The sequence below is a fragment of the Mycobacterium lehmannii genome, from assembly GCF_001499925.1.
Classification (GTDB): domain Bacteria; phylum Actinomycetota; class Actinomycetes; order Mycobacteriales; family Mycobacteriaceae; genus Mycobacterium; species Mycobacterium lehmannii.
Genome location: NZ_LQIR01000020.1, coordinates 1 through 55,716, shown reverse-complemented (window position 1 = coordinate 55,716; position 55,716 = coordinate 1). Strand labels below are relative to the sequence as shown.

Annotated in this window: 58 protein-coding genes and 1 tRNA gene (1 of these 59 only partly in view); 36 read left to right on the top strand and 23 right to left on the bottom strand. The window is 66.6% G+C overall.

The features are described from left to right. Both AU192_RS12455 and recN read left to right on the top strand, forming a co-directional pair. Window positions 1–720 carry the 3' portion of an NAD kinase gene (locus tag AU192_RS12455; protein ID WP_064396543.1) on the top strand. The gene continues 180 nt to the left of window position 1, outside the view, so the window shows 720 of its 900 coding nt (coding positions 181–900); its start codon lies off the left edge, out of view; it ends in the stop codon at window positions 718–720. Further along, window positions 720–2,504, top strand: coding sequence for a DNA repair protein RecN (recN, locus tag AU192_RS12450; RefSeq protein WP_064396522.1), 1,785 nt, complete (start codon window positions 720–722; stop codon window positions 2,502–2,504). The genes AU192_RS12455 and recN overlap by 1 nt, the downstream gene beginning before the upstream one ends. Here the strand turns inward: recN and AU192_RS12445 are convergent. Further along, entirely contained in the window at window positions 2,501–3,076 is a 576-nt protein-coding gene (locus tag AU192_RS12445; RefSeq protein ID WP_064396520.1) for a TetR/AcrR family transcriptional regulator, read from the bottom strand. The genes recN and AU192_RS12445 overlap by 4 nt on opposite strands. Before the next feature lie 31 nt (window positions 3,077–3,107). Between AU192_RS12445 and AU192_RS12440 the strand changes: the two genes are divergently transcribed. From AU192_RS12440 to xerD, 6 genes are all read left to right on the top strand, one after another. Next, on the top strand, window positions 3,108–3,488 hold the full coding sequence (locus AU192_RS12440; protein WP_064396518.1) for a VOC family protein: 381 nt from the start codon (window positions 3,108–3,110) through the stop codon (window positions 3,486–3,488). 80 nt (window positions 3,489–3,568) lie between these two features. Further along, complete coding sequence (gene steA, locus AU192_RS12435; RefSeq protein WP_064396517.1) at window positions 3,569–4,753, top strand: putative cytokinetic ring protein SteA; 1,185 nt, start codon at window positions 3,569–3,571, stop codon at window positions 4,751–4,753. A 9-nt stretch (window positions 4,754–4,762) separates the two neighbouring features. Continuing rightward, window positions 4,763–5,701: a copper transporter gene (locus AU192_RS12430; RefSeq protein ID WP_064396515.1), complete on the top strand. Its 939-nt coding sequence runs from the start codon at window positions 4,763–4,765 to the stop codon at window positions 5,699–5,701. A gap of 142 nt (window positions 5,702–5,843) precedes the next feature. Then, window positions 5,844–7,607 carry a CTP synthase gene (locus tag AU192_RS12425; RefSeq protein ID WP_064396512.1) on the top strand — a complete coding sequence of 588 codons (1,764 nt, stop codon included), beginning with the start codon at window positions 5,844–5,846 and terminating at the stop codon, window positions 7,605–7,607. After that, complete coding sequence (locus AU192_RS12420) at window positions 7,600–8,220, top strand: NUDIX domain-containing protein (RefSeq protein ID WP_064396510.1); 621 nt, start codon at window positions 7,600–7,602, stop codon at window positions 8,218–8,220. The genes AU192_RS12425 and AU192_RS12420 overlap by 8 nt, the downstream gene beginning before the upstream one ends. Next, a complete protein-coding gene (xerD, locus tag AU192_RS12415; protein WP_064396508.1) occupies window positions 8,217–9,197 on the top strand; it encodes a site-specific tyrosine recombinase XerD in 981 nt (326 codons plus the stop codon). Before AU192_RS12420 ends, xerD begins: the two co-directional genes overlap by 4 nt. A gap of 55 nt (window positions 9,198–9,252) precedes the next feature. Here xerD and AU192_RS12410 read toward each other — a convergent pair whose 3' ends face one another. Further along, window positions 9,253–10,017, bottom strand: coding sequence for an O-methyltransferase (locus AU192_RS12410; RefSeq protein WP_064396506.1), 765 nt, complete (start codon window positions 10,015–10,017; stop codon window positions 9,253–9,255). Between the two features lie 214 nt (window positions 10,018–10,231). Between AU192_RS12410 and AU192_RS12405 the strand changes: the two genes are divergently transcribed. The 8 genes from AU192_RS12405 (at window position 10,232) to AU192_RS12370 (ending at window position 17,508) form a co-directional block, all read left to right on the top strand. Beyond that, on the top strand, window positions 10,232–11,104 hold the full coding sequence (locus AU192_RS12405; RefSeq protein ID WP_064396504.1) for a ParA family protein: 873 nt from the start codon (window positions 10,232–10,234) through the stop codon (window positions 11,102–11,104). Window positions 11,105–11,112: 8 nt separating this feature from the next. Beyond that, on the top strand, window positions 11,113–11,949 hold the full coding sequence (locus tag AU192_RS12400) for a segregation/condensation protein A (RefSeq protein ID WP_064396540.1): 837 nt from the start codon (window positions 11,113–11,115) through the stop codon (window positions 11,947–11,949). Further along, complete coding sequence (gene scpB, locus AU192_RS12395) at window positions 11,942–12,691, top strand: SMC-Scp complex subunit ScpB (protein WP_082695003.1); 750 nt, start codon at window positions 11,942–11,944, stop codon at window positions 12,689–12,691. Before AU192_RS12400 ends, scpB begins: the two co-directional genes overlap by 8 nt. Further along, window positions 12,684–13,427, top strand: coding sequence for a pseudouridine synthase (locus tag AU192_RS12390; protein ID WP_064396502.1), 744 nt, complete (start codon window positions 12,684–12,686; stop codon window positions 13,425–13,427). Before scpB ends, AU192_RS12390 begins: the two co-directional genes overlap by 8 nt. After that, window positions 13,424–14,107 carry a (d)CMP kinase gene (gene cmk, locus AU192_RS12385; protein WP_064396501.1) on the top strand — a complete coding sequence of 228 codons (684 nt, stop codon included), beginning with the start codon at window positions 13,424–13,426 and terminating at the stop codon, window positions 14,105–14,107. Before AU192_RS12390 ends, cmk begins: the two co-directional genes overlap by 4 nt. Next, window positions 14,104–15,519, top strand: coding sequence for a ribosome biogenesis GTPase Der (gene der / locus AU192_RS12380; RefSeq protein ID WP_064396499.1), 1,416 nt, complete (start codon window positions 14,104–14,106; stop codon window positions 15,517–15,519). Before cmk ends, der begins: the two co-directional genes overlap by 4 nt. Window positions 15,520–15,600: 81 nt before the next feature. Continuing rightward, window positions 15,601–16,368, top strand: coding sequence for a sulfite exporter TauE/SafE family protein (locus tag AU192_RS12375; RefSeq protein ID WP_082693728.1), 768 nt, complete (start codon window positions 15,601–15,603; stop codon window positions 16,366–16,368). 225 nt (window positions 16,369–16,593) lie between these two features. Beyond that, window positions 16,594–17,508 carry a sulfite exporter TauE/SafE family protein gene (locus AU192_RS12370; RefSeq protein WP_064396496.1) on the top strand — a complete coding sequence of 305 codons (915 nt, stop codon included), beginning with the start codon at window positions 16,594–16,596 and terminating at the stop codon, window positions 17,506–17,508. Window positions 17,509–17,526: 18 nt separating this feature from the next. Here the strand turns inward: AU192_RS12370 and AU192_RS12365 are convergent, their stop codons facing one another. From AU192_RS12365 to AU192_RS25430, 4 genes are all read right to left on the bottom strand, one after another. Further along, window positions 17,527–18,195: a group I intron-associated PD-(D/E)XK endonuclease gene (locus AU192_RS12365; RefSeq protein ID WP_064396494.1), complete on the bottom strand. Its 669-nt coding sequence runs from the start codon at window positions 18,193–18,195 to the stop codon at window positions 17,527–17,529. 128 nt (window positions 18,196–18,323) lie between these two features. Beyond that, window positions 18,324–18,397, bottom strand: a tRNA-Pro gene (locus tag AU192_RS12360). 180 nt (window positions 18,398–18,577) lie between these two features. Next, a complete protein-coding gene (locus tag AU192_RS12355) occupies window positions 18,578–19,264 on the bottom strand; it encodes a sensor domain-containing protein (RefSeq protein WP_064396492.1) in 687 nt (228 codons plus the stop codon). 258 nt (window positions 19,265–19,522) lie between these two features. Beyond that, a complete protein-coding gene (locus AU192_RS25430; protein WP_064396490.1) occupies window positions 19,523–19,858 on the bottom strand; it encodes a hypothetical protein in 336 nt (111 codons plus the stop codon). Window positions 19,859–20,104: 246 nt separating this feature from the next. On the opposite strand from AU192_RS25430, the gene AU192_RS12345 reads away from it, so the two are divergent. Together AU192_RS12345 and AU192_RS12340 are read left to right on the top strand one after the other, a co-directional pair. Continuing rightward, window positions 20,105–20,425, top strand: coding sequence for a hypothetical protein (locus AU192_RS12345; protein WP_064396488.1), 321 nt, complete (start codon window positions 20,105–20,107; stop codon window positions 20,423–20,425). Window positions 20,426–20,566: 141 nt separating this feature from the next. Continuing rightward, the gene (locus tag AU192_RS12340; RefSeq protein WP_064396486.1) at window positions 20,567–21,856 is read left to right on the top strand and encodes an acyltransferase family protein; all 1,290 of its coding nucleotides are present in this window, start codon (window positions 20,567–20,569) and stop codon (window positions 21,854–21,856) included. Here the strand turns inward: AU192_RS12340 and AU192_RS12335 are convergent. Together AU192_RS12335 and AU192_RS12330 are read right to left on the bottom strand one after the other, a co-directional pair. Further along, the gene (locus tag AU192_RS12335) at window positions 21,813–24,680 is read right to left on the bottom strand and encodes an MMPL/RND family transporter (protein WP_064396484.1); all 2,868 of its coding nucleotides are present in this window, start codon (window positions 24,678–24,680) and stop codon (window positions 21,813–21,815) included. The genes AU192_RS12340 and AU192_RS12335 overlap by 44 nt on opposite strands. Before the next feature lie 83 nt (window positions 24,681–24,763). After that, the gene (locus AU192_RS12330; protein WP_064396482.1) at window positions 24,764–25,393 is read right to left on the bottom strand and encodes a cutinase family protein; all 630 of its coding nucleotides are present in this window, start codon (window positions 25,391–25,393) and stop codon (window positions 24,764–24,766) included. A gap of 219 nt (window positions 25,394–25,612) precedes the next feature. Here AU192_RS12330 and AU192_RS12325 point away from each other — a divergent pair, with 219 nt between their 5' ends. Further along, a complete protein-coding gene (locus tag AU192_RS12325; protein WP_064396480.1) occupies window positions 25,613–26,587 on the top strand; it encodes a DUF7159 family protein in 975 nt (324 codons plus the stop codon). A gap of 6 nt (window positions 26,588–26,593) precedes the next feature. Here AU192_RS12325 and AU192_RS12320 read toward each other — a convergent pair whose 3' ends face one another. From AU192_RS12320 to AU192_RS12300, 5 genes are all read right to left on the bottom strand, one after another. Next, window positions 26,594–27,046 carry a DUF5078 domain-containing protein gene (locus tag AU192_RS12320; RefSeq protein WP_416171919.1) on the bottom strand — a complete coding sequence of 151 codons (453 nt, stop codon included), beginning with the start codon at window positions 27,044–27,046 and terminating at the stop codon, window positions 26,594–26,596. A gap of 16 nt (window positions 27,047–27,062) precedes the next feature. Next, window positions 27,063–27,398, bottom strand: a complete 336-nt coding sequence (locus AU192_RS12315) for a DUF732 domain-containing protein (protein WP_064396478.1) — start codon at window positions 27,396–27,398, stop codon at window positions 27,063–27,065. Then, complete coding sequence (locus AU192_RS12310; RefSeq protein ID WP_064396477.1) at window positions 27,395–30,301, bottom strand: MMPL/RND family transporter; 2,907 nt, start codon at window positions 30,299–30,301, stop codon at window positions 27,395–27,397. Before AU192_RS12310 ends, AU192_RS12315 begins: the two co-directional genes overlap by 4 nt. Then, window positions 30,298–30,726: an MmpS family transport accessory protein gene (locus AU192_RS12305; RefSeq protein ID WP_064396475.1), complete on the bottom strand. Its 429-nt coding sequence runs from the start codon at window positions 30,724–30,726 to the stop codon at window positions 30,298–30,300. Before AU192_RS12305 ends, AU192_RS12310 begins: the two co-directional genes overlap by 4 nt. 160 nt (window positions 30,727–30,886) lie before the next feature. Continuing rightward, window positions 30,887–31,396 (bottom strand): TetR/AcrR family transcriptional regulator, encoded by a 510-nt coding sequence (locus tag AU192_RS12300; protein WP_064396532.1) that lies wholly within the window; start codon window positions 31,394–31,396, stop codon window positions 30,887–30,889. 140 nt (window positions 31,397–31,536) lie between these two features. Here AU192_RS12300 and AU192_RS12295 point away from each other — a divergent pair, with 140 nt between their 5' ends. The 3 genes from AU192_RS12295 to AU192_RS12285 all read left to right on the top strand — a co-directional run bounded on the left by AU192_RS12295 (window position 31,537) and on the right by AU192_RS12285 (window position 33,957). Next, a complete protein-coding gene (locus AU192_RS12295) occupies window positions 31,537–32,373 on the top strand; it encodes a mycofactocin-coupled SDR family oxidoreductase (RefSeq protein WP_064396473.1) in 837 nt (278 codons plus the stop codon). Window positions 32,374–32,383: 10 nt separating this feature from the next. Further along, entirely contained in the window at window positions 32,384–33,598 is a 1,215-nt protein-coding gene (locus AU192_RS12290) for a cytochrome P450 (protein WP_064396471.1), read from the top strand. Window positions 33,599–33,720: 122 nt separating this feature from the next. Continuing rightward, entirely contained in the window at window positions 33,721–33,957 is a 237-nt protein-coding gene (locus AU192_RS12285) for a hypothetical protein (protein ID WP_064396469.1), read from the top strand. 27 nt (window positions 33,958–33,984) lie between these two features. Here AU192_RS12285 and AU192_RS12280 read toward each other — a convergent pair whose 3' ends face one another. The 4 genes from AU192_RS12280 to AU192_RS12265 all read right to left on the bottom strand — a co-directional run bounded on the left by AU192_RS12280 (window position 33,985) and on the right by AU192_RS12265 (window position 37,986). After that, the gene (locus AU192_RS12280) at window positions 33,985–35,142 is read right to left on the bottom strand and encodes a Zn-dependent alcohol dehydrogenase (RefSeq protein WP_064396467.1); all 1,158 of its coding nucleotides are present in this window, start codon (window positions 35,140–35,142) and stop codon (window positions 33,985–33,987) included. After that, complete coding sequence (locus AU192_RS12275) at window positions 35,139–36,344, bottom strand: cytochrome P450 (RefSeq protein ID WP_064396465.1); 1,206 nt, start codon at window positions 36,342–36,344, stop codon at window positions 35,139–35,141. The genes AU192_RS12280 and AU192_RS12275 overlap by 4 nt, the downstream gene beginning before the upstream one ends. Before the next feature lie 99 nt (window positions 36,345–36,443). Then, window positions 36,444–37,157 carry an SDR family NAD(P)-dependent oxidoreductase gene (locus AU192_RS12270; protein ID WP_064396463.1) on the bottom strand — a complete coding sequence of 238 codons (714 nt, stop codon included), beginning with the start codon at window positions 37,155–37,157 and terminating at the stop codon, window positions 36,444–36,446. Between the two features lie 19 nt (window positions 37,158–37,176). Beyond that, window positions 37,177–37,986: a FadR/GntR family transcriptional regulator gene (locus AU192_RS12265; RefSeq protein WP_064396461.1), complete on the bottom strand. Its 810-nt coding sequence runs from the start codon at window positions 37,984–37,986 to the stop codon at window positions 37,177–37,179. Between the two features lie 72 nt (window positions 37,987–38,058). On the opposite strand from AU192_RS12265, the gene AU192_RS12260 reads away from it, so the two are divergent. After that, on the top strand, window positions 38,059–40,392 hold the full coding sequence (locus AU192_RS12260; RefSeq protein WP_064396459.1) for a CaiB/BaiF CoA transferase family protein: 2,334 nt from the start codon (window positions 38,059–38,061) through the stop codon (window positions 40,390–40,392). A 1-nt stretch (window position 40,393) separates the two neighbouring features. Here AU192_RS12260 and AU192_RS12255 read toward each other — a convergent pair whose 3' ends face one another. Continuing rightward, a complete protein-coding gene (locus AU192_RS12255; protein WP_064396456.1) occupies window positions 40,394–41,635 on the bottom strand; it encodes a cytochrome P450 in 1,242 nt (413 codons plus the stop codon). Window positions 41,636–41,740: 105 nt separating this feature from the next. On the opposite strand from AU192_RS12255, the gene AU192_RS12250 reads away from it, so the two are divergent. From AU192_RS12250 to AU192_RS12230, 5 genes are read left to right on the top strand one after another with little or no spacing between them, the layout of a single operon-like run. Further along, window positions 41,741–42,856: an aromatic ring-hydroxylating oxygenase subunit alpha gene (locus AU192_RS12250; RefSeq protein ID WP_064396454.1), complete on the top strand. Its 1,116-nt coding sequence runs from the start codon at window positions 41,741–41,743 to the stop codon at window positions 42,854–42,856. Next, window positions 42,856–44,457 carry an AMP-binding protein gene (locus AU192_RS12245; RefSeq protein ID WP_064396452.1) on the top strand — a complete coding sequence of 534 codons (1,602 nt, stop codon included), beginning with the start codon at window positions 42,856–42,858 and terminating at the stop codon, window positions 44,455–44,457. Before AU192_RS12250 ends, AU192_RS12245 begins: the two co-directional genes overlap by 1 nt. 12 nt (window positions 44,458–44,469) lie before the next feature. Continuing rightward, window positions 44,470–44,883: a nuclear transport factor 2 family protein gene (locus tag AU192_RS12240; RefSeq protein ID WP_064396450.1), complete on the top strand. Its 414-nt coding sequence runs from the start codon at window positions 44,470–44,472 to the stop codon at window positions 44,881–44,883. A 53-nt stretch (window positions 44,884–44,936) separates the two neighbouring features. Continuing rightward, a complete protein-coding gene (locus AU192_RS12235) occupies window positions 44,937–45,410 on the top strand; it encodes a MaoC family dehydratase (RefSeq protein WP_064396531.1) in 474 nt (157 codons plus the stop codon). After that, entirely contained in the window at window positions 45,410–45,829 is a 420-nt protein-coding gene (locus AU192_RS12230) for a MaoC family dehydratase (RefSeq protein WP_064396448.1), read from the top strand. The genes AU192_RS12235 and AU192_RS12230 overlap by 1 nt, the downstream gene beginning before the upstream one ends. Here AU192_RS12230 and AU192_RS12225 read toward each other — a convergent pair. Then, window positions 45,821–47,278: an aldehyde dehydrogenase gene (locus AU192_RS12225; protein ID WP_064396446.1), complete on the bottom strand. Its 1,458-nt coding sequence runs from the start codon at window positions 47,276–47,278 to the stop codon at window positions 45,821–45,823. The genes AU192_RS12230 and AU192_RS12225 overlap by 9 nt on opposite strands. 269 nt (window positions 47,279–47,547) lie before the next feature. Between AU192_RS12225 and AU192_RS12220 the strand changes: the two genes are divergently transcribed. Then, a complete protein-coding gene (locus AU192_RS12220) occupies window positions 47,548–48,546 on the top strand; it encodes an esterase family protein (RefSeq protein WP_064396445.1) in 999 nt (332 codons plus the stop codon). A 21-nt stretch (window positions 48,547–48,567) separates the two neighbouring features. Here the strand turns inward: AU192_RS12220 and AU192_RS12215 are convergent, their stop codons facing one another. After that, a complete protein-coding gene (locus AU192_RS12215) occupies window positions 48,568–48,975 on the bottom strand; it encodes a hypothetical protein (RefSeq protein ID WP_064396443.1) in 408 nt (135 codons plus the stop codon). Window positions 48,976–49,082: 107 nt separating this feature from the next. Between AU192_RS12215 and AU192_RS12210 the strand changes: the two genes are divergently transcribed. The 5 genes from AU192_RS12210 to AU192_RS12190 all read left to right on the top strand — a co-directional run bounded on the left by AU192_RS12210 (window position 49,083) and on the right by AU192_RS12190 (window position 51,643). Beyond that, entirely contained in the window at window positions 49,083–49,886 is an 804-nt protein-coding gene (locus tag AU192_RS12210) for a nuclear transport factor 2 family protein (RefSeq protein ID WP_064396441.1), read from the top strand. Window positions 49,887–49,931: 45 nt separating this feature from the next. Then, on the top strand, window positions 49,932–50,369 hold the full coding sequence (locus tag AU192_RS12205; protein WP_064396439.1) for a hypothetical protein: 438 nt from the start codon (window positions 49,932–49,934) through the stop codon (window positions 50,367–50,369). After that, complete coding sequence (locus AU192_RS12200) at window positions 50,366–50,551, top strand: hypothetical protein (protein WP_064396437.1); 186 nt, start codon at window positions 50,366–50,368, stop codon at window positions 50,549–50,551. The genes AU192_RS12205 and AU192_RS12200 overlap by 4 nt, the downstream gene beginning before the upstream one ends. 119 nt (window positions 50,552–50,670) lie before the next feature. Next, complete coding sequence (locus tag AU192_RS12195; protein WP_207544936.1) at window positions 50,671–51,252, top strand: hypothetical protein; 582 nt, start codon at window positions 50,671–50,673, stop codon at window positions 51,250–51,252. A gap of 25 nt (window positions 51,253–51,277) precedes the next feature. Next, window positions 51,278–51,643, top strand: a complete 366-nt coding sequence (locus AU192_RS12190; RefSeq protein ID WP_064396435.1) for a DUF732 domain-containing protein — start codon at window positions 51,278–51,280, stop codon at window positions 51,641–51,643. A gap of 15 nt (window positions 51,644–51,658) precedes the next feature. Here AU192_RS12190 and AU192_RS12185 read toward each other — a convergent pair whose 3' ends face one another. From AU192_RS12185 to AU192_RS12175, 3 genes are all read right to left on the bottom strand, one after another. Next, window positions 51,659–52,606: an ankyrin repeat domain-containing protein gene (locus AU192_RS12185; protein WP_064396434.1), complete on the bottom strand. Its 948-nt coding sequence runs from the start codon at window positions 52,604–52,606 to the stop codon at window positions 51,659–51,661. Between the two features lie 74 nt (window positions 52,607–52,680). Next, window positions 52,681–52,986 carry a hypothetical protein gene (locus AU192_RS12180; protein WP_064396432.1) on the bottom strand — a complete coding sequence of 102 codons (306 nt, stop codon included), beginning with the start codon at window positions 52,984–52,986 and terminating at the stop codon, window positions 52,681–52,683. A 186-nt stretch (window positions 52,987–53,172) separates the two neighbouring features. Continuing rightward, entirely contained in the window at window positions 53,173–53,985 is an 813-nt protein-coding gene (locus AU192_RS12175) for a hypothetical protein (RefSeq protein WP_064396431.1), read from the bottom strand. Between the two features lie 45 nt (window positions 53,986–54,030). Here AU192_RS12175 and AU192_RS12170 point away from each other — a divergent pair, with 45 nt between their 5' ends. Both AU192_RS12170 and AU192_RS12165 read left to right on the top strand, forming a co-directional pair. Beyond that, complete coding sequence (locus AU192_RS12170; protein WP_064396429.1) at window positions 54,031–55,341, top strand: NAD(P)/FAD-dependent oxidoreductase; 1,311 nt, start codon at window positions 54,031–54,033, stop codon at window positions 55,339–55,341. A 33-nt stretch (window positions 55,342–55,374) separates the two neighbouring features. Then, entirely contained in the window at window positions 55,375–55,566 is a 192-nt protein-coding gene (locus AU192_RS12165; RefSeq protein WP_064348755.1) for a hypothetical protein, read from the top strand. Window positions 55,567–55,716: the final 150 nt, after the last annotated feature.

Genomic DNA, 55,716 nt, shown 5'->3' with positions numbered 1-55,716 from the left:
GACGAGCGCGCCGCCGAGGGTTGCGAACTCGTACTCGTCCTCGGTGGTGACGGGACCTTCCTACGCGCTGCCGAACTCGCTCGCAACGTCGAAATCCCGGTGCTCGGTGTCAATCTCGGCCGTATCGGCTTTCTCGCCGAGGCGGAGGCCGACTCCATCGACACGGTGCTCGACCGGGTCGTCAAGCGTGACTACCGCGTCGAGGAGCGGATGACGCTCGACGTGGTGGTGCGGGTGGACGGCGAGATCGTCGACCGCGGCTGGGCGCTCAACGAAGCCAGCCTCGAGAAGGGGCCCCGGCTCGGAGTGCTCGGAGCCGTCCTCGAGGTCGACGGCCGCCCCGTGTCGTCCTTCGGCTGCGACGGCGTGCTGGTCGCGACGCCGACCGGGTCGACAGCGTGGGCGTTTTCCGCCGGCGGGCCGATCGTGTGGCCTGACCTCGAGGCAATCCTGGTGGTACCGAACAACGCTCACGCATTGTTCGCCCGGCCGATGGTCACCAGCCCTGAATCGGCCATCGCGATCGAGGTCGAGGCCAGGAGCCACGACGCGTTGGTGTTCTGCGATGGGCGCCGCGAGATGGTGGTTCCAGCCGGTGGACGCGTGGAGGTCACCCGGTGCGGAACCCCGGTGAAGTGGGTACGCCTCGACAGCGCACCGTTCACCGACCGCCTGGTGCGCAAGTTCCGCTTGCCGGTCACGGGGTGGCGCGGGCTGTAGTGCTTTCCGAGATCCGTATCGAGTCACTGGGTGCGATCAGCGCCGCGACCGCTGAATTCGATCGCGGTTTCACCGTGCTGACCGGCGAGACCGGTACCGGCAAGACGATGGTGGTCACCGGTCTGCACCTGCTCGGCGGCGCACGCGCCGACGCCACCAGGGTGCGCTCCGGGGACAACCGTGCGGTTGTCGAAGGACGTTTCACCACAACCGAACTCGGTGATGGCGTGGCGTCGCTGGTGGATGAGATTCTCGACAGCTCCGGTGCCGAACGCGACGACGACGGCTCGGTCATCGCGGCCCGCTCGGTCAGCCGTGACGGCCCGTCGCGTGCCTATCTGGGTGGCCGCAGCGTCCCGGCCAAATCGCTGAGCAGTTTCACCGCCGAACTGCTCACGCTGCACGGGCAGAACGACCAGCTGCGGTTGATGCGCCCCGATGAACAACGCGGCGCGCTCGACCGGTTCGCCGACGTCGAAACGCAGCTGAAGAAGTACCGCCGCGTGCGGGAGGAGTGGTTGTCGGCCCGGCGCGATCTCTTGGACCGCACACAGCGAGCGCGGGAGCTGGCGCTCGAAGCCGACCGGCTGAAGTTCGGGCTCAACGAAATCGATGCGGCTGCACCGCAACCGGGTGAGGATGCCGCGCTCGTCGACGACATCCGGCGGCTTTCCGAACTGGACGCGTTACGCGACGCGGCCCAGATCGCCCGCGCTTCCCTCGCAGGACCCGACGACCCCTTGCCCGACGCGGTGTCCGCGGCCCATGGTGTCGCACAAGCAAAATCGGCGCTGGAGGCCACTGGGGACACCTCGTTGAGCGCATTGGCCGAGCAGCTCAGCGAAGCCGTCGCTGTGATCACCAATGTCAGCGGCGAACTCGGCACCTATCTGTCCGGGTTGCCGACGGACACCAGCGCGCTGGAGGCCAAGCTCGCGCGGCAGGCCGAACTCCGTTCCCTCACCCGCAAGTACGCCGCCGACATCGACGGCGTGCTCGAGTGGGCCCGTGAGGCCCGGGAACGGCTCGATCAACTCGACGTGTCCGAGGAAGCGCTCGCCGGTCTGCAACATCGGGTCGACGAACTCGAGGCGAAGACCGTCGCCGCAGCCGCCGACCTGACCAAGGCGCGAACCAAGGCCGCCAAGGGTCTATCCAAAGCGGTGACCGCGGAACTGTCCGGGCTGGCCATGGCCGGGGCGGTGTTCACAGTGTCCGTGGGCCCGCTGCTCGCGCGCGCCGACGACTCGGCGCCGGTCGTGTTGCCGTCGGGCGAGGCGGTGCATGCCGGCCGCGACGGCGTCGACAATGTCGAGTTCGGCTTCGCCACAAGCGGCACCGATGTTCTGCCCCTGAACAAGAGCGCATCGGGCGGTGAACTCTCGCGGGTCATGCTGGCACTCGAGGTCGTGTTGTCGTCGTCGGCGGAGGGAACCACGATGGTGTTCGACGAGGTCGATGCCGGAGTCGGAGGCCGAGCCGCGGTGCAGATCGGTCGTCGGTTGGGCCGGCTGGCTCGCACCCACCAGGTCATCGTCGTCACGCACCTGCCGCAAGTCGCCGCCTATGCCGACGTGCATCTCGTCGTCGGGGGGGAGGGTGGGAAGAACACCGACAGCGGTGGCGGAAAGGCCCCAAGGAGCGGGGTTCGGCGCCTCGACGACGAGGAGCGGGTGGCCGAGCTGGCGCGCATGCTGGCCGGGCTCGGCGAATCCGACAGCGGCCGCGCCCACGCCCGCGAGCTGCTCGAGGCGGCGCAGAACGAACGCGCCGAAGGCGGTTAGCCGCCCAGCACCGTGTCGATCAGCGCGCTGAGGAATTTCGGCTCGGCGGCTTCGTCGGTCGCCAGGCGCCGGTAGAACAGGGCACCCGACAGCGCCACCGATGCGGCCTCGGGATCGACGCGGGCCGGAAATTGCCCGTCGCCGACACCGGAGGCGATGGTGGCGGTGAGCCGCCGGCGTCGTAGCGCCGAGTATTCCTGGAAGAACCGGCGGATGTCTGGTTCGGTCTCCGCGGCGTGCACGAGCGCGGGGATGCAGGCCGAGACGGCCGAATCGCTCAGGGCGCCGGCGAGGTGCTCCAGCAGAATTTGAACCTGCTCACGCGCCGTCCCGGTGGGTACTTCCCGCCCAGGGTCTGGCTGAACATTGAGAGTCTCGAGAGCGTCGGCGATCAACGCGGTCCTGTCCGGCCAATGCCGATACAACGTGCTGCGGCCCACGCGCGCCCGAGCGGCGACAGACTCCATCCGGAACCCGGCGTAGCCGACCTCGGCGAACTCGTCGAGGGCGGCGCGAAGGATCGTTCGGCGTGAGTGGTCTGCGCGCGGATCGAGTCGACCTTTCTGGGACATTTATGTATCATAACCTCCAGGAGGTGCAATTATGAGTACTGTTTGCGTTCGCTACATAGTGGATGACGTCGATTCAGCCGTCCAGTTCTACACCAACCACTTGCGCTTTGACGTGGACTTCAGACCCGGACCTGGGTTCGCCATGCTCCATCGCGACGAGTTGCGACTGCTGTTGAACTCACCCGGCGGCGGAGGCGGAGCGGGGGAGGCGCTCAGCGACGGGAGCAGGCCCGCTCCCGGTGGCTGGAATCGAATCCAGTTGGAAGTCAACGACCTTGACGACACCGTCTCCCGGCTGTCCGACGCCGGCGTGTCTCTTCGCGCGGATGTCATCACCGGCCGCGGCGGACGTCAGGCCCTGATCTCTGATCCGTCCGGCAATCTCGTGGAACTGTTCGAACCATCGCGTTGAGTGTTACCTGTGTGACAAAAGGGACAGATGATACGGCGCGCCTCCGACAGATAGTTCGCTGATATCGACAAAATCGGCGCATGAAGATGTCAGCGCTGCTATCTCGTAATGCCAGCTCACGTCCGGGCATCACCGGCACGGCCAGAGTCGACCGCGACATCGATCGACTTCTGCGACGCGTCACCCCCGGCGACATCGTCGTCATCGACGCCCTCGACCTCGACCGCATCACCGCGGATGCGCTCGTCGAGGCCGGTGTCACCGGCGTGGTCAACGCCTCGCCCTCCATCTCCGGGCGCTATCCCAACCTGGGGCCCGAGGTTCTGGTCGCCAACGGGATCACCCTGATCGACGACACCGGCGACGACGTCTTCAAGAAGGTCAAGGACGGCGCGCGGGTGCGTCTGCACGAGGGCGGCGTCTACACCGGAGATCGCCGCCTCGTATTGGGTGTCGAGCGCACCGATCACGAAATCCATGAGCTGATGCACGAGGCCAAGAGCGGGTTGGTGGCCCATCTCGAGGCGTTCGCGGGCAACACGATCGAGTTCATCCGCAGTGAGAGCCCGCTGCTGATCGACGGCATCGGCATCCCCGACATCGACGTCGACCTCGACCACCGCCACGTCGTGATCGTCGCCGAGGACGTCGATGCCGCCATCGACCTCAAAGCACTCAAACCCTTCATCAAGGAGTACCAACCGGTGCTGGTGGGCGTCGGTACCGGTGCCGATGTGCTGCGCAAGGCGGGCTACCGGCCCCAACTCATCGTCGGTGACCCCGACAAGATGAGCGCTGAGGTGCTGCGGTCCGGGGCGCAGGTGGTGTTGCCCGCCGATGCCGACGGGCACGCCGCCGGTCTCGAACGAATCCAGGACCTCGGAGTCGGGGCGATGACGTTTCCAGCTGCGGGATCGGCCGCCGACCTGGCATTGCTGCTGTGCGACCATCACGGCGCGTCGCTGATCGTCACCGCCGGCCACACCGCCAGCATCGAGGAGTTCTTCGACCGCGCACGCCAGCAGAGCAATCCGTCGACGTTCCTGACCCGGCTCAAGGTGGGGGAGAAGCTAGTCGACGCCAAAGCCGTTGCCACGCTGTACCGCAGCCGGGTGTCGGGCGGAGCGATCGCGCTGCTGGTGCTCGCCGTGATGGTCGCGGTGATCGTCGCGCTGTGGGTGGCCCGTGTCGACGCCGCGCTGCTGGACTGGATCGTGGACTACTGGAACCGCTTCTCGCTGTGGGTCCAGGGCTGGGTCACCTAGGAGCGCCCGATGATATCGCTACGCACACACGCGATTTCGCTCGCGGCAGTGTTCCTGGCGCTGGCCATCGGTGTCGCACTCGGATCGGGGATGCTGTCCAACACCGTGCTCTCGGGGCTGCGCGATGACAAGAACGAGCTGCAAGAGCGGATCAACACCCTGACCGACGAGAGGAACGCGCTCAACGAAAAGCTCGGCGCGGCAGGAGAGTTCGATGCGCAGATGTCACCGCGCATTCTCCGCGAGACACTGCTCGACAAATCGGTGGTGCTGTTTCGCACCCCCGACGCCGCTGACGACGACGTCGACGCGATGACACGACTCGTCGGTCAGGCCGGCGGAACGGTCAGCGGAACCGTCGGGCTGACACCACAGTTCGTCGAGGCCAACGCCGCCGAGAAGCTGTTGTCGGTGGTCAACTCGCCGATCGTGCCGGCGGGCAAACAGCTCAGTACCACGTCGGTGGACCAAGGCTCCCAGGCCGGCGACCTGCTGGGCATCGCGCTGTTGATCGATCGCGATCCCAAGGTGCAGACCGTCGATGACACGCAACGCGAAACGGTGCTCGCCACGCTGCGCGACACCGGTTTCATCACCTACACCGACCGGGTGGGCGCGGCGAACACGGCGGTGATCGTGACCGGCGGACCGCTGGGCGACGACGCCGGCAACCGGGGCGCCACCGTGGCCCGATTCGCCGGCGGGCTGGCCCCGCACGGTTCGGGCACCGTCCTGGTCGGCCGCGACGGATCGGCATCGGGGACCGCGGCGATCGCCGTGACGCGCTCGGATCCCGCGCTGACCTCGGCGGTCAGCACGGTCGACGACGTCGGCACCGAATCCGGCCGCATCACCTCGGTGCTGGCGCTGGGCGATCTGGCCAATGGCGGCAAGCCCGGCCAGTACGGCATCGGCCAGGGTGCGACGTCGGTCACCGTGCCGCAGTAAGCTCGCCGCACGCTCAGGTCCCCGGCGCGTCACCGACGCGGCGTCGCCCTCGGTGTTAAGGTGGGGTTCCGTGGGTCGGCAGGCCCCAAACTAGGAATCAGCCTAGAGACGTAAGCCCTGCCCGTCGTCACGGAGGTCGTTCTTGCCAGCGTTACGCAAACATCCGCAAACGGCCACCAAGCACCTCTTCGTCACCGGTGGCGTCGTCTCTTCACTCGGCAAGGGACTCACCGCTTCGAGCCTCGGGCAGCTGCTGACCGCGCGCGGCCTGCAGGTGACGATGCAGAAGCTCGACCCGTACCTCAACGTCGACCCCGGCACCATGAACCCGTTCCAGCACGGTGAGGTTTTCGTCACCGAGGACGGCGCCGAGACCGACCTCGATGTGGGCCACTACGAGCGCTTCCTCGACCGGAACCTGACGGGGTCGGCGAACGTGACCACCGGACAGGTGTATTCGACGGTCATCGCCAAGGAACGGCGCGGTGAGTACCTCGGCGACACCGTGCAGGTGATCCCGCACATCACCGACGAGATCAAGGCGCGAATCCTGGAGATGGCCGCACCGGACGTCGACGGCAGGCGTCCCGATGTGGTGATCACCGAAATCGGCGGCACGGTAGGCGACATCGAGTCGCTGCCGTTCCTGGAAGCCGCGCGCCAGGTACGCCACGAGGTGGGCCGGGAGAACTGCTTCTTCCTGCACTGCTCGCTGGTGCCCTACATGGCGCCGTCGGGGGAACTGAAGACCAAGCCGACTCAGCATTCGGTGGCCGCGTTGCGCAGCATCGGCATCACCCCGGACGCGTTGATCCTGCGCTGCGACCGGGATGTGCCCGAACCGTTGAAAAACAAGATCGCGTTGATGTGCGACGTCGACATCGACGGCGTCATCTCCACCCCGGACGCCCCGTCGATCTACGACATCCCGAAGGTGCTGCACCGCGAGGAACTCGACGCCTACGTCGTGCGCAGGCTGAACCTGCCGTTCCGCGACGTCGACTGGACACAATGGAACGACCTGCTTCAGCGGGTGCACGAACCGCACGAGACGGTGCGAATCGCGTTGGTGGGCAAGTACATCGACTTGTCCGATGCCTACCTGTCGGTGGCCGAGGCGTTGCGAGCGGGCGGGTTCGCGCACCGGGCGAAGGTGGAGATGCGCTGGGTGGCCTCCGACGACTGCGAGGTCGACGGCGACGCGGCCGCGGCACTGGCCGACGTGCACGCGGTGCTGATACCCGGTGGCTTCGGCATTCGCGGCATCGAGGGCAAGATCGGTGCGATCCAGTACGCCCGCAAGCGGGGTCTGCCCGTGTTGGGGCTGTGCCTGGGGCTGCAGTGCATCGTGATCGAGGCAGCCCGGTCGGTCGGCATCACCGAGGCCAACTCCGCGGAGTTCGACCCGACCACCCCGCACCCGGTGATCTCCACCATGGCCGATCAACGCGACGCCGTCGCAGGTGAGGCCGATCTCGGCGGCACCATGCGGCTGGGCGCGTATCCGGCTGTGTTGGAACCGGATTCGATCGTGGCGCGAGCCTACGACGCCACGGAGGTGTCGGAGCGGCACCGTCACCGCTACGAGGTCAACAACCAATACCGCGACCGCATCGCCGAGAGCGGCCTGCGGTTCTCGGGAACCTCTCCGGACGGCCACCTCGTCGAGTTCGTCGAGTATCCGCGCGACACGCACCGCTTCATCGTCGGCACCCAGGCGCATCCCGAGCTCAAGAGCAGGCCCACCCGGCCGCATCCATTGTTCGTCGCGTTCGTGGGAGCGGCCCTGGACTACAAGGCCGAGGAGCGCTTGCCCGGTATGGACATCCCCGAGCAGCGGTCCAACGGCGTCGAGCACGGCGACGAGGTCGGGGCCCTGCTGCAAGAGCCCGCGACCCGTGGCTGACCACGACTTCGAGACGGTCTCTTCTGAAACCCTCTACGTCGGAAACATCTTCGCGTTGCGCGCCGACGAGGTGCGCATGCCCGGCGGCCATACCGCCCGCCGCGAGGTCGTCGAGCACTACGGTGCCGTCGCGGTGCTGGCGATGGACGAGGACCGCAACATCGCGATGGTCTACCAGTACCGGCATCCGCTGGGGCGTCGCCTGTGGGAGTTGCCCGCCGGGCTGCTCGACCTCGGAGGCGAACCGCCGCACGTCACCGCCGCGCGAGAACTCGAGGAGGAGGCCGGGCTATCGGCCACCGATTGGCGCGTGCTGGTCGACCTCGACTCCGCGCCGGGCTTCAGCGACGAGAGCGTGCGGGTCTATCTGGCCACCGGGCTCACCGACGTCGGACGCCCCGAAGCCCGCGACGAGGAAGCCGACCTGACGCTGCGGTGGTATCCGCTCGACGAGGCGGTGCGCATGGTGCTGGCCGGTGAGATCGTCAATTCCATTGCCGTCAGCGGCATTTTGGCGGCCAACACCGTCACCGACCCGGACAAGCTGAGACGCGTCGACGCACCGTGGACCGATCGGCCCACCGCGTTCGGTCGCCGTCAGGGGCACCCGTGACGACATCGTCTCCTCTTCGCGCAAGCGACTCATCGGCCTTCACATCCGCGCTCGAAGGTCAGGTCCAGGGCTATCTCGACCACCTGACCATCGAACGCGGTGCGGCCGCCAACACATTGAGCTCCTACCGCCGCGATCTGCGTCGCTACATCGACCACCTGACCGCGCGCGGTATCGACGACCTCACCAAGGTCACCCAGACCGATGTCAGCGAGTTCCTGGTCGCGTTGCGCCGCGGGGACGCCGAGGCCGGAACCGCCCCGCTGTCGGCGGTGTCGGCGGCGCGAGCGCTGATCGCGGTGCGAGGCCTGCACCGCTTCGCGACGGCCGAGGGGTTGACCGAACTGGACGTCGCCTCGGACGTCAAGCCGCCGACCCCGAGCAGGCGGCTGCCCAAGAGCCTGTCGCTCGACGAGGTGTTGGCCCTCCTCGAGGCAGCGGGCGGCGACAGCGACGCCGACAGCCCTCTTACGCTGCGTAACCGCGCTCTGCTGGAACTGCTGTACTCGACCGGGGCGCGCATCTCGGAGGCAGTGGGGCTCGACATCGACGACGTCGACACCCATGCTCGTTCGGTGCTGCTGCGCGGTAAGGGCGGCAAGCACCGGCTGGTGCCGATCGGCAGGCCGGCGGTGACCGCACTCGACGTCTATTTCGTACGAGGGCGTCCCGACTTGGCGCGCCGCGGCCGGGGCACACCCGCGATCTTCCTGAACGCCCGCGGCGGGCGGCTGTCGCGGCAGAGTGCGTGGCAGGTGTTGCAGGACTCCGCCGAGCGCGCCGGAATCACCTCCGCGGTGTCGCCGCACGTGCTGCGGCACTCGTTCGCCACGCATCTGCTCGACGGCGGCGCCGACGTCCGTGTCGTGCAGGAGTTGCTCGGCCACGCCTCGGTGACCACGACGCAGATCTACACCATGGTCACGGTCAACGCGCTGCGCGAGGTCTGGGCCGGCGCCCACCCACGGGCACGGTAGCCGAAACCGCCCTAAACAGGTTGATCGCCCGCACCAGCTGCGTGGAAGCCACCCGTCAAGGCTGTAGTCCGCCCAGATACTCGGACTCGAGAACCAGGTCGGCGAACAGCGACTGGTACTCCGCGTGCGTCTTGTGTTCCACGGTGTCGAACAACGCGCCCTGCTGCCGGCGCATGTATTCGCGATACTTCGGCGCTCCCGGGAGTTTCACGTTGTCGGCGACGGCGAGGGAGCCGCGGTGCAGCCAGCCGCGGTCGAGGATGCTCTGCAGATCGGCCAGGTAGGCGGCCTTGTCGTGGTCGATGAACACCAAGTCGAGCTGGCCCGGGCCGAACCCGTGCTCGGAGGCCAGCGCGTCGAGCGTGCGACCGCCGTCGCCGATCGTGCCGACCACGCACGTGATGCGGTCGGCGACGCCCGCGTGCGCCCAGACGTCCCGGGCGATTTCGGCGTTGGCCTCGGCGAGTTCCACCGAGTAGATCCGCGCCGACGGTGCCGCCCTGGCCAGCCGCAGGGCACCGTATCCGCAGTAGGTGCCGAGCTCGAGCATCAGGCGAGGGTCGGCGCGGCGCACCGCGGCGTCGAGGATCGCGCCTTTCTGGTCGCCGACATTGATCAGGAAGGACTTCTCGTAGGCGAACCGGTCGATCGTCGCGAGGACGTCATCGATGTCACCCTGCCGCGCGTTGGCCACCACGTAGTCGCGAAGCGCGGCCTCGCGCCCGTCACCGACCTGACCGGTGGTGGAGATGTTGCGCACGCCGAGCGCCAACCGCAGGAATGACCACCTCAGCAGCGGGATCCGTTGCCTCAGGCCCATGGCGTCAGCCTAGGACGCGACGCGGCTCAATCGGCTCCCAACTTGCCTGCGGGTCTGGCTGACCTGGCACGTTCCTGCCGTTAAACTTGCCCGGATGTCCGCCATGCCCGTGAACTGCCTGACCAGCGACGGTCAGGTATGAGCACCGAAGGCGCGCGCGAGTGAGGATCGCAGCGAGGTACGAGCGAGGACCGGAACGAGCGGAAGCCGAGGCATGAGCGACGACGCAGGAGGCGGCAGAACGCCGGAAACCCTGGGCCTGACCGGCCGTCCACCGCGGGACATCCCCGAACCTCAGCCGAAGACGACGCACGGTCCTGCCAAGGTCATCGCGATGTGTAACCAGAAGGGCGGGGTCGGCAAGACCACGTCGACGATCAACCTCGGCGCCAGCCTGGCCGAGTACGGCCGCCGGGTGCTGCTCGTCGATCTGGACCCGCAGGGCGCCCTGTCGGCGGGCCTGGGGGTGCCGCACTACGAACTCGAGCACACGGTGCACAACCTGCTGGTGGAACCGCGGGTGTCGATCGACGATGTGCTGATCCACACCCGGGTCAAGAACCTCGACCTCGTGCCCAGCAACATCGACTTGTCGGCGGCAGAGATCCAGCTGGTGAACGAGGTGGGCCGCGAGCAGTCGCTGGCGCGTGCGCTGTACCCGGTGCTGGACCGCTACGACTACGTCCTGATCGACTGTCAGCCGTCGCTCGGCTTGCTCACCGTGAACGGCTTGGCGTGCAGCGACGGTGTGATCATCCCCACCGAGTGTGAGTTCTTCTCGCTGCGCGGCCTGGCTCTGCTCACCGACACCGTCGACAAGGTCCACGACCGGCTGAACCCGAAGCTGTCGATCAGCGGCATCCTGATCACCCGCTATGACCCGCGCACCGTAAACTCACGCGAAGTCATGGCCCGGGTTGTGGAGCGTTTCGGTGACCTCGTGTTCGACACCGTCATAACCCGCACGGTGCGCTTTCCCGAAACCAGCGTCGCCGGCGAACCGATCACCACATGGGCGCCGAAATCCGGTGGGGCGCAATCGTATCGATCTCTGGCTCGCGAGGTCATCCACCGGTTCGGCGCGTGAATGACCCGGTGACGGAGACCGAAGCCGCGACGACCCCGGATTCGGATGACGCTCCCCAGTCGGGTTTCCAGGTTCGGCTCAGCAATTTCGAGGGCCCGTTCGATCTGCTCTTGCAGCTGATCTTCGCCCACCGCCTCGACGTCACGGAGGTGGCGTTGCACCAGGTGACCGACGAGTTCATCGCCTATACCAAGGCGATCGGCCCCCAGCTCGAACTCGACGAGACCACCGCGTTCCTGGTGATCGCCGCGACGCTGCTCGATCTGAAGGCAGCGCGGCTGCTGCCGGCCGGGGAGGTGCACGACGAAGAGGACCTCGCCCTGCTCGAGGTGCGTGACCTGCTGTTCGCCCGCCTCCTGCAGTACCGCGCGTTCAAGCACGTCGCCGAGATGTTCGCCGAACTGGAAGCCGCCGCGCTGCGCAGCTACCCCCGCGCGGTGGCGCTGGAGGAGCGCTACTCCGAGCTGCTGCCCGAAGTGATGATCGGTGTGGACGCCGAGGCCTTCGCCCAAATCGCCGCGGCGGCGTTCACGCCGCGGCCGGTTCCGACGGTGAGCACCGAGCATCTGCACCATGCGGCGGTGTCGGTGCCCGAGCAGATCGGTAACCTGATGGCACTGCTGGAGAGCCGCGGGATCGGGCAGTGGGCGTCTTTCCGGGACCTGGTCGCCGACTGTGAAGCGCCGATCGAGATCGTCGGGCGGTTCCTGGCGCTGCTCGAGCTGTACCGGGCTCGGGCGGTAGCATTCGAACAACCTGAAGCGCTTGGTGTGCTGCAGATTTCGTGGACCGGCGAGCGCCCGACACACCAACACCTGGCGGTGGAAGAAGATCAGTATGGATAGCGAAGACCACGACAACCTCGACGAGGTCGCCAAGGACCTCGACCACGAGGACGTCGCGGCCGACGCCACCGATCTCGGGATCGACGTCGCCGAACCGCCCGAACTGGAAGACGGTGAACTCGGCGCGGTGCTCGAAGCGCTGCTGCTGGTGGTCGACACCCCGGCCCCCGTGGAGCAACTCGCGCTGGCCATCGAACAGCCGCCGTACCGCGTCGCGGCCAAGCTGCAGGCGATGGCCCAGGAGTACACCGCCCGCGACAGCGGTATCGACCTGCGCGAGGCCGGCGGCGGCTGGCGGATGTACACGCGCTCTCGCTACGCCCCGTACGTGGAACGGCTGCTCCTCGACGGGGCGCGCTCCAAGCTGACGCGCGCGGCGCTGGAGACGCTCGCCGTGGTGGCCTACCGGCAGCCGGTGACTCGCGCCCGGGTCAGCGCGGTGCGCGGCGTCAACGTCGACGCGGTGATGCGCACGCTGGTCGCCCGCGGCCTGATCACCGAGGCGGGCACCGATCCCGACACCGGCGCAGTGACGTTCGCCACCACCGAACTGTTCTTGGAGCGGCTGGGGCTGACATCGCTGGCCGACCTGCCCGACATCGCGCCGCTGCTGCCCGATGTCGACGTGATCGACGACCTCAGCGAAACCCTCGACGAGGACCCGCGTTTCATGAAACTCAGCGGTGCTCCGGCGCCCGAGAAGCCGCTGTCCTTCGACGTGGACACTGATGCTCATGGCTGAGCCTGAAGGCGTGCGGCTACAGAAAGTGTTGTCGCAGGCCGGAATTGCGTCGCGCCGGGTCGCCGAGAAGATGATACGGGACGGTCGCGTCGAGGTCGACGACCGTGTCGTCACCGAATTGGGCACCCGTGTCGACCCCGAGGCCTCGGTGATCAGGGTCGACGGGGCGCGGGTGACGCTCGACGACACACTGGTACACCTGGCGATCAACAAACCAAGGGGCATGCATTCGACGATGTCCGACGACCGGGGACGCCCGTGCATCGGTGACCTCGTCGAGCACCGGGTTCGGGGTAACAAGAAGCTGTTTCACGTCGGCAGGCTCGACGCCGACACCGAGGGGCTGATGCTGCTGACCAACGACGGGGAGCTGGCCCATCGGCTGATGCACCCCTCGTTCGAAGTGCCCAAGACCTACCTGGCCACCGTGCTGGGCGCCGTGCCACGCGGTGTGGGCCGCGAACTGCGCAACGGCATCGAACTCGACGACGGACCGGCGCGGGTCGACGATTTCGCCGTCGTCGACAAGGTGCCCGGCAAGACACTGGTGCGGGTCACCCTGCACGAGGGCCGCAAGCGGATCGTGCGTCGGATGCTCGCGGCGGTCGGCCATCCGGTGCAGGAGCTGGTGCGAACCGACATCGGCACCGTCGCGCTCGGTGATCAGCGCCCTGGCAGCATCCGGGTCCTGACGCAGAAGGAGCTCGGCGAGTTGTACAAGGCGGTCGGCCTGTGACGTCGCTGGTCATCGCCGTCGACGGTCCTGCGGGAACTGGGAAGTCAACGGTATCAAGGGGTTTGGCGCGCGCACTGAACGCACGCTATCTGGATACCGGCGCGATGTACCGGATCGTCACGCTGGCCGTGCTGCGTGCCGGTGTCGACCTCACCAACACCGAAGCTGTTGCGGCGACGGCCGCGAACGCCGAACTGGCGGTCGGCTACGACCCCGACGAAGACCGTTCTTACCTTGACGGCGAAGATGTTTCGACCGAGATTCGCGGCGACGCGGTGACCAAGGCGGTGTCGGCGGTCTCGGCGGTGCCCGCCGTGCGCACCCGGCTCGTCGACCTGCAGCGCAAGCTGGCCTCCGGTCAGGACAGCGTCGTCGTGGAGGGCCGCGACATCGGCACAGTGGTGCTGCCCGACGCCCATCTCAAGATTTTCTTGACCGCGTCGGCCGAAGAGCGTGCCCGCCGCCGCAACGACCAGAACAAAACGAGCGGTCTGGACGACGACTACGAGGCGGTGCTGGCCGACGTCAAGCGGCGCGACCACCTCGACTCCACGCGGGCGGTGTCGCCGCTGCGGCCCGCCGATGACGCCGTCGTGGTCGACACCAGCGCGATGACGCAGCCCGAGGTGATCGAGCATCTGAGAAACCTCGTGCGGGAGCGAGCGGGAGCGCAGCGATGAGCGAGGACGGAACCTGGGTCGACGAAAGCGATTGGGAGATCGCAGAAGACTCGGCAAGAGATATAGCCGAGGCCATCGAGGAGGCCGCGACGGCACCGCCCGTCGTCGCCGTCGTCGGGCGACCGAACGTCGGTAAGTCGACGTTGGTGAACCGGATCCTGGGCCGGCGCGAAGCCGTGGTGCAGGACGTACCGGGGGTGACGCGCGACCGGGTGTCCTATGACGCGTTGTGGTTGGGCCGCAGGTTCATTCTGCAGGACACGGGCGGTTGGGAACCCGACGCCAAGGGTCTGCAACAGCTGGTTGCCGAGCAAGCGTCGGTGGCGATGCGGACAGCCGACGCGATCATCTTCGTCGTCGACGCGGTGGTCGGCGCCACCACTGCCGACGAGGCGGCAGCGAAACTGCTGCAACGCTCCGGTAAGCCGGTGTTCTTGGCGGCCAACAAGGTTGACAGCGAGCGCGGGGAAGCCGACGCCGCCATGCTGTGGTCGTTGGGTCTGGGGGAGCCGCACGCGATCAGCGCGATGCACGGCCGAGGCGTGGCCGACCTGCTCGACACCGTGATCGACGCCCTGCCCGCGGTTTCGGAGATGTCGGGCGGCGGGGGCGGGCCACGCCGGGTCGCATTGGTGGGCAAGCCGAACGTGGGCAAGAGTTCGCTGCTGAACCGGCTGGCCGGTGATCAGCGCTCCGTCGTCCACGACGTCGCGGGCACCACCGTCGATCCGGTCGACTCGCTGATCGAGATGGACGGCAAGCTGTGGCGGTTCGTCGACACCGCGGGTCTGCGCCGCAAGGTCGGGCAGGCGAGCGGGCACGAGTTCTACGCGTCGGTGCGCACGCACGGCGCCATCGACGCGGCCGAGGTGGCGATCGTGCTGATCGACGCCTCGCAACCGCTGACCGAACAGGACCAGCGCGTGCTGTCGATGGTGATCGAGGCCGGCCGGGCGCTGGTGCTGGCGTTCAACAAGTGGGATCTGGTCGACGAGGACCGGCGCTACCTGCTGGACCGCGAGATCGACCGCGAGCTCGTGCAGTTGCAGTGGGCGCCGCGGGTGAACATCTCGGCCAAGACGGGCCGCGCGGTGCAGAAACTGGTACCGGCCCTGGAGAAGTCGCTCGAGTCGTGGGACACCCGCATCTCCACGGGGCGGTTGAACACGTTCTTCAAGGAAGTGGTGGCGGCCCATCCGCCGCCGGTGCGCGGCGGTAAGCAACCGCGGATCCTGTTCGCCACGCAGGCGACGGCTCGCCCGCCGACATTCGTGTTGTTCACCTCGGGGTTCCTGGAGGCGGGTTATCGGCGGTTCCTGGAGCGGCGACTGCGCGAGACGTTCGGCTTCGAGGGCAGCCCGATCCGGATCAACGTGCGGATGCGCGAGAAGCGGGGACCCCGCTCTCGGTGATTTGTGGACGTCCAGCGACGTTAGGCGCCGCTGCCCCTCCCCAAACAGACGATTAGCCTTTCCCAAGTGCCCGTCGTCGACATGGTCCTCATCGCGCTGGCGGGTCTGGGAGCGGGCGCGATCAACACGCTCGTCGGCTCCGGCACCCTGATCACGTTTCCCACCCTGGTGGCGTTGGGCTATCCGCCGGTGACGTCGACGATGTCGAATGCCATCGGTTTGGTGGCCGGCGGGGTGTCGGGCACCTGGGGATACCGCCGCGAACTGCGGGGCCAGTGGCACCGGCTGCGGTGGCAGATCCCGGCCTCGTTTGTGGGTGCGGCGCTGGGCGCGTGGCTGCTGCTCAATCTGCCGGAGACGGTGTTCGAGCAGGTCGTGCCCGTGTTGCTGATCGCGGCTCTGGTGCTCGTGGTCGTCGGCCCACGGATCCAGTCGTATGCGCGGGCGCGGGCCGAAGCGGCCGGGCAGTCCGCCGAGCACGTGTCGCGGTTGCAGTTGGCCAGCGTCGTCTTCGCGACGTTCGCGGTCGGGGTCTACGGGGGCTACTTCACCGCCGCTCAGGGGATTCTTCTCATCGCGGCGATGGGCGCGCTGCTCCCCGAGGACATGCAGCGCATGAACGCCGCCAAGAACCTGCTGTCTTTGGTGGTCAACATCGTTGCCGCGGTGGCGTACACCTTGGTGGCGTTCGACCGGATCAGCTGGGTAGCGGCGGGCCTGATCGCGGCCGGTTCGTTGGTCGGCGGCTTCCTCGGGGCCCGCTACGGTCGCCGACTTTCGCCCAACGCGCTGAGGGCGGTGATCGTGGTGGTGGGAATCATCGGGCTGTATCGATTGCTGACCCTCTAGAGCAGTTCTGTATGGTTAGTCGAAGTTGACTGACCAGGAAGGGGAGCCGGGTGGCCGAACGCCGATTCCGCACCGCGCCGTCTGCCCTCTGCGCTCTCGAGCCGTTCTGGCCGTCACGTCGGATCATCGCCTTTGACGAGTGGTGTCGCGCGCGCATCTGATTTCGCGCCCACTGTCCGTCTGGTCGGCCCGCCGCGCTGACCACTTCTGAAAGCAGTCGAACCTGTGCGTTCGCTTCTGATATTCACGCTCGTCGGTGTCGGAGCGCAGCTGGTGGACGGCGCGCTGGGCATGGCGTTCGGCGTGACCGCCTCGACGCTGCTGGTGCTCAGTGGCCTCGGAGCTGCCCAGGCGAGCGCCGCGGTGCACCTGGCCGAGGTCGGCACGACGCTGGCCTCGGGTCTGTCGCACTGGCGGTTCAAGAACCTCGACTGGTCGATCGTGCTGAAGCTGGGCCTGCCCGGTGCGATCGGGGCGTTCGGAGGTGCGACCGTGCTGTCGTCGCTGTCGACCGAGCATGCCGCCCCGTTGATGGCGGGGATCCTGGTCGCGATCGGAATCTACGTGCTGTTGCGGTTCTCGCTGCGCAACCCTCCGGTGATGCGGCACGGTGAAACACCGCATACGGCGAGGTTCCTCAGCCCGCTGGGGTTGTTCGGTGGTTTCATCGACGCGTCCGGTGGCGGCGGCTGGGGCCCGGTGACGACGAGCACGTTGCTGTCGCGCGGTAAGACGCCGCCGCGCACGGTGATTGGCTCAGTCAGTGCCTCGGAGTTCCTGGTGGCGGCGTCGGCCTCGGTCGGTTTCGGTATCGGGTTGCGCGAGGAGTTCGTCGAGAACCTGCCGGTGGTGCTCGGACTGGCCGTGGGCGGCGTGGTCGCCGCCCCGTTCGCCGCGTGGCTGGTGAGCCGGATCCGGCCCGCGCTATTGGGCACGGCCGTCGGCGGTGTCATCGTGTTGACCAACAGCCAGAAGCTGGTGCACTACTTCGGTATCGAATGGCCGTGGTCCTCGGCGGTGTACACGCTGATCGTAATCGGCTGGGCGGCAGCGCTTTACGTGGCGTGGCGCTACCGGCGCATCGTGGAGCCGGCCGCCACCGCGGCGGAGGTCGATGCGGTGCCCAGCGCCGCTCGCTAGGCGTTCGTGGGCGCTAATTTATCCATCAGTAGCCTCTGGTAGGCCACGGAAGACACTTCTGTCGATCCGAAAGTTCAGATATGCCGACAGCCGGATGGCGGTCAAGCCTCCCACGACCGCGACTGGAATCAGGTAGTAGTCGAAGTCGCCGTCGACGATAAAGAAGTAATCGACCTCCTCGGGGTCATACGCCGTGCGCATCGTGCCGGTACTGGAGATCCAGACCGTCCACGAAGATCCTTGCTTCACCGTCGTCGTCTTGACCTGTACGCGTTTGATCGCGTCGTCCATCGAAACGAGCAGGTCGTAGCGGCACGGTTCCAAGGGCCATGAGACGTAGTATCCGCATAATTCAAACCACGCCCCAGCCATCAGGGAGCCGGCCCGAGCCAGGTTGCTGTGCCGCGGTCGCATGTCCGCAGTTGCAAGGTTCACCTTCTTTGAGGCGCGAAGGTGCGTGGTGTCGAGGCCGAGCCGCGCCGCGTGGCCGCGAATGGTAGTTGTGCTCGAACCGCCCGCTAGCCCGAGCTTTTCGGCAACCTGTGTCCAATTCGAAGCGGAGGTGACCGCCGCGACGAGTTGCCCGTCGGTCCAGCGTCGCTGGCCCGTGAAGTGGCTGTAGTCAAGGCCGAGGCGGTCGGCATGCAGGCGGACTGAACGCATGGCAGCGGCGGAGGTAGCCGACATTCCGAGCGTACGGAGGACGCCACGCCACGACCTAGATGCGCGGATCGCTGTTACCAACTGCGGATCTGAATACCGCCGCATGCTGCAACATTACTGGTCGCGTCCCATGATGCGTCACAACCTTGCGGTCGGGCTGACAGGATTTGAACCTGCGACCCCTACACCCCCAGTGTAGTGCGCTACCAAGCTGCGCCACAGCCCGCTGATCCACCGAGACATCTCGAGGGACGAGGGAACGATACCCTAGCGGTCGCCCGCAGCACGAAACGATCCCCTCTCATCAAGAACGACGCGGTCTTTCAACCCAGGACTGCACAGAGGGTGGAGCCGCAGATGCAGCGTGATCGGCTCGCGGAAATCTAGCCGCTGACTATCCGTCACGTCACCAGCGAGCGGCCACCTTCTCGGCGATCTGTTTGGCGATGCGCACCGCCGAGTCGCCCGGGTTGGCGCTGCACGTGTTCACGTCGATGACGATGTTGTTCTCCAGCGCGACGGCGTGCCCGCAAGCCCACCCCGGCGCAGCGGCGTTCTGCAGAGTCGCGACGGTGCTCAGCACGTCGTCGGCGTGGGTGATCGGCCCGACCGTCCACTTCGTCCCGCTCTGCAGGTGCGTGTACTCGTGGCAGGCCGGCCACTGCTGTGCGGAAGCATCGAGAAAAGCACTGGCCTTCTTCACCAGCGGATACAACACGACGGCCTGCTTCACGTAGTGCGCGAACTTATCTCCGTCGTTGAGGCTCTGGTCCCGCGAGGCTTGGAACCCGCTGCCGGCGTACACCGGCGCCTCGGCCGCCCCGTCGATACCCAGGCACTCCTGCGGCTCCATCGTGGCGCTGTTGTCCGACATCGAACTCAGAGCGCTCGTGACCACCATGTTCGTCGCGCCCATCGCGGCGTTCAGCTCATCCGCCGTCAACAGCAGCTCGTCCAGTTCGCGCTCCACGAGTGGGCGCGGAATCAACGTGCGCGTGGGCGTGGTCGTGACCGCATTGCCGACCGAGCTGGCACACCCGGCGACCAGAAGACAAACCATCGCAGCACCGAATGCTGTCACTGGTTGGCGCATGTGTTCCTCCCCAGGGCAGCCGTCTCCAACCCATCAGCGCAGCAATGTCCCCTATATCGCCGCGCGTGGAGCCATCGTGCAACAGGGAAGCCGTCGACCGTACGAAGTACCGCGGTGTTTCTGATAACGATGGGCGCTGCTTCTGATAACGATTGATGCGTCGCGCAGCGCTGCGACCCAGCTGGAAACCAACAACGGGCGAGGTGGATGCCCCGGCAGCGTTGTGCGAGAGAGGGATTCAGTCGCCGCTGAGCAACCTCAGTCCGACTTCTTGTCGTCCTTGTCCTCGTCGTCGTCCTGGTCGTCGTCGTCGTCCTCGTCGTCCTGGTCGTCGTCGTCCTCGTTCTTGTCGTCGTTCTCGTCCTTGTCAGACTCGTCGTCATCATCCGAGTCGTCGGAGTCGTCCTCATCGCGGGACCGGGAGGAGTCGTCGAGCTTGTCTGCGAATTTCGTCAGCGCCCGTGCGAGCTGGCGCGCTTCATGCGGCTCAACTGAATCCCCGAACAACAACTCACCATCGTCATTGGTGCGTTCGAGGTAAACCCTGTTCTCCTTGGCCGCGACGTTCCACTGGCCGGACTCGGGCTCTGCCATCGTTGTCGCCTTTCGCAGGTGGATTTTGGCCTCGTATACCCACCCAGATTCGCTGTCACGCAACAAACGACGCGGCGGCGCACATTGGTTTCAAAGGCAAGGAGTCGACCGTGTCGGCCCTTACCGCCGGGATAGGAAAACCTCCCCATACGCGAACGGATTCTGGCTTCGCGGCGATTACGGAGCCCCCCGTTGACTCGCAATCATTTCTGTCAACACCCCGCACCACCCCGAGAGGACAACCACATGACCACCACCCACGCTCGCCGGACCCGACTCCAGTACGCCGCCACGCTCATCGGCGCCCTGGCCGTCTTCGTCTTCGCCCCGGCGACCGCATATGCCGTCGACAACGAACCCACACCCGGCGGCGGCGGATGCACCTACACCGACGCCGACGGCTACGACATCCCGATCGACGACGGGCAGGACGTCTTCGTCGACGGCAAGCTCGTCTCCTGCCGCGGCGGCAAGATCGTCATCACCACCGCACCCCAGCGCAATCCGGCCAGCGTGCGCCCGGCGCTGCCGGCCGGCAAGCTCCCGGTGCTCACCCGGCTGCCCTGACCCCTCCCAACAATCGGCCCCCCCCCTCACGGGGGGGGGCCGATTCAATGCGAGACGGGCGAGGACGCACCGTGTTCGACACGGCTGCGTCACGTAGTACTACTCAAGCGGCGCCGCGGCCCGCCGGGGCATGCTGAACTCATGACGCTCACCAAGCCTCTGTCCGGCGCCGACGAACTGGCCGCCGACACCCCGCCGACCCGCGACCGCGCCGTCGACGTCGCCCGCCTGGCCGCGCTCATCGTGGTCATGTTCGGCCACTGCGCGCTGCTGCTGGCGACCATCGACTCCGGCGGCGTCCGCATCGGCAACATCCTCGGAGAGATTCCGGCACTCACCCCGGTGACGTGGATCGTGCAGGTCATGCCTCTGTTCTTCCTCGCCGGAGGCGCCGCGGGGGCATATGGCTGGCATGCAGGCAAGTGGTGGGGCACGTGGCTGGTCGCGCGTGCGCAGCGATTGTGCCGGCCGGTGTTCTGGTACCTCGCGGCCTGGACCATCGGACTGCTCGCGGTGCGACTGACCCTGGGTTCGGACTCCGCCGCGGACCTCGGTCGCGAGTCCGTCGCGCTGCTGTGGTTCCTGGGCGTGTACCTGGTCGTGCTAGCCTTCGTCCCCGCTCTGACCCGACTGTCGACGGGCCGCCAGCTCGCGGTATTGCTGGCCGGTCTGCTGGCAGCGGCCACGGCCGTCGACAGCATCCGGCTCTCGGTCGGTGCTCCGATGGCCGGAGTCGCGAACTTCGTCATCGTCTGGCTCATCCCGGTCGCGCTGGGCGTCGGGTACGCGCGACGGTTGATCAACCCGCGCGTCGCGCTCGTCGTGGGCGCCGGTGCGCTCGTCGCGCAGACAGTGCTGGCGATGGTCGGGCCCTACGAGGTGTCGCTCGTCGTCACCGGAACCGAGCACCTGTCGAACGTCTCGCCGCCCACCCTGCTTCTCGCGTTGCACTGCACCTGGGTGTCCGCCGGGTTCATCGCCTGCGCAGGGGCGATCCAGCGGTGGGCTGAGCGCCCGCGGGTCTGGTACGTCGTCGCGGTCGGCAACGGGGGAGCGATGACGCTGTACCTGTGGCACATCGTGGCGATCGCCATCGCCGCATTCTCACTGCACGCAATCGGACTCGATGCCTATGACGTTGACGCACCGTACTTTTGGGCACTGCTCGCACTTCGCGCCGCCGTGTTCGCCGTCGTCATGTTCGCCCTGTTCCGACTGCTCTCGCCGCTCGAGCATCGCCGCCTGCCGTGGTGGGACGCACCAGTGGGCGCCACCGGGCCACGGTCAGTCGCGGCCGGTGTGCTGATCGTGCTCGCGGGCGTGGCGATGGTGCTGCTGGCCAAGAACGGGCTGACAGGAACCTTCGGCTGGACGATGCTGGGTTGCTTTACGGCGTCGGCTGTTTCGGCGCGGGCCATGGCACGGGCCTAGGCTTTGCCCTCACCCGCTGCGGCCACCAGAACCACCGGCCGAGCAGCGCAGCGATCGACGGCGTCATGAACGCGCGGATCACCAATGTGTCGAAGAGCAGACCCATGCCGATCGTGGTGCCCATCTGCGCCACCACGGTCAATTCGCTGACCACCATCGACATCATCGTGAACGCGAACACCAGGCCCGCCGCGGTCACCACCGATCCGCTGCCACCCATGGCCCGGATGATCGCGGTGTTGACCCCCGCCGGCAGTTCCTCCTTCAACCTGGCCACCAGAAGCAGGTTGTAGTCGGCGCCCACGGCCAACAGGATGATCACCGCCATCGCCATGACCATGAACTGCAGCTCGATGCCCAGAATGTGCTGCCACACCAGAATCGACAGACCGAAGGACGCCCCGAGCGACAACACGACCGTGCCCACGATCACCGCCGCGGCGATGACGCTGCGCGTGATGATCAACATGATGGTGAAGATCAGCGCCAGCGCAAGGATGCCCGCGATCATCAGGTCGTAGTTGTTGCCCTCCTGCATGTCCTTGAACGCTGCGGCAGTACCGCCGACGTAGATCTTGGCCCCTTCGAACGGCGTGCCCTTGATCGCCTCTTTCGCAGCCTGCTTGATCGCGTCGATGCGATCGATGCCGTCGGCGCTGAGCGGATCGCCCTCGTGCTGGACGATCATTCGCACGGCCCGACCGTTGGGAGAGATGAAGTTCTCCATGCCGCGCCTGAATTCCTCGTTGTCGAAGATCTCGGGCGGCAGGTAGAACGTGTCGTCGTTCCACGAGTCGTTGAAGGCATCGCCCATCGCCGACTGGTTTTCGCTCATGGCGGCCTGCTGATCCTGCAGGCCTCCTTGAGAAGCGTGCATCGTCAGCATCATGGTCCGCATGGTGCGCATCGACTCGATCTGCTCGGGCATCAGCGCCAGCAGCTGCGGCATCAGCGCATCGAGTCGCTCCAGATCCGGAATCAGGTCCTGGACGTTGTCGGTCAGCTTGTTCGTGCCGTCGATGGTGTCGAAGATCGACCGTACCGTCCAGCAGACCGGGATGTTGAAACAGTGCGGTTCCCAGTAGAAGTAATTGCGGATCGGACGCATGAAGTCGTCGAGATTGGCGATGTGATCCCGCAATTCGGCGGTGTCGGCGACCATGGTCTTGGTCTTCTGCACCATGCTGTGCGTGGTCGCGTTCATCTCACCCATCAACGCCATCATCCGCGTCATGGTGTCGATGTTCTTCTGCATCTCGTCGGCCTGCACCAGCATGTCGGCCATCCGGTCCTGGGTGTACTTGCGGTTCAAGTCCTGGCCGACGCCGCCGAGGCTCATTTGCGCTGGGATGGTGCTGAATTCGATGGGTTTGCCGTTGGGGCGGGTGATGGTCTGGACCCGCGAGATGCCCGGCACCCGAAAGACCGCCTTGGCGATCTTGTCGATCACCAGGAAGTCCGCCGAGTTGCGCAGGTCATGATCGGTCTCGATCAGCAGCAACTCGGGGTTCATGGTGGCGGGGGAGAAGTGCCGTTCGGCAGCGGCGAAGCCCTGGTTTGCGGGCAGATCGGCGGGCAGATACAGACGGTCGTTGTAATTGGGCTGGTACCCGGGCAACGTCAACAAGCCGACCAACGACAACGCGACGGTCGCGAGCAACACCGGCCCGGGCCAGCGGACGATCGCGGCGCCGATCTTGCGCCAACCACGGATGCGCATGGCGCGCTTGGGTTCCAGCAGGCCGAAACGGGTCGCGATCGTGATTATCGCCGGGCCGAGCGTCAGCGCGACGAACACCGCCGTGGTCATACCCACCGCCAGCGGGACACCCAGCGACTGGAAGTACGGCAGCCGGGTGAACGACAGGCAGAAGGTGGCGCCGGCGATCGTCATACCCGAGCCCAACACCACATGGGCGGTGCCGCGGAACATGGTGTGGAACGCCGACTCCCGGTCCTGACCCAGCGTGCGAGCCTCCTGGTACCGCCCGATGAGGAAGATCGCGTAGTCGGTGGACGCCGCGATCGCGAGCGTCACAAGTAGGTTCGTCGCGAACGTCGACAGCCCGATCAGGTCGTGGTACCCGAGGAATGCCACCACTCCGCGCGTGGCCGCCAGCGCCAGGAAGACCATCACCAGTGTGATGAGCATGGTGCCGATCGACCGGTAGACCAGCAACAGCATCGTGATGATCACGGCGAACGTGGCGTACTCGATGATGCGAATGCTGCGGTCGCTGGCGATCTGCTGGTCGGCGACGAGGGCGGACCCGCCGGTGACGAAGACCTTCACCCCCGGTGGAGGCGGGATGCTGTCGACGATGCTCTTGACGGCTTCCACGGACTCGTTGGACAGCGCCTCGCCCATGTTGCCGGCCAGATAGGCCTGGACGTAGACGGCCTTGCCGTCGGCGCTCACGGCCGCGGCTTCTGTCAGCGGGTCGCCCCAGAAGTCCTGGATGTGCTCGACGTGCTTGTCGTCGGCTTCGAGCCTGTCGATGAGTTCGTCGTAGTAGCGCCGCGCGTCGTCGCCCAACGGCTGCTCGCCCTCGAGGACGATCATCGCCGAGCTGTCGGATTTGAATTCTTCGAAGATCTGGCCGACGCGCTGCATCGCGATCACCGACGGAGCCTCCGACGGGCTCATCGACACCGAGCGCATCTGGCCGACGACCTCGAGCTGCGGCACGGTCACGTTGAGCAATGCGATCAGCGCGATCCACCCGACGATGATGGGTAGGGCGAGCCGCCGGATCCACTTGGCCAGCGCAGACCGTTCGGAATGCGCGGCGTGTTCGGTTGAAGGCGCGGTGGGAGCGCTCACCAGGAATTCACCTCGGCGGAGCTCCTCCCTAGGGGTGTTAGGACCGCCTTAGTTCCTACCAGATGTGGGCCTTGAAACGGTAGTCAGATCCGCCCTGCAGCGAACTCTGCAGCTTGGTTAACCAATCCGGCCTGGACATAGGCGACGTGTGCGCCCATGTCGCGTCCGCCCTCGAAGCAGATCGGGTCGTTCGGGACACACAGGTCGATCGTCTTGGCCGCGTAGTCGGACCCCACCGACGGCAGCGGCCCGGGCGACAGCCGATCGGCAAAGCTGCTGCGCGGACCGCCGAACAGGGCGACCGCGGCGACGTGCGGAACGACCGTCGGCGCCATCTCGGCGGTGGCGACGTCCATCACCGCTGCACCCTGGGAGTAGCCACCGAGCACCATCCTGGTGGCGGGGCAGCCCGCGGCCATCGATTGCACGTGGGCACGGGTGTCCTCGGCGCCTGCACGGGTGCTCACCGCAAAGTCGCGACTGGCGGGATAGTCGACGGCGTAGACACCCACCGACCGGTCACCCAACCGCGACCGCACCGAGTCGACGAAGGCCTGTCCGATTCCGCCCACTCCCGGCGGCTCGGTGGTTCCGCGCGCGAAGACGATTTCGACCTCCGGGCACGGGGCCGCCTGGGCAGCGGGGACACCGATCAGTGCGGACAGTGTGATCGCGACGGGCAGGAGGACCGCGCGGCCGGCGAATGTGCTCATACGGGTATTTCGCCGCGCAGGACCAAGACGTGACATCACACCGCACGCCGTCAACGAGACGTCAACGGAGCGAACGACGAGCAAAACGGACCGATGACGGGTCGCTAGGCGCCCGCACAGCTTTCAAGATGCCGAGCACGGCGAAGCAAATTATGCTCGCTTCGCTGATCTTGACCGCGCAGTGCGGGTCGGCGGAATCCGGCCGGGAAGCGAGGCGACGTGGACACGGTGCTCGGCCTGTCGATGACATCGACCGGTATCGCGTGGGTGCTGGTCGAAGGCGAGGGCGCCGACGCGAAGACGGTGGATCACGACCACTTCACCGTCGTCGCCGACGTCGCCACCGACGGCGACATCTCCACCCACGAAGCAGCGGTGCGGGGCGCGCGGGCGATCGCGTCCGCCACCGGCCATCGGATCGACACGGTCTGCATGACGTGGAGCGCCGATGCCGGCGCGAAGGCCGAACTGCTCCGGAACTCGCTGTCCGACATGGGGTTTGCGAAGGTGGCGACGGTACGGATGGCGGACGCCGCTCGAACGTGGGCCCGCATGCTCGAGTCCGGTGAATTCGACGACGTCCAGGTCGCGCTGGCCTGCGGCGCCGCACTGTCCAGACCGGTACTCAGTGCTGCCGCGCCGTCCACACCGGTAGGGAAGTCGACGCCGCTGCGCTCCCGGCGTCGGTTGAGTCCGCACGGCCGGGCCGCGCTGGTCCTCGCGGCGGGCGTGATCGGCCTGTTCGCCTTCGGTCCGGAACTCGCCCGCTGGGATTCGCCGGACGCCAGGGGCGACCGTTCGGCCGAGACCGCGCCGATGACTCCGGCGGCCGCGGTGTCGGACGCCGGCCCGTCGATCAGCGTCCATGCCGTGCCGTCGGCGCCCGTCGTCCCGATCGTGGTGAAACAGGTGATTCCGCGACCGGTACCGGCACCGGCCGCGGTCGCATCACCCGAAGCGGTATCCGACGTCGCCACCGACACCGCCGTCGCTCCGGAGGTCACCGCCCAACCGGCCGCGGAAACGGCGGCGCCGGTGGCCGACCTACTTCAGGAATCGACCGCGACAGTCGTTGTGGCGCAAACAGCTCCGGCAGCGACAAGCCCGGCGCCTACTGCGCCGCCGCCGGCGTTCGTGCCGCCTCCGGATCCGATTCAGGCGGCGTTGAGCCCGCTGTTCGGCGGGTTGCCCTGACCCGCGCTACGGCGCAGTGGTCCAGTTCCAGATCTCGGGCTGGCTCGGCGGGTAGTTCATGCACACGTCGGTCGCGTGCGCGACGACACCCTTGTTGTTGAAGAACAACTTGGCCCAGTTGCCCCACCGGGTGGCCATCTGCTCGTAGAACACGTTGGTCGCGGTGTTCTCCGCGTACTGCCGGCGACCTGCGTAGTCCAGCGAGAAGAACCAATAGATCCGGTCGCGGGCGCCCTTCTGCACGTCCGCGGGCCGGTTCCGGTAGTCGATCATGTAGCGCTCGAAGTAGAACGGGTCCTCATCGCGAACGGCGGCCATGTACTGGTCGACCGTGCAGGTGGTCCTCATGATCCGGTTCGGGATCGGGTAGTCGTCGGTGGCGTCGGCGGCTGCGGTGGCCGGGAAGATCATCGCCGCGCAGCCGAAGGATGCCAGCGCAATGGTGGCTTTACGAAACACTTTCGGACTCCTAGCTCTACCGGTTACGGGCTTGATCGAGGGTCGGAAGCAGGTCGGGGCAGTAGAAGCGCAGCGCTCCGGCGAGGAACTTCCACGACTGGTCGGTGCTGTTCTGCCCCCGCGCCAGCTGCTTTTGGACGAACTGTGCCGAGGCGAAAGCATCGCGGTCGACACCTTTGCGTATCCGCTTGCAGGTGATCTTGCCGATCCAGGCGTTGTAGTCCTTCTGCCCGTAGATGCCGTACGTGTGCAGCTCGTTGCTGAAGTCGGTGTCGATGTCCTGCGCTTGGGCGGGTGCGGCCAGCACCAGCGCCGCCGCTGCGGCAGCAACCCCACTGATCAGTCGTTTCATGACTGTGCTCCTTCCCCCCCTGACGGCGTCAGTTCCCTCGGTTTCGGCCACGGTACAGGCACTGGACGTTCTCGCACCCGCTGTGGCCACCAGAACCACTTACCCATGAGCGCCGCGATGGACGGCGTCATGAATGCCCGGATGACAAGAGTATCGAACAACAGGCCGAGCCCGATGGTCGTTCCGACTTGTCCGATCACTGTCAATTCGCTGACGGCCATCGACATCATCGTGAACGCGAACACCAGACCTGCCGAGGTCACGACCGAACCGCTGCCACCCATCGCCCGGATGATCCCGGTCCTGATGCCGGCGTGCAGTTCTTCCTTGAGCCGCGACACCAAGAGCAGGTTGTAGTCCGCTCCGACGGCCAGCAGGATGATGATCGCCATCGCCATGACCATCCAGTGCAATTCGATGCCCAGGATGTGCTGCCAGATCAGGATCGACAAGCCGAACGACGCGCCGAGCGAGATCACCACGGTGCCAACGATTACCGCGGCGGCCACCACGGCGCGGGTCAGGATGAGCATGATCGTGAAGATCAGCGCCAGCGCGAGGATGGCCGCGATCATCAGGTCGTAGCTGTTGCCGTCCGACATGTCCTTGTAGACCGCGGCGGTGCCCGCCAGATAGATCGTGGAGCCCTCCAGCGGCGTGCCCTTGATGGCCTCCTTGGCGGCCTGCTTGATCGCGTCGATGCGCGCGATGCCCTCGGGGGTCATCGGGTCACCGTCGTGGGCGATGATGAAGCGCACCGACTTACCGTCCGGAGAGATGAAGTTCTCCATGCCCTTCTTGAACTCTTCGTTGTCGAAGACCTCCGGCGGAAGGTAGAAGGAGTCGTCGTTCATCGACGCGTCGAAGGCATCACCCATGGCAGTCGAGTTCTCCTGCATGGCTGCCATCTGGTCCTGCAGACCCTTTTGCGACGAGTACATCGTCAGCATCATCGTCCGCATCGTCTTCATCGTTTCAATCATCGGCGGCATCAGCGTGACCATCTGCGGCATCAACTGGTCCAGCCGCTCCATATCGGGCAGCAGGTCCTGGATGTCGTCGGTCATCGTGTTGATGCCGTCGAGGGTGTCGAAGACCGACCGGAACGCCCAACAGATCGGGATGTTGAAGCAGTGCGGTTCCCAGTAGAAGTAGTTGCGGATCGGCCGGAAGAAGTCGTCGAAGTTGGCGATGTTGTCGCGCAGCTCGGCCACGTCGACCGTCATGTCCTTCATCTTCGTGACCATGCTGTGCGTGGTCGCGGCCATCTCCTCGGTGAGCTTGGACATCCGCTCCATGTTCGCGATGGTCTTGGACATCTCGTCGGCCTGCACCAGCATGTCGGCCATCCGGTCCTGCAGGTACTTCTGGTTCATCTGCTGGGTGGTGCCCTGCATGCTGATCTGGAACGGAATCGACGTGTGCTCGATGGGTTTCCCGTCGGGCCGGGTGATGGCCTGCACGCGCGAGATCCCGGGCACGCGGAAGATCTGCTTGGCGATCTTGTCGATGACCAGGAAGTCGGCGGAGTTGCGCAGGTCGTGATCGCTCTCGATCATCAGCAGCTCGGGATTCATCCGCGCCGGCGAGAAGTGCCTGTCGGCCGCCGCGTATCCCTCGTTGGCCGGCAGATCGGCGGGCAGGTAGTTGCGGTCGTTGTAGTTGGTCCGGTACCCCGGCAGCGCGAGGAGGCCGACCAGCGACAGGGCCACCGTCGCGACCAGGATCGGTCCGGGCCACCGCACGACGGCGGCGCCGACCTTGCGCCAGCCGCGCACCCGCATCGCCCGTTTGGGTTCGAGCACCTTGCCGAACCGGCTGGCGACACTGATGATCGCCGGCCCCAACGTCAGCGACGCGATCACCGAGGTCACCATGCCGACAGCCAGCGGCACACCCATCGTCTGGAAGTACGGCAGCCGCGTGAAGCTGAGGCAGAACAGCGCGCCTGCGATCGTCAGACCGGACCCCAGCACCACGTGCGCCGTGCCGTGGAACATCGTGTAGTACGCGGTCTCTCGGTCTTCTCCGAGTCCGCGCGCCTCCTGATAGCGGCCGGTCAGGAAGATCGCGTAGTCGGTTCCCGCGGCGATCGCCAGCGTCACCAACAAGTTGGTCGCGAACGGAGAGAGCCCGATGATCTCGTGGTAACCGAGGAACGCCACCATGCCGCGGGCGGCGGCCAGCTGCAGGACGACCATCACCAACGTCAGGATCACGGTGATGATCGACCGGTACACCAGCAGCAGCATCGTGATGATGACCGTGAACGTGAGGGCCTCGATGACCCGCATGCTGCGGTCGCTGGCGATGTGTTGGTCGGCGGCCAGTGCGGCCGGACCGGTCACGAACACCTTCACGCCGGGCGGTGGCTGCATGCCCGCGACCAGGTCCTGGACCGCCTCGACCGATTCGTTGGCCAGCGCCTCGCCCTGGTTACCGGACAGGTACACCTGCACGTAGGCGGCTTTTCCGTCGCTGCTCTGCGCGCCGGAGGCGGTGAGCGGATCGCTCCAGAAGTCCTGGACGCTTTGGACGTGCTTCGTGTCGGCTTCGAGCTTGGCGACCATCTCGCCGTAGAAGGCGCGGGTGTCTTCCCCGAGGGGTTGCTCACCCTCGATGACGATCATCGCCGAGCTGTCGGAGTCGTACTCCTGGAAGACGTGGCCGACGCGCTTCATCGCGATCATCGACGGCGCGAAGTCCGGGCTCATCGAGACCGCGCGCTCCTGGCCGACCGTTTCCAGCTGCGGCACAGTCACATTGAGCACCGCGATGAGCGCGATCCAGCCCAGGATGATCGGGACCGCGAACGTGCGGATCGTCCGTGGGATGAAGGGCCGCCTCGCGCGGCGAACGGGAGGCAAGGCGTCCGTCGGGGCCTCGTTTGTCGGTGAGGTCATGCGGATTTCACAAAGCAGAAGGTTTGGGCGTTCACGCCAGTGGAGGTTCTTTCGTCCTTGATCTCGTCATCGACGGTGATTCGGCAGGTGATGGTCTGGCCGTCTCCCTGAGCGACGATGTTGGGCGCGGCCGACGGCGCCGTGGTCTGAAGGGTCAACGACCAGGGCAACGACGCGCCGTCGATGCGCTGCGGCCTGGCGTCGAGGTCCAGATAGTTGATGTCGGCATACGAGCCGGTACCGAAGATCTCGTATTTGATGACCTTCGGGTCGAAAGGTTCGGGGTCGTCAGCGAACACCCGAGGGGTGACGATGACGCCTTCGGCGCCGAAGAAGGTCCGGATGCGACTGACCGTGAAACCCGCGATGGTCACCACGACGATGATGACGATGGGCAGCCAGACCTTTCTCGCCTTCCGGAGCATTACTGCGTCCGCCCGATGCAACCCATATCCGCCCTCAAGTCGTATTCGTCGTTGTGCATGCGTCTGTACGTAACTTAGCCCGTATAAGTTCTCATTGAGCCCTAGGTTAACTCAAGTCAGAGTGCTGCTGGTCACCCGCGCGTCGACGGTGTGAGCCAGGTCACGACGACTTGATTTCGAAGCGGTTCAGGTAGCGCTCGATGAACGCTTCCGCCTCGGCATGACCTCGGGTTATGCCGAGCCCCCGTTCGAGAAGGACGAAGCGGGCCAGGCTGGTGACGATCATAGACATGACCACGGGCGGGAATGCCTCGACGTCGGCGCCGTGGGCCTTCATCGCCGCGGCCACCACGCTTTCTTCGACCCCTCCGAACCGCTCGGCGTAGGCCGCGATCTCACTGCGGATGTCCTTGCGGTGATTGGCCAGTGCCATGAACTCCATGAAGAGCCGCGCACCGTGGGTGCTGTTGAGGCGCCACAGCGCGTGCAGGGGTTCGTCGGCATCGGCGGCTTCTCGCTGACGGGACAGGTTGGCCTCGGCGCCTTCGCGCAGCACGGCAAGGAACAAATCGTCCATGCTCGGGAAGTAGTAGTGCACCAGCGCGGGCTTCACCCCGGCCCGGGCCGCCACCCTCCGAGACGTGGCTGCGGCGTAGCCCTCTTCGAGCATGACCTGGGCGGTGGCCTCGATCAGGGCCGAGCGAGCGGTCGACTCGCGTCCACCCCTTGACCGCTCGCCGACGGGGCTGCTAGACATGGCGCCAGCCTAGATGTTGGGCGATCGCCCAACAAGCGAGGGGAGCTGCGGCGATGGCGGGTCGGGTAGCAGGCAAGGTCGCGTTCGTCACCGGTGCGGCACGCGGTCAGGGACGCAGCCACGCGGTGCGGCTGGCGCAGGAGGGCGCCGACGTCATCGCGGTCGACATCTGCCGAGGTTTCGAGGACTCGACCGCACCGGCAGCCACTCCCGAGGACCTCGCCGAGACCGCCGACATGGTCAAGAACCTCGACCGACGCATCGTCACGGCCGAAGTCGACGTCCGCGACTTCGACGCGCTGAAGTCCGCCGTGGATAACGGCGTGGAACAACTCGGTGGCCTCGACATCGTCGTGGCCAACGCCGGCATCGGCACCACCGGCGTGAAGCTGCACAAGATGGCCGAGGACCGCTTCGACGAGACGATCGACGTCAACCTCAGCGGCGTGTGGAAGACCGTCAAAGCGGCGGTGCCACATCTTCTGGCCGGCGGCCGGGGCGGATCGATCATCCTCACCAGCTCGGTCGGCGGCACCAAGGCCTACCCGCAGGTGGGCCACTACATCGCCGCGAAGCATGGTGTCGTCGGGCTGATGCGCACCTTCGCCGTCGAACTCGGAGCGCACTCGATCCGGGTCAACAGCGTGCACCCGACTCATGTGTGCACCCCGCTGTTGATGAACGAGCCGACCTACCGGCTGTTTCGTCCGGACCTGGAGAACCCGGGACCTGACGATCTCGCGCCGATCTGCCAGTCGTTCCATTTCCTTCCGATCCCGTGGGTGGAGCCGGTCGACATCAGCAACGCGGTGCTGTTCCTCGCCTCCGACGAAGCCCGCTACATCACCGGCGTGACTCTGCCCGTCGACGCCGGCAGCCTCCTGAAGTAGGGGAGAACCGATGACAGCTGTTGACGAGAAGGCCCACGGCAGCGCCGTTTACTACGACCCGTACCGGGTGGACATCGTCGCCGACCCGTATCCGACGTATGTCCGCCTGCGGGAGGAAGCGCCGCTCTATTACAACGAGTCCTACGACTTCTGGGCGTTGTCGCGCCACGACGACGTCGAGCGGGCGCTGCTCGACTGGCAGACATTCTCCAACAGCCGCGGCGACATCCTCGAACTCATCCAGTCGGAGTTCGAGATGCCCAAAGGCGTGATGATGATGGAGGATCCGCCGGTACACACGAGGCTGCGCGGCCTGATGTCGCGGGTGTTCACCCCACGTCGGATGGCCGAGCTCGAGGACCAGATCCGCCAGTACTGCGTCAACTGCCTCAATCCGTTGGTCGGCGCCGAGCGGTTCGACATCATCGCCGAGCTCGCGTCGATGATGCCCATGCGCGTCATCGGGATGCTGCTCGGCATCCCCGAATCGGAGCAGGTGACGGTGCGCGACGCCAACGACGCGAGCCTGCGCACCAAACCCGGCTCACCCATGAAGGTGGTACGGGCGGACAAGATCGCCGACGGCAGCATCTACGCCGAATACGTCGACTGGCGCGCAAAGAACCCCTCGGACGACTTGATGACCGCCCTTCTCAACGTCGAGTTCGAGGACGAGAACGGCGTGACGCGCAAGCTCACCCGCAAAGAGGTCCTGCACTACACGCAGGTGGTCGCGGGCGCAGGCAACGAGACCACCGGCCGGCTCATCGGCTGGCTGGCCAAAGTGCTCGCCGAGCACCCTGATCAACGCCGCGAGGTCGTCGCGGACCGGTCGTTGTTGCAGCGTGTGGTCGACGAGACGTTGCGGTACGAGCCGACCGGTCACAACGTGGCGCGCTTGGTCACAAGGGATTTCGAGGCGCACGGGCGGACCGTGCCGGCCGGCAGCGCGATACTCCTGATGTTCGGGGCGGCCAACCGGGACCCGCGCCGCTACGACAATCCGGACACGTTCGACATCCACCGGGACAACATCAGCCACATCACGTTCGGCAAAGGGGTGCACTACTGTCTGGGCGCTAACCTCGCCCGGTTGGAGGGCCGCGTCGCCCTCGACGAGCTGCTCAACCGGTGGCCGGAGTGGGACATCGACACCGAGACCGCGCGGCTGGCGCCGACGTCGACGGTCCGCGGCTGGGAGCGGCTCGACGTCGTATTGCCCTGAGGCGAGCAGCTTTGGGGACTTAACGGGTTGATCGCACGTACCTGATGCGTGCGATCAACCCCTTAGAGGGTTTCTCTGGAGCCGGCGGTTTGCGACGGCGTCGTTTGGGGCAAGCTCGTCGCATGAGCAAGATCATTTCTCGTGCAATGGTCCTCGCCGCAGCTGCCGGCCCGATCGCGGCATTCTCGATCGCAACCTCGGCAACCGGTGCGGCGCAACCCCTCGACTGCCCGAACGGGTGGTGGGATCCGGTCGCGAACGTGTGTCGCGGTCCGGTGGCGACCGCCCCGCTGGCATGCGCACCGGGCGAGTACTGGAATCCGATCTCCAACGTGTGTCGCCCACTGGGCCAGTACTAGTCGCGATCCGGCCAGACTGCCTGCGGTCTAGTCGAGCGCGAAATCGATGACGCCTCGGATGATCTCGCCCTCTAACAGGTCTTCGTACGCGGTGTTGATGTCGTCGAGCCGATACCGGCGGGTGATCATCTCGTCGAGTTGGAGCAGGCCCGACTGGTAGAGGGTGGCCAGCCGGCCGATGTCGGATCGCGGGTTGCAGGAACCGAAGACGGTGCCGACGAGGTTCTTGTTCCACAGGATGAAGTCCTGCAGCGCGATCTTCGCCGATCGTGTCGTCTGGGCCGTCATCCCGGTCAGCACGCAGGTGCCGCCCTTGCGCGTCAGCTTCAGGTAGGCGTCGACGTCCTCGCCTGCGATCAGCGACGGCGCGGCAATCACGCTGTCCGCCATGACGCCGCTGGTGAGGTCGCGGACCAGATCGAGTGCTTCTGCAACGGTCGAGACACTGTGTGTGGCACCGAACTGCAGCGCTGCCTTCTGTTTGAACTCGACGGGATCGACGGCCACGATCTGCGCGGCGCCGTTGATTCGCGCGCCTTGGATCGCCGCGGTTCCGATGCCACCGGCCCCGATCACCACGACGGTGTCACCGCCGCGCACGTTCGCGCGGTTGGCCGCCGAACCGTAGCCCGTCGGGACCGCGCAGGACAGCAGCGCGCTCGTGACGAGCGGCAGGTGCGGGTCGACCTTGACCAGCGAGTGCACCGACACCACGGTGTGCTCGGCGAAGGCGCCGACCTTCGACAGATGGCCGAGTGGACGGCCGTCGGCGGTGTGGTGGCGAAAGGTCTGGTCGGTCGGCATGCCTGGCACCATCGTCCCGGCGCCCTCGTCGCACAGGTACTCCAACCCGGAGGCGCACCAGCGGCATCGCCCGCACACCGCGACGAACGACATCACGACGTGGTCGCCGACCGCGAATTCGGCGACACCCTCGCCGATCTCGACCACCCTGCCGGAGCCCTCATGGCCCCCGATCATCGGGAACATCGGCGTCAGACCGTACTGGCGGGCGATCTCGTTGGAGACCGACATGTCGCCCTTGAGGATGTGATCGTCGGAGTGGCACAACCCGGCCGCGGCCATCTCGACGAGCACCTCACCGGCTCGCGGCGGGTCGAGTTCGAACTCTTCGACCGACCACGGACCGCCGACGTCGTGCAGAATCGCCGCCCGGCTCCTCATCGTGTCGGGCGGAAGGTAACCGGCAGATGGATGGGCGAGCGGAACGGCAAACCGGCGAGCCGCGTGTCCTCATCGACCTGCAGTTCGAAATCCGTTGCGCGGTCGAACAAGCTGGTCAACATCACGCGGGTCTCCACTCGGGCCAGATGCATTCCCAGACAGCTGTGCAGCCCACCGGCGAACGAGGTGTGAGCACGCCGCGGGCGGTGGATGTCGAATACATTCGCGTTTTCCCAACGCTTTTCGTCGCGGTTTGCCGATCCGATACAGAGGTTGACCTGTGCGCCCTTCGGTATGGGGACGCCGTGGATTTCCACGTCGCACGTCGTGGACCTCGGAACCGTCACCAACGGCGTCTCGAAACGCAACCCCTCCTCGAACGCGGCTCCGATCAGCTCACGGTTGCGTTGGACCGCCTCGAGTTGGTCAGGGTGCGTCAACAGCAGATACAGCAGGTTGCCCGACGACCGGTAGGTGGTCTCCAGCCCGGCGGGCAGCAACAGCCGCAGAAACGAGATGATCGCCTCGTCGGTCAGCCGCTCACCGTCGATCTCAGCACCGACCAGGTCGCCGATGACGTCGTCGGTCATCCGGCGGCGCCGCTGGTCCACCTGCTCCTGGAAGTACGCGCCGAGTTCGACCGAAGCGGTCAATCCTGCCTCGATGTCTTCGGTGATCGAGATCAGTTCGAGTGAGAGGCGGCGGAACATCTCCAGATCGTCTTGCGGGAGCCCCAACAGCTCTGCGGTGACGCGGGTCGGGAACTCGAAGGTCACCGCCTTGACCAGATCGACCTCGCCGTCGTCGATGAACTCGTCGACCAGCTTCTCGCAGATCGGGACAATCACCTCGGGTTCCCACTGAGCCAGCGCGGTCTGCCGGAACGCCTTGGCCACCAGGCTGCGGTGGTCGTGATGCTGCTTGCCGTGCATCCCGAGGATCGTCGGGCCGAACACCAACTCGATGGTGCGGTGGTACACCTCCGAGCCGTAGACGTCGCTGTCGCGGAAGGCGTTGTACACGCTGTCGTAGTCAAACAGCGTCCATTCCTCCGGTGGCAGCAACTCCGGCGGGATGTCGGTGGTGTCCATGATCGTGCCGCGCCACACCGGCTCCGTCGTGCGCATGCGCTCGAAGAAACCGTAGGGATCGCCGGCCACATCGGGAGCGGTCTGGTCATCCGAACGGGTGCTGATCGTCACCTTGCCTCCCGGCAGCGGGGTGGGCGCTCTACCCGCCCATCTTTACTATTTTAGGTAATCCAGGTCAAGGTAAGCGAAGGAACGGCGGAGCCATCGAAATCACGTGTTGGCGCGGCGTTGTGCCTCGAGGGGGACGACGGGCGGACGGGCCGACGGTCCGCGCGTGATCGCATGCAACCTGATCTCCGGCACGTCCACCGCCGGGTCGACGGTGTCGAGCCAGGCGACGGCGTCGGCCACATCCGCTGCCCGGATCGCGTACATCTCGAACGGCACGTCCTGAAGCATCTCGGTCTCGACGGGCCCGGGAGTGACGACGTGCACGTTGATCCCGTCGCGGTCGACCTCCTGCGCCAGCGCGCCGGCGAACGCGTTCATGCCCGCCTTCGCCGCCGAGTAGGCGGTGCGGGCGCGCATCGGCTCATGCGCCGCCGACGACGAGATGAACACGAACCGCGAGCCGGCCCGCATCCGTGGGAGCGCGGCCGACGTCACCACGAAGCAGGAGTCCAGGTTCGCCGACATGGTCGCGCGCCACTGCTCGAAAGTCTGTTTGCGGGCGTACGTTCCACCGAGGATCCCCGAGGCGTGCACTAGCAGGTCGATGGTGCCTGTCGCCTCGACGGCGGGGGCGAACCCCGACGGCAGGCTCGCGTCGGCGACGACGTAGCGTGCGCCCATCTCCTCGGCGGCGGCCCGCAGCGGCGCCTCCCGCCGTGCCGTCAACACCACGTCGTAACCGAGTTCGGCGAGCTTGCGGCCGCACGCCTTGCCGATACCACCGCTACCGCCGGTGATCAAAGCCGTTCGCACACAATGCCTTTCAAGCGGTCTAACGCTTCCGCTGCGCGAGCGCCTGCGGTGACAGTGCGACGATCCGTTGTTCGGGATTTCCTGCCAACAGGTAGGTCTGAGTGTCGGCCACGTGCTTGGCGGCCAGCTTGCGGGCGCGTTCGTCGTCACCCGCCTCGATCGCGTCGGCGATCTTGGTGTGGACGGTCAACGCGATGCGGCGCTTGTTCATCGCCGGGTACTCGCCTTTGGCGGCGCTGTCTTCGGCCCACCAGTTCAGGTGCCCGGTCCACAGTGTCTCCAGGCTGCCGACGACCGCGATCATCGTGTGGTTACCGCAGCCGCGGACGATCTCGTCGTGGAACTGCCCGCCGATCTCGGTGAATCGCGCTCCGTCGTCGATGTGTTCGGCCATCGCCGCATTGAGGTCCCGGAGTTTGGGGATGAGCGTCTTACCGCGGTCGGGTCTGCGCGCGGCGAGCGCCGCACACATCGGATCGAGTTCCTGTAGCGCCGTGCCGAGGTCGGCGAGCGGCACGTAGTCACTCTGCAACAGCAGGCCAAGCATGTAGGCGGCGCTGGCTTTGGCGGGCGCGTGCACGACCGCTCCGCCACGGTTGCCTCGACGCACCGATACGAGGCCTTCAGTCTCCAGAATTCGCAAGGCTTCTCGTAACGACACCAGGCTCACGCTGAACTGCTCGACGAGCACTTCCTGACGCGGCAGCAGGTCACCGTCGTTGAGCTCACCCTCGATGATCTGGCGGCGCAGCTCGTCGGCGACGATCTCCGCTGTGCGGCGCGCCCCGAGGCGGCGACGTGCCTCGGGCCCGATTCCCAGTGTTGTCATATCTTAGCAATATTAACAGTGATAGCCCGACCACCTGCAGCGTTGCCGTGCCATGCGCCGATGGTCACTAAGATGACGGCGGACCGGGAGGTATGCGTGGGCGACGGTGTGAGTGGCACGGTAGCCACCCCGCTGCACGATGTGCGTGTCCTCGAGATCAGCGACCGCATCGCCGGGGCGTACTGCGGCAAGCTTCTTGCCGACGCGGGCGCCGATGTGGTCAAGGTCGAACCACCCGAAGGAGATCCGCTGCGCCGGGTCACGGTCAGCGACAGCACGCTACATGACGACGCCGACTCACCGCTGTTCTGCTATCTCAACGCCGGAAAGCGGAGCGTCACAGCCATTTCGAGTCATCTTCTGTCGTGCGCCGACATCATCGTGGTGACCGCCGGACAGGCCACGGCCCGACGGTACGGTGTCGACCCCGACGCGCTGCTGGCGGCCTCGCCCGGATGCATAGTCGTCTCGATCTCGGACTTCGGCTGGACAGGGCCGTGGTCTGGGCGGCCCGCCACCGAATTCACGCTGCAGGCCGCGTCGGGGCTCACCGGGTTTCGTGGCGATCCGGCGGGTCCGCCGATCTCGATCGGCGGAGACCTGGGGGAGTACATGGGTGGTACGTGGGCCGCCTACGGTGCGCTGGCTCTGCGGCGGCGCGTACGTGACGGCGGAGCGGGTGGCCACCTCGACATGTCGATGCTCGAGGCCATCACGCTGATGCAGAGTGGGGAATGGCTGCATTCGGCGCTCCTGCAAGTCCCGCCCGTGCGGCGGTCGGTGGAGGTGCCGTCCATCGAACCCGCCAAGGACGGCTACGTCGGTATCAGCATGGTGACCGGCCAGCAGTGGCTGGACTTCGCCGCGATGGTCGACTGCCCGGAGTTTACGGAGATCGCCCAGTTGCAGTTCCAGATCGGCCGGTGGGACTACCGCGACTGGATCCGCGAACGCATCGACCCGTGGATGAGGGAACGCACGGTCGCCGAGATCGTCGAACTGGGACAGCTGTTCCGGTTGCCGTTGGCGCCGTTGGGCAACGGCGCGACCATTCCGTCTATGGATCACCTTCGCGAACGCGGGGTCTACATCGACAACCCGGCCGGGTTCCGCCAGCCGAGGCCCCCGTGGCTGATGTCGAGCGCGCGTCCCGCACCGGTGGCCACCTCACCCGCGGTCGGGGACGGTGACGATGAAAGGCTCTGGGAATTACGGGATCTGCGTGCCGAATCGGCGCCGACCGAGCGCATGCCCCTCGCGGGGGTGCGGGTCGTCGACTTCACCGCGTTCTGGGCCGGTCCGGCTGCCACCCATTCGTTGGCTGCGTTCGGCGCGGACGTCATCAAAGTCGAATCCATCCAGCGCCCGGACGGTATCCGCTATTCGGGCGGGATGCGCAAGGACGTCGACGACTGGTGGGAGTACGGCTGGGTCTTCCACGCGATGAACACCAACAAGCGGTCGGTCACCCTCGATCTGCAGTCCGAGGAGGGGCTTCGGCTGGTTCGGCGCCTGATCGGCGGGGCGGACGTCGTGGTGGAGAACTTCTCGCCGCGCGTGATGGAGCAATTCGGCCTCGACGCAGCGGAACTGCTCGCCCTCAATCCGCGCCTGGTCGTGGTGCGGATGCCCGCGTTCGGATTGACCGGACCCTGGCGCGACCGCGTCGGTTTCGCTCCGACGATGGAGCAGATCGCCGGCCTTGCCTGGGTCACTGGGATGCCCGACGGCCCACCGATCGCCCCGCGCGGAGCCTGTGATCCGCTCGCCGGTGCGCACGCCGCCTTCGCGACGCTCGCTGCACTCGAGTTCGCCGACCGTACCGGTGAGGGTCAGCTCGTCGAGGTGCCGATGATCGAAGCGGTGCTCAACGTAACAGCCGTTCAGACGATCGAATACGAGGTGTTCGGGCGGGTGATGGAACGACGAGGCAACCGGGGGTACGGGGCGGCCATACAGGATGTCTATCGGTGCGCAGGCGACGACAGCTGGATCGCACTTGCCGCGCGCACCGAAGGCGAATGCGCCGCGCTGGCCGACCTCACCGGGGCAGCGGAGCTCGAGACCTGGCTTGGCGCACGCGACGCCGAAGCCGCCGCGGAGGAGTTGGTACGTGCGGGCGTGCCCGCCGCGGTCGTGGTGTCGCCATCACTCGTCACCGAGAACCCTCAACTGCGGCACCGCGGGTTCTTCGAACGCCTCGACCATTCCCGTACCGGGGAAAACCTCTACCCGTGCCCACCGTTCACGCCGCTGGCCGACAGCGAAAACTGGCTGCAGCGCCCACCGCCGACACTCGGTGAGCACAACGCCGAGGTCCTCACCACACTGTGCGGTCTGACCGCAAGCGACCTGGAGCGGCTCGAGGCCCAGGGTGTCATCGGTTCGCGCCCGAAGGGGTTGTGAATCAGCGTCGCCGCAACGAGATCGGCATCGAGTGGTAGATCGTCATGTTGTTGGTGAGGCTCGGATAGGTGACGTCGACCCGCCCGAGCGTGATGTCCTCGGCCCTGCACAACACCTCGTCGAGCACAGCGCGAATCTCCGCCCGGGCCAGCACCGCACCGAGGCAGTGGTGCGGTCCGCCACCGCCGAAAGCCACGTGCGGGTTGTCCGTACGACCGATGTCGAATGCGAACGGATCGGCGAAGACGTCCTCGTCGCGGTTGGCCGACCGCAACATCGACACCACGCGTTCGTCTCGGGGGATGGTGACGCCGTCGATCTCGACATCGACCTTGGTGACCCTGCTCCAGAACGCTACCGGGGTGGACCATCGCAGCACCTCTTCGACCGCGGACTGGCGCACCGATGGGTCCGCGCGGTAGCGCTCGATCTGGTCGGGATTGTCGACGAACGCCCGGAGCCCGTAGGCCAATGCGTTCTTCGTGGTGTCGCTGCCCGCGAACGCGATCACGAAGAAGAAGATGTCGAGCTCGGTGGTCGGAATCGACAGTTGCTCGCCGTCCTCGTCGGTCACCACGGCCGTGGCCAGGGTGCTCCAGATGTCGTCGGTGGGTCGCAGGCGCTTTGCGGCGGTCAGTTCCGAGGCGTAGGTGAAGACCTTGCCGAACAGCTCGAGATGCTGCTGTTCGGCCTCCCGTCCCGACGAGGCCGAATTCGCCTGCAGGATCAGGTCGAAGGTCTCGAAGATCTCCGGTCTGTCCTCCTCGGGTATGCCCACGATGTCACCGATCACCGACATGGGCAGAACATCGGCGACATCAGCGATCCAGTCGCCGCCGCCGCGCTCCAGCAAGTGGTCGATCAGGCCGGCGGCCCTCGTGCGGATGTCCTGTTCGAGCTTCCCGATCGCCTTCGGGGTGAACGCGTGTGACATCACCCGGCGCCGCTTGAGTAGTTCGGGCGGATCCATGTTGATGATCGTCGGGAACGCACCCACCGCACCCACACCCTGGATCAGCGGTCCCTCGGCGGCGGTGAACGATTCGGTGTCACGGTGGATGCGGTGCATGTGATGCACCTTGGTCGTCATCCAGAAGTCGCGCTTCAGCGTCGCCGCCACCCGGTCGGTGAGTTCGTGTTTGAAGATCGGTCGCTCGCGCCGCAGCTCTGTGAACAGCGCGTCGGGAAAACCGTTCTGCCACAACGCCGGATCGGACAGGTCGACCGGAGTGGTCGCTGTCATGCGCGGTTCCCTTCGCCGTCCTTGACCCAGAATGCCTAAAATAGTAAAAATAGGCAACGGACAGCGCCGCTGAGCCCGGCTGGTGCGTGCGCGGACGGAGTTGCGATGGCGGATACGGTCGACGATCCCACCCTCGACCCGTCGGAGCGCGAGTTCGGGCCCAGCGGAATCAGCCTGTCGACCTACCGGTTCCCGACCGGATGGTTCATCGTCGGGTTCTCCTCGGACCTGGCCGACGGTCAGGTCAAACGCGCCCACTACTTCGGCGAGGAGCTGGTGATCTTCCGGACGCAGTCGGGTCGGGTCAACGTGCTCGACGCCTACTGTCAGCACCTGGGCGCGAACATGGGCGTCGGCGGCACCGTCGAGGGCGAGAACATCGTCTGCCCGTGGCACGGCTGGCAGTGGACCGGTGAGGGCACCAACGCGCTGATCCCGTACAGCAAGATCGGCTGCAAACAGAACGTACGGATCAAGCGCTACCCGTGCACCGAGTGGTACGGCTTCATCCTCGTCTGGCACGAACGTCACGGCCGCGCGCCGTACTGGCAGCCACCGGTGTTACCCGAACTCGAGACCGACGAGTACTACCCGCTGCACCCCCACACCCGGATGGTCAACAGGGTCAAGGTGCATGCGCAGATGATCATCGAGAACGCGGCGGACCCCTACCACGTCCAGTACGTGCACAAGGCGGCCAATCCCGCCAACACCGCGTCGTTCGAAGTGTCCGGCTACCACCTGCATGCGACGGTGAACGCGAATTTCGGTGGGGGACGGGCCAAGACGTGGCTCACCCCGAACGGGCCGGTGGACGCGAAGATCATCTACGACAACTATTCGCTGGGCCTCGGCGTCGTGCGCTTCCCGTCGGAGCTGGTCGCCACCGTCCAGGTGACCGGCCAGACGCCGGTCGACGAGGACTACACCGATTACTTCTACACTCAGGCATCCATCCGCGAAGCCGGTGATCGCGGCGACAAGCCCACCGGCCGGGCGGCGAAGTTCTTGCAGCTGCAGCAGGAAGTCATCAAACAGGACTTCTTCACCTGGGAGAACATGAAGTACCTGGAGAAACCGAACCTTGCGCCCGAGGAGGCCCGCGACTACGCCGCGCTGCGCCGCTGGGCGCACCGGTTCTATCCCGGCACCCAACCGTCGGCGACCGACTTCGGGTACACGGCAACCGGCGAACCCGACCCGTCCGCGGCGCAGGTGTGATGTCCACGGACCGGGCATGGCGCGTGGAGCCTGCGGCTTTCGGCGTCCAACGGTTCACGGTCGCTTCGGTTCTCGACCGCCGTGCCGACCAGTTCGGCGACGAGGTGATGATGTCGATCGACGGTGCGCCCATCACGTTCGCCCAGATGCGCGACCGGTCCTGCGCCGCCGCAGCGATGCTGGCCGACCGCGGCGTGCGCAGCGGTGACACCGTCGCGCTGTTCGCCGGCACCTGTCCGGAGTGGGTGTACTTCTGGCTCGGCGCCGCCCGGTTGGGCGCGGTGAGTGCGGCGGTCAACGCCGCGAACAAGGATGATTTCCTGTCGAACGCGCTGAACGTGTCGCAGGCCAGGCTGGTGGTGACCGACGAGGCCCGCCGCGTTCGACTCGCCGAGGTGGTCGACCAGCTCGACGCTCCGGCGGCGACCCTGCTGATCGACGATTCGGTCGCCGCGCAATTGAGCACAGCGCACGGTGCCACCTGCCCGACGGTGCACACCGATGCCGACGACGTAGGCGCGCTGTTCTTCACCTCGGGAACCACCGGTGCGTCGAAGGCGGTGGCGACCACGTGGCACTACCTGTTCGTCGCGGCTGCCACCGTCGCGTCGGCGTGGGAGTACGGCCGCGGCGACGTGATCTGGACGGCGATGCCGCTGTTCCACCTCAGCGCCGCCCCGACGGTGCTGGCGCCGATGCTCGTCGGCGCCACCAGCGTGTTGGCGAGCGCGTTCCACCCCGCCGAGGTGGGCGACGAGCTGCGGGCCTGTGGCGCAGCAGGGTTCGCCGGGGCGGGTGCGATGGTGTCGATGCTGTGGACTCTGCCGCCCGACCCCCGCGACGCGCAGCTCGGGATCCGCTTCATCTCGGCTGCACCCATTTCGGCTGAGCTGTACCGCGCGATCGAGGACCGGTACCGGTGCCGCGTGGTGACGATGTACGGGCTGACCGAGGCGTTTCCGATCGCATACAAGGCGGTTTCGGACGACGGCGTCCCGGGTACGTCAGGACAAGTCAACCCGGCCTTCGAGGTACGCATCGTCGACGGGGACGGCAGCCCCGTCGCCGTCGGGGTGACGGGTGAGATCGCGTGCCGGCCGCGGACAGCGCATGTGATGAGCGAGGGGTATGTGTCGTCCGCGCCCGGGCACCGCGGCCTGCGGGTCGAACCCCACCCGGAGTGGTTCCGGACGGGCGATCTGGGTTACCTCGACAACAACCGCAATCTGACGTTCGTCGACCGCGCCAAGGACTCCCTGCGCAGGCGTGGGGAGAACGTGTCCTTGGTCGAACTCGAGCAGGTGGTGATGCAGCACCCGGCGGTCGCCGAAGCCGCCGCGGTCGCCGTCCCGAGCGATTTGGGTGAGGACGACATCCTCGTCGTCGTGGCTGTTCGTCCCGGCGTGACGGTCGACCTTCCCGAGCTACTGGACTTCTGCGCGGCGCGCATGCCGTACTTCTGCGTGCCCCGGTACCTCGAAGTGCTGGACGAGATTCCGAAGAACGTCATCGGGCGGGTGCGAAAGGATCTTCTACGACAACGCGGCCTGAGCTCGGCGGTGTGGGACCGAGAAGCCCACGGCTACCTCGTGAGTCGGTGAAGGAGTCACACGATGGCATTGAGCTACCAACAGCAGTACGTGCTCGACGGGCTGGCGGGGCGGGCAGGAATCCTCAACCTCGACGCCAGGCACAACCGGTTGTTCTCCAGCGGTGACCTGGCCGGCTGGCTCACCACCTTCCGGCATTCCGGTGCGACCTACACCAGGGGCGAGGAGTCGTTCACCACCCTTGCCGACGCTTTCGACGGCGGCAACGGTCGGCGACTGGTCACCGTCGACCACGACATCACCGTCGACGGCATCGAAGCGAGTCAACAGTGCGTCGCATTGCTGTTCTGCAACAACGAACTCCAGGCCACCGGCAGCTACACCGACCGTCTCGTCTACGAGCGCGGCGGGTGGTACTTCGCCTCGCGCCGACTGGCGTGGGATGCGGTTCCGCGTGAGAGCGCGCTGCCGGGGTGACCGAGACTGTCCGCTACGAGCTGGCGTTCGGCACGTATGACGACGCGTTGCAGATGGTCGGCACACGCACGGAGCCGCGCTACGCAGGGACCGCGGTGAGCGCGGCACGCATCCAGCACTTCGCGGCCATGGTCCACGACTCCAATCCGGGTTACTGGGACGACGATTTCGCCCGCCGCCAGTGGGGCGGGTTGCTGGCCCCGCCCGGGCTGCTGATGGGATGGCTGATCCCGCCGCCGTGGCTGCCGAACGGCCGACCGCCGGTCGCCGCGATTGCGATTCGCGTGCCGCTGCCCGGGACCACGTTCATCAACGCCGCCAACGACGCCGAGTTCCCCTGCGCCATCGTGGAAGGGGATCGCTTGCACCTGATCGAGGAGGTCGTGTCGGTCTCGCCTTCAAAGCGCACCCGCCTCGGGATCGGCCACTTCGTGCAGACGTGCGACGAGTTCCGCCGCGACGACGGCACCTTGGTCGCCGTCAACCGCAACACCTTGTTCCGGTTCACACCCGAGGCGCAAGCGTGATGGGAGAGGACGGCGTGCAATGGGAGCGGGTCACGGTCCCCACGGACCTGCCGGAACTCGTGGACCACATCGACTACCAGCGCGTCGTGATGAACCCCGGTGCGACGTGGGATTACTTTCCGGGACACTACGATCCGCGCTACGCCAAACAACAGGGGTATCCGACGATCTTCGTCAACACGATGCACGTCGCCGGATTCGTCGACCGCATCGCCACCGACTGGGCCGGCCCCTACAGCCGGGTGCTGCGCCGCAAGATCACCCTGCTGGGCTCCATCTACGCCGGCGACTCGATGGTGGGTCGCGGGCGCGTCGTGGCCAAGCGGGACAGCGGCCTTCTCGATCTGCAGATCACCGTGACCAACCAACGCGGAGAGCTGTGCTGCCCGGCGGAGCTGACGCTCGAGCTGTCACGTTAGGTCGGGCATCTTGTCCGCGCTGATGGTCGTCTGCAACTCGACGTACTCAGACAGTCCCTCCGCGCCGAACTCGCGTCCGATTCCGGACTGCTTGAACCCGCCGAACGGCATGGTCGTATCGAGCGTGTACATGTTGATCCCGTAGGTACCGGTCCGAATCTGCGCGGCGATCTCCAGCCCGTGCGCGATGTCGGCCGTCCAGACCGAGCCTGCCAGTCCGTAGTCGCTGTCGTTGGCGATCCGAATCGCGTCGCGTTCGTCGGAGTACGTCAGCACGGTCAGCACCGGCCCGAAGATCTCCTCGCGGGCGATACGCATCTCGTTGGTCGCGTCGGTGAACAGCGTGGGCTGGACGTACCATCCGCGCTCACGCGGTGAGTCGGTGCCGCCCAACACCATTCGGGCCCCCTCGGTGAGCCCCGCGTCGATGTAACCCTGCACCCTCTGCTGTTGACGTTGCGCCACCAGCGGGCCGATGTCGGTGGCATCGTCGGCGGGATCACCCACTTGAAGCCCCGACATCATCGCGCTCAGCGCGTCCACCACATCGTCGTGTCGGCGTTCGCTCACCAGGATCCGCGTCTGCGCGACGCACGCCTGCCCGTTGTTCATCAGGCTGGCCGTCTTCAAATGCTCGACCGTGCGGTCGATGTCGGCGTCGTCGAGGATGATCGCCGCCGACTTGCCGCCCAACTCGAGGCTGACGCGTTTGAGTTGCTCCCCGCATACGGCGGCGATATGGCGTCCGGTGGCCGACGAACCGGTGAATGAGACCTTGTCCACCCCGGGGTGACGCACCAGGTGCTCACCGGTGTCGCGTCCGCCGGGAAGGACCGAGACGACGCCTTCGGGGAGGTCGACTTCCTCGAGCATCTCGGCCAGCCACAGCGCGTCGATGGGCGTCTCGGGAGCCGGTTTGACCACGACCGCGCAGCCCGCGATGAGCGCCGGAATCATCTTCGGCATGATGAGGAACTGCGGCACGTTCCACGGCACGATTGCACCGACCACGCCGACGGGTGCGCGCCGAATCTGGACGTCGCCGAACAACCCTCGGCGCCGCTCGATCCACGGGAACTCCTTCGCGGTGGCCAGGGTCAGATGCATCTGGGCCAGCGCACCGGTGGCCTGCCCCAGCCGGCTGAAGCTGCGCGGCGAGCCCATCTCCGCGGTGATGAGGTCGGCCATCTCGTCGGTGTGAGCCGCGTAGACCGTGGCGAGCTTCTCGACCTTCTCCATGCGTTCGTCGACGGTCATCCGCGGCCACGGGCCCGCGTCGAACGCCTTGCGCGCGGCCTGCACCGCGCGGTCGACATCGCCGGCGGTGGCCTCCGGTGTCTCGCCGATCCGCTCCTCGGTGTGCGGTGAGATGACCGCGATACGTTGCCCGGTGGCCGGCGCTTCCCATCGGCCGCCGATGAAAAGCCGTTCGTATGTCAGCGATCTCATGACGCGCCTCCTCGTCGACCCACGGGCGACTTTCGCATCGAGCGCACCCTACGCCCGCCAAAGTCACTATTTATGCAAACTTAGCAAAATGGCGCGCCGAGACCGTGCGCCCACTCGGGCGCGAAACGGCATTCCGGCAGGCGTCCACTCGAACTTTCCCTGCCGGAATGCCATTTCGTGAAATAGGGGCGAGTGTTGCGAAAACCGCGGGTGATGGCTCTCGCGGGCGTATCGTCCGCTCAGAGTCGGCGATGATAGGGAGGTCATCGATGGCGCTCGTGAAGTGGCTGTCATTGCGCCGGGCTACCTGGGCTGCAGCGACGGTGGCCGCCGCGATGCTGCCGGCCCTCGCTGCCGGCGGTGCGAGCCCAACCGCACAGGCCTTTTCGAATCCGAACCTTCCGATCGAACACCTGGAAGTGCCGTCGGCGGCGATGAACCGCACCGTCCGCGTCGAGTTCCTCGGTGCCGGCGACGACTCACCGGCGTTGTATCTGCTCGACAGCATGGAGGCGGGCGACGACCTCAACGGCTGGGACATCAACACCCAGGCCTTCGACTGGTATGACGGCTCCGGCATCTCGGTGGTGATGCCCGTCGGCGGCAAGTCGAGCTTCTACTCCGACTGGTATGCGCCCGCGGTCGGCAACGGCACGACCTACACCTACAAGTGGGAGACCTTCCTCACCCAGGAACTTCCGGCGTGGCTGGCCTCCAACAAAGGGATCCGGCCGACCCGCAACGCCGTGGTCGGGTTCTCGATGGGCGGTTCGGCGGCGCTGATCCTGGCGGCCTACCACCCGCAACTGTTCAGTTACGCCGGATCGCTGTCGGGCTTTCTGAACCTGTCCGCGCCCAACGGCCCAGGTCAGGTCAGGGTCGCCCAGATGTGGAACGGCGGCTTCGATCCCGCCGCGATGTGGGGCCCACCCGGCGATCCGGCATGGGCCCGCAACGATCCCACGGTGCAGGCCGGTCGGCTCGCCGCCAACGGAACGCGCGTCTGGATCTACTGCGGCGACGGCACACTCACCGATCCCGCGCTGACCAACCCCGACGCACCCATCGCCGGCCTCGGCTTCCTCGAGGGCTTCGCGATCGAGTCGAACCGGGCGTTCGTCGACGCATACATCGCCGCCGGCGGGAACAACGGCGTCTTCAACTTCCCCGCGGGCATCCACAGCTGGGGCTATGCAGGCCAGCAGTTACAGCAGATGAAACCCGATATCCAGCGAGTGCTCGAAGTCCAGCCGACAAACCAACAGTGAAGCGGCGCACACGGTTTCGCGCTAGGCGTCGTCGTCGGGAGTGGAGTCGGGATCGGATGCGTCCAAGACGCTGACCGCGATGCCGTACGGCAGGAAGCGCACCTTGCGGGTGGGATCGGTGTTGTTCTTGTTGGCCCGCAGCGCATCCAACTCGGTGGGGTAGACCTGCTCGATGTGCGCACCGCCGTCGTCGTCCACGGTGTAGATCGCCCACACCCCGTCACCGGTCTCCCCGGTGGTCTCCGGCTCGCGTCGCGGCCGTGACGAGCGGGTGAACTCGTCGACCAGGTTGGCCCAGCCCGCGCGTTCTCCCGACGTGCTGAAGAACCTGCCGAAGCCGTCGAGCGCGTCACGCAGACCCTCACCGGCTTCGCGCACGACGCGGTCGAATTCCTCGGGGTCGAACCCGAACGGGCCGTTGCTGCTCATGGTGCCTCCTCCTGGGGCGCCCGCACCTGTGCGCGGTATCGCTTCCAGTGTGCCCGCATGCGGGGAAGTAGTCGACTGAAGCGATCCCGAAGTGGTAGGCAACCTCTATGGCCATCTCCCGGGCCGACGCCCTGGCCGCCGTCGAGCGATCCCCGGCCGCGGTCGCCGTTCACGACCGCGAGGCGTGGGTGGCCGCCTTCACCTTCGACGGGATCATCGAAGACCCGGTGGGTTCGCAACCGCACCGTGGGACGGCGGCCATCGCCCGCTTCTATGACACCTTCGTCGGTCCGCGCGACATCGCGTTCCATCGCGACGTCGACATCGTCGTCGGCTCGACCGTGATCCGCGATCTGGAGCTGGAGGTGCAGATGGCGGCCGGTTTGACGATGCGGATTCCCGCCTACCTGCGCTACCACGTCGAAGTCGACGCGGACGAGCTGAAAATCGCTGAGCTGTCAGCCTATTGGGAACTTCCGGCGATGGTCGGGCAGTTCCTCAGAGGTGGGATCCGATCGGTGCCCGCCGGGCTGCAACTGTCGCGGGGGCTACTGACGAACCAGGGCATCGTCGGGGCGCTCGGCTTTCTCGGCGGCTTCCGTGGGATCGGCCCCCAGGGCAAGCGACGGTTCGACGAGTTCCTGGCGGCCGCCCATGCCGGTGACGAGGTCGGACTGCGGCGCTGGTTGGGCGGCGGCGCACAGATCACCGCAGGTGAGCACGCGCCGATGGGCAGCACCGAGCTGCTGTCCCGGCTGACCGGCGCCCGCTCGCGCAAACTGATCGGTTCGGGTCACAGCCTGGTGTGCGGCATCGAGGGCGCCGGGTCGCGCGATGTGCTCATTGCCGACGTGGCGGCGAAACCGTTCTCGATCAGGCGAATCCGCTACTACGCCGCACCGGTGGGCTGAACCACCCGACGTTTCGGCTCCTCGGGCCGGGGCAACCCGGCAACCATGCGACACACTGATTCACGCGAGATCGCCGTTGTGGGCGTTGTCCTGGCCGCGGTGCTGGCGTCGTGCCTGATCCTTCCGACAATCGGACGGCTCGCGACGCTCGACCAGATATGGGCGGCCGCCGCGATCCTGGGCATCCCGACCGTCGCGGTGCTCACTGCCACCGGTTACCGGTACTACGGGCCTGCCCGCAGCATGGCCGTCGCAGTGGTCGTGATGAGCGTCGCGCTGACCGCGAGCTGGGTGTTCTCGGTCTACGTGGTGGCCGCCGCGATGAGCGGTTCGACGACAACGCTGGCGATGGGGGTCCTGCTGTACGGGACACCGGCCCTCATCGTGGCGGTGCTGGGGCTTTTGGCGCTCAAGTTGGTGCCTCCCCGGTCTCCGTCGAGGGACCGTTTGACCACCTCCACGGCGGGTAATCCGGCCGCATGACTCCGCGCGAAGACGACGACACCAGCGAAGAGGGCGTCACCGAGGACGACCACGTGGCAACCTCGCGCGCCGGCAAGGACAGCGGCGACGACGACGGCACCTACGTCGGCCAGACGTTCTCCGACGACGCTATCGATGCGGAGGAGAGCGGGGCCGAGGCACGCAGCAACGACGGTCGTTGACGGCGGGCACACGGGTCGCAGAACGGTCGCGGGAACGTCGCGAGAGGCGTGTACGAGGTGTCTCGATTCGGTCGCGGCGGTCGCGTCGCGTGCAGCGCGAACTGGGCGCGTGAGACTGTATGAGCACCATGCCTGTCGACGATGAGCCCACCGAGATCACCTACGAGGAATTCGGCCGCAGATTCTTCGAGGTCGCCGTGACCGAGCAGCGCGTCGGCAGCGCCATCGCCGACATCGCCGGCGACGAGTTCGAGATGGGCCCGATCGCTCAGGGTCCGGGCAAGATCGCGAAGGTCACCGCCAAGGTGCGGATCCAGGAACCGCGACTCACCCGCCACGTGGGCCCGATGATCACGTTCGCCATCCGCATCCCTCTGGAGATCGACATGATGGTCGATCTGCGCATCGACAAGCCGAAGTTCATGGTTTTCGGCGAGATCGCGCTGAATGCGACCGCACGCGCCGCGGAACCGTTGCTGTTGATCCTCGACGTCGAGAAACCGCGGGCCTCCGACATCTCCATCCACGTCACGTCCAAGTCGCTGCGGGGCGAGATGGTCCGCATTCTCGGTGGCATCGACGCCGAGATCCGGCGGTTCATCGCCGCCCACGTCGCCGGCGAGATCGACAGCCCGGCCTCCCAGAAGGCCAAGGTGATCGACGTGGGCTCAACCATCGACACCGCCTGGACGGGCGTCTGAGGGTTCCACAGCGTAGGCTTCCCGGGTGTTTAGCAAACCCGTGTCGGCGCTCGCGCTGACCTCCGGACTTCTCGCCGCAGCGGCCGTGGTGGCCGCGCCCGCGCAGGCCGACCCCGTCGACGACGCGTTCCTCAACGCGGTGTCCGAGGCAGGCGTCGTCATGAGCGATCCGAGCAGTGCCGTCGCCGTCGGCCAGCAGGTGTGTCCCATGCTGGCCGATCCGGGCCAGAACGCCGCCAACGTCGCGGCCAAGGTCGCCGAAATGGGCGGCATGTCGCTCGGTCCGGCGACCATGTTCACCGGCATCGCCATCTCGATGTTCTGCCCCGCAATGGTGTCGTCGATCGGCAGCGGTAACTCGCCGATTCCGCTGCCGTTCCTCGGGATCTAGACCCCGCCAAATCTGCTACGGACGCAGGGCCGCCGTCACCCGCTCGACGCCGGCACCGGCCGCGAGGTCACGGTGTCGTGCGGTCACCTCGGCGCCGCCAGTGCGCAGCACATCGACGACGTCGGCCACGACACCGGCCTTCTCGGCGCTGACCTCCGCCCCGAGAGCCCACCACGCCATCAGCGCGTCGAGCCCGCGCCCCGGGTCGGCGCCGTGGTCCACGAGCGCCGCGACGGTCGCGGGCAGCGCGAGCCGCGCGGCCCTGTCGATGGGGTGAGTGCCGTCGGGCAGTGCTGCCTGAACCGGCGCGCCGGCATGCACCAGGGCGCGCACCACTTGCGGGTTGACGTTGTCGGCGTCGCTGCTGAGCACGTGCAGCGGTGTCGCGCCCTCGGAGTCGAGCACCGCCGGGCAGACGCCGTTGGCCAGGGCGTGGTTCAGCGCCACCGTACGACCGTTGCGCACGATCTCGTGCAGGATCGTGGTGTAGCGCTCACCGTGAGCCGACAACTCGATGCGGCGTCCCGCGTCGGCGCCGGCATCGATCAACGCCACCGCGATGCCCAACCCGGGGGAGCGCACCGCATACCAGAGCGGTGATGCACCACACGCATCCACCGGATCGGGATCGGCACCCATCGCGAGCAGCTCGATCACCGCCGAGTCGCCGCGCTGCGCCCGGCGAAACAGGTCAAGGACATCCGGTGGTAGCGGCTGGGTCCAATCCGGTGGGTCGACGCCGAGCGCGGTCAGCGCCCTCAACGAAGCCTCGCGTTTGGGACCGAGGTCGTACCAGGGCCACGGACCTTCGCCTCGGGCGATGAAATCGGAGACCGGCATGCGGGTTTCGGTGGTATTCGGCCGTTCGCCGTCGGCGTAGTGGGTCTGGAAGACCACATCGGCGCCGTCTGACAGGATCACGACCCGTGCGGGCCCGTCCTGATACCGGGCGAGTTCGGCCACAGCCAGGATTGTGCCCAAACGCGAAGAGGGGCACCCTTGCGGGTGCCCCTCTCGTGCCCTCTTGCACGAACCGGCTACTTCACGTCTACGTAGACGAGACGGTCCTGATGCGTGATGAAGTTATGGCTGCTCCCGATCACGGGGCTGCCCGCATCGATCCGGGTGAAGGTGGGGCCCTCGCGGACCGCGACCACCTCGGCCTCGCTCAGCGGGGCGGTGCCCACCTGAGTGACGACGACCCGGTACCCCTCAGACTTGAGCTGGTTGATGGTGTCCTGTGCGTTCTGCGCCCCCGAAGGTGCGGCGGCCACCGGTGCGGCCAGCCCGATCAGGGCGGTTGCCAGTCCGCTAGCTACAGCTGCGATTCCAATCTTCTTCATATGCTGCCTCTTTTCATGTCTGCGAGCCACCGAAGCGGTCTTCCGCCAATTGATTTCGGGGTTGCACGCGTTCGATCGGCTCATAGGGGGCAACGAAGAAGGAGCCGGCTTAATTCCCTGGCAGGAAATGGTCGAAAGAATGGCAGATTTTAAGCGGCGCAACGTTGTTCGGTGTGCGCAATAACCTCAGAGCAGGCGGCCCAACCGGCTCAGTTGCAGCGGACGGCCGACGACGCTCAACTGTCCGAGAATGTCCTCGAGTCTGGTCAGCGGCAGGTCCATCCGCCACTCCGCCACCGACGCCGACAGCCGTACCACGCCCGGTGCGAAGCTGATTCCGGTCAGTCGGACACCGTGCGGCAGTTCGGGCAGCCGCACGGGATAGGCCGGGGTCCGCGCCGGCAGCGGACAGCGGGTCCGGCGAAAGGCGATGCAACGTGGTTTGAGCCACAGCGTCGAGCCGTCCAGATGGGCGTCGACCTCGAGGTGGCCGGCCCCCGGCCGTCGTGCAAGGCGCAGCCGGGCCACACCGTCGGCGCCGATCGCGCCCGCGAGCCTCGGCGCGGCCCAACGGAACACGTCGTCGAGAACCGGCGCCGGAATCTCCAGCGTCAGCTCGACGGGCGCCGCGACCAGGACCGGTGGTGCCGTCGGTCGTATGTGGACGTTGTGCAACACCGCGGTGGCATGGTCGAACCGGGCCTCGTTGCACCGGATGTCGCGCGCGGCCAGCCGGACGTCGTTGAGCTGGCCGACCGACAGGCCGCGGGAGTCGAGGTGCGAGTCGAACTCGGTGACCGTCAGCGTCAGGTCCGCATCGTCGAGTTTGACGCTGAGCCGCCTGCCCACCACCAGCCGGCGCACGGTCATGAACAGCGTGCGGTACGCCGCGGCGGCGCCTGTGGTGACCGGCGTCACCGCGGCCGACGACCTCAACGCGGTCAACATGTCGATGGGACGGAACGGATCGAATCGGCGCAGAGGTTCCGGGCGCGTCATGCCTCCAGCATTCCCCGCCGGGACCGGTTCCGTACAGTCGGGCCCATGACCTCCGTGGTAATCGTCGGCAGCGGCTTCACCGGTTTCGAATGTGCGCGCACACTGGCCAAGAAATTGCGTAAAGAGCGCCCCGACGTCGAGATCTCACTCATCTCACCGGTCGACTACATGCTGTACACGCCGCTGTTGCCGGACGTCGCGGGCGGGTTGGTCGATGCCCGCTTCGTCGCGATCCCGCTGGCCAACGCCTTACGCGGCGTGCAGGCGATCCGCGGCCGGGTCGACGAGGTCGACTTCAAAGGACGCACCGTCACGTTCACCGATCCCGAGGAACGGTCGCGCGCGCTGTCATGGGATCGGCTGGTGCTGACCCCCGGTTCGGTCACCAAGCTGTTCGACGTGCCCGGCCTCGCCGAGCACGCGCGTGGTCTCAAGTCGACCGCCGAGGCGCTGTATCTGCGCGATCACGTGATCCAGCAGCTCGAACTGGCCGACGTCGACGACGATCCGGGCCGCCGTCAGGCGCGGCGCACGATCGTCGTCGTCGGCGCGTCGTACTCGGGGACGGAACTCGCGGTGCAACTGCGGGCGCTGGCCGATTCGGCCGCAAACCAGATGGGCTTCGACCCGAGCGAGGTCACGTTCCTACTGCTCGACCTCGCCGAGCAGGTGATGCCGGAAGTCGGGGAGAAGTTGGGCGCTGCGGCGCAGCGTGTGCTCAAAGAGCGTGGCATCGATGTCCGGCTGGGCGTCACGCTCAAGGAAGTGCACGCCGAACACGTTGTGCTCAGCGATGATTCGCTGATCCGCACCCATACCGTGGCGTGGGTCACCGGTGTGACGGGTGCGCCGCTGATCGAAAAGCTCGGGCTGCCGACCGAGCGCGGTCGGCTGAAAGTGACCACGGAGCTCCAGGTTCCCAGCCATTCCGGGGTATTCGCCGGGGGCGATGCCGCCGCGGTGCCCGACGTCACCCAGCCGGGCAAGATCACGCCGCCGACCGCCCAGCACGCCACGCGGCAGGGAAAGGTGTTGGCGCGCAACGTCGCAGCCAGCCTCGGTGTGGGCAAGCCGAAGCGTTACAAGCACCGCAACATGGGGCTGGTCGTCGACCTGGGCCCGCGCTACGCCGTGGCCAATCCGCTCAACATCCAGTTGTCCGGCTTTCCCGCCAAGGTCGTGACCCGGGCCTACCACGTGTACGCCATTCCGCGGTTCGTCAACCGCTGGGCGGTCACACTGGCGTATCTGACCGATGCGTTCTTCGACCGGCCCGTCGTCTCGTTCGGGCTGTCCACGCAGGAGGACGCGGAGTTCTCGGCCAGCGAGGGTATTCCGACGCCCAAAGCCGGCTGATTCAAACCCGTTGAACCGGGGAACTGTGTCGGCATGGCTACTTATCGCGTGCTGAATCCCAAGGGCGAGGTTGTCGACACCAAGGACATCGAGAGCGCCGACGACGCCCACGCCTGGTTCGTCGACCAGAAGGCCGACCCCGAGCTCGGCTGGCGCATGGAGGTCAAGAACGACGATGGCGACTGGGACTTCTTCGACAGCAGCGAGGGCGACCGCAAGTACTAGCGCTGACAGGCTCGTGCCACTCGCCGTCCGCCACCGACCGCTTTTGTACGCCTGGGCGCGGTGTGTCGCGGTGCAGACACCTTCGTAAGTGGTGTTTGTCAATGGTGGTTGGGGTGGCCTGCGCCGGTCCTGGTCTCAACGTAGTGCGTC

What these genes read in the sequence shown, in the direction of transcription:
- AU192_RS12445 (WP_064396520.1), bottom strand. Translation starts at nt 3,076, where the DNA reads ATGTCCCAGAAAGGTCGACTCGATCCGCGCGCAGACCACTCACGCCGA.
- AU192_RS12440 (WP_064396518.1), top strand. Translation starts at nt 3,108, where the DNA reads ATGAGTACTGTTTGCGTTCGCTACATAGTGGATGACGTCGATTCAGCC.
- steA (WP_064396517.1), top strand. Translation starts at nt 3,569, where the DNA reads ATGAAGATGTCAGCGCTGCTATCTCGTAATGCCAGCTCACGTCCGGGC.
- AU192_RS12430 (WP_064396515.1), top strand. Translation starts at nt 4,763, where the DNA reads ATGATATCGCTACGCACACACGCGATTTCGCTCGCGGCAGTGTTCCTG.
- AU192_RS12410 (WP_064396506.1), bottom strand. Translation starts at nt 10,017, where the DNA reads ATGGGCCTGAGGCAACGGATCCCGCTGCTGAGGTGGTCATTCCTGCGG.
- AU192_RS12405 (WP_064396504.1), top strand. Translation starts at nt 10,232, where the DNA reads ATGAGCGACGACGCAGGAGGCGGCAGAACGCCGGAAACCCTGGGCCTG.
- scpB (WP_082695003.1), top strand. Translation starts at nt 11,942, where the DNA reads ATGGATAGCGAAGACCACGACAACCTCGACGAGGTCGCCAAGGACCTC.
- AU192_RS12390 (WP_064396502.1), top strand. Translation starts at nt 12,684, where the DNA reads ATGGCTGAGCCTGAAGGCGTGCGGCTACAGAAAGTGTTGTCGCAGGCC.
- der (WP_064396499.1), top strand. Translation starts at nt 14,104, where the DNA reads ATGAGCGAGGACGGAACCTGGGTCGACGAAAGCGATTGGGAGATCGCA.
- AU192_RS12375 (WP_082693728.1), top strand. Translation starts at nt 15,601, where the DNA reads ATGGTCCTCATCGCGCTGGCGGGTCTGGGAGCGGGCGCGATCAACACG.
- AU192_RS12365 (WP_064396494.1), bottom strand. Translation starts at nt 18,195, where the DNA reads ATGTCGGCTACCTCCGCCGCTGCCATGCGTTCAGTCCGCCTGCATGCC.
- AU192_RS12355 (WP_064396492.1), bottom strand. Translation starts at nt 19,264, where the DNA reads ATGCGCCAACCAGTGACAGCATTCGGTGCTGCGATGGTTTGTCTTCTG.
- AU192_RS25430 (WP_064396490.1), bottom strand. Translation starts at nt 19,858, where the DNA reads ATGGCAGAGCCCGAGTCCGGCCAGTGGAACGTCGCGGCCAAGGAGAAC.
- AU192_RS12345 (WP_064396488.1), top strand. Translation starts at nt 20,105, where the DNA reads ATGACCACCACCCACGCTCGCCGGACCCGACTCCAGTACGCCGCCACG.
- AU192_RS12340 (WP_064396486.1), top strand. Translation starts at nt 20,567, where the DNA reads ATGACGCTCACCAAGCCTCTGTCCGGCGCCGACGAACTGGCCGCCGAC.
- AU192_RS12330 (WP_064396482.1), bottom strand. Translation starts at nt 25,393, where the DNA reads ATGAGCACATTCGCCGGCCGCGCGGTCCTCCTGCCCGTCGCGATCACA.
- AU192_RS12315 (WP_064396478.1), bottom strand. Translation starts at nt 27,398, where the DNA reads ATGAAACGACTGATCAGTGGGGTTGCTGCCGCAGCGGCGGCGCTGGTG.
- AU192_RS12310 (WP_064396477.1), bottom strand. Translation starts at nt 30,301, where the DNA reads ATGACCTCACCGACAAACGAGGCCCCGACGGACGCCTTGCCTCCCGTT.
- AU192_RS12305 (WP_064396475.1), bottom strand. Translation starts at nt 30,726, where the DNA reads ATGCTCCGGAAGGCGAGAAAGGTCTGGCTGCCCATCGTCATCATCGTC.
- AU192_RS12300 (WP_064396532.1), bottom strand. Translation starts at nt 31,396, where the DNA reads ATGCTCGAAGAGGGCTACGCCGCAGCCACGTCTCGGAGGGTGGCGGCC.
- AU192_RS12295 (WP_064396473.1), top strand. Translation starts at nt 31,537, where the DNA reads ATGGCGGGTCGGGTAGCAGGCAAGGTCGCGTTCGTCACCGGTGCGGCA.
- AU192_RS12290 (WP_064396471.1), top strand. Translation starts at nt 32,384, where the DNA reads ATGACAGCTGTTGACGAGAAGGCCCACGGCAGCGCCGTTTACTACGAC.
- AU192_RS12285 (WP_064396469.1), top strand. Translation starts at nt 33,721, where the DNA reads ATGAGCAAGATCATTTCTCGTGCAATGGTCCTCGCCGCAGCTGCCGGC.
- AU192_RS12280 (WP_064396467.1), bottom strand. Translation starts at nt 35,142, where the DNA reads ATGAGGAGCCGGGCGGCGATTCTGCACGACGTCGGCGGTCCGTGGTCG.
- AU192_RS12265 (WP_064396461.1), bottom strand. Translation starts at nt 37,986, where the DNA reads ATGACAACACTGGGAATCGGGCCCGAGGCACGTCGCCGCCTCGGGGCG.
- AU192_RS12260 (WP_064396459.1), top strand. Translation starts at nt 38,059, where the DNA reads ATGACGGCGGACCGGGAGGTATGCGTGGGCGACGGTGTGAGTGGCACG.
- AU192_RS12255 (WP_064396456.1), bottom strand. Translation starts at nt 41,635, where the DNA reads ATGACAGCGACCACTCCGGTCGACCTGTCCGATCCGGCGTTGTGGCAG.
- AU192_RS12250 (WP_064396454.1), top strand. Translation starts at nt 41,741, where the DNA reads ATGGCGGATACGGTCGACGATCCCACCCTCGACCCGTCGGAGCGCGAG.
- AU192_RS12245 (WP_064396452.1), top strand. Translation starts at nt 42,856, where the DNA reads ATGTCCACGGACCGGGCATGGCGCGTGGAGCCTGCGGCTTTCGGCGTC.
- AU192_RS12240 (WP_064396450.1), top strand. Translation starts at nt 44,470, where the DNA reads ATGGCATTGAGCTACCAACAGCAGTACGTGCTCGACGGGCTGGCGGGG.
- AU192_RS12235 (WP_064396531.1), top strand. Translation starts at nt 44,937, where the DNA reads ATGGTCGGCACACGCACGGAGCCGCGCTACGCAGGGACCGCGGTGAGC.
- AU192_RS12230 (WP_064396448.1), top strand. Translation starts at nt 45,410, where the DNA reads ATGGGAGAGGACGGCGTGCAATGGGAGCGGGTCACGGTCCCCACGGAC.
- AU192_RS12225 (WP_064396446.1), bottom strand. Translation starts at nt 47,278, where the DNA reads ATGAGATCGCTGACATACGAACGGCTTTTCATCGGCGGCCGATGGGAA.
- AU192_RS12220 (WP_064396445.1), top strand. Translation starts at nt 47,548, where the DNA reads ATGGCGCTCGTGAAGTGGCTGTCATTGCGCCGGGCTACCTGGGCTGCA.
- AU192_RS12215 (WP_064396443.1), bottom strand. Translation starts at nt 48,975, where the DNA reads ATGAGCAGCAACGGCCCGTTCGGGTTCGACCCCGAGGAATTCGACCGC.
- AU192_RS12210 (WP_064396441.1), top strand. Translation starts at nt 49,083, where the DNA reads ATGGCCATCTCCCGGGCCGACGCCCTGGCCGCCGTCGAGCGATCCCCG.
- AU192_RS12205 (WP_064396439.1), top strand. Translation starts at nt 49,932, where the DNA reads ATGCGACACACTGATTCACGCGAGATCGCCGTTGTGGGCGTTGTCCTG.
- AU192_RS12200 (WP_064396437.1), top strand. Translation starts at nt 50,366, where the DNA reads ATGACTCCGCGCGAAGACGACGACACCAGCGAAGAGGGCGTCACCGAG.
- AU192_RS12195 (WP_207544936.1), top strand. Translation starts at nt 50,671, where the DNA reads ATGAGCACCATGCCTGTCGACGATGAGCCCACCGAGATCACCTACGAG.
- AU192_RS12180 (WP_064396432.1), bottom strand. Translation starts at nt 52,986, where the DNA reads ATGAAGAAGATTGGAATCGCAGCTGTAGCTAGCGGACTGGCAACCGCC.
- AU192_RS12175 (WP_064396431.1), bottom strand. Translation starts at nt 53,985, where the DNA reads ATGACGCGCCCGGAACCTCTGCGCCGATTCGATCCGTTCCGTCCCATC.
- AU192_RS12170 (WP_064396429.1), top strand. Translation starts at nt 54,031, where the DNA reads ATGACCTCCGTGGTAATCGTCGGCAGCGGCTTCACCGGTTTCGAATGT.
- AU192_RS12165 (WP_064348755.1), top strand. Translation starts at nt 55,375, where the DNA reads ATGGCTACTTATCGCGTGCTGAATCCCAAGGGCGAGGTTGTCGACACC.